We start from the raw sequence: 57,671 nt of genomic DNA, 5'->3' as shown, positions 1-57,671 counted from the left end.
ACCCGCGCCTGAGCGAGGTGATCCCCGTGCCGCCGCCGAAGATCCTCGTCGTCGGCGCCGGAGGACAGGTCGGGCGAGCCCTGCAGCAGGAGTACGCGGGCTGCGCACACGTGGAGTTCACCACGCGCACCGATCTGGACCTGACCTCACGGGACGTGTCGAGCGCGCGGCGCTGGCGGGATTACGGCGTGATCATCAATGCCGCCGCCTACACGTCCGTGGACGCCGCCGAGACCATCGAAGGACGCCGCAACTCCTGGGCCGCGAACGTCTCAGGCGTAGCGACTCTGGCACGGATCGCCGCGGAGAACGGCATCACGCTCGTGCACATCTCCAGCGACTACGTCTTCGACGGCACGATGGACCGCCCGTACCGCGAAGACGACGCCCTCTGCCCGACGGGTGTCTATGGACAGACGAAGGCCGCGGGCGATGCGACGGTATCGACCGTGCCCCGCCACTACATCCTGCGCACGTCCTGGGTGATCGGCGAAGGCAGCAACTTCGTACGGACCATGGCTTCGCTCGCAGAGCGCGGAGTAGACCCCCGCGTCGTCGACGATCAAGTGGGTCGGCTCACATTCACGGCCGACATCGCCCGCGGGGTGCGTCACCTCCTGGAAGAGCAGGCGCCGTACGGCGTCTACAATCTGACGGGTGCGGGTGAGCCGCAGTCGTGGGCTGAGGTCGCGAAAGAGGTCTTCTCCTTGACCGGGCACGATCCGGGACGAATCTCCCCGGTCTCGACCGAGGACTACTTCGCTGCCTCGTCGGCGCCTGTTGCACCTCGTCCGCGCAACAGCGTCCTGGATCTTGGCAAGATTGAGGCGACGGGATTCCGCCCGACCGCCACCGCCGAATCCCTCACGCAACTGCTCTCCAGCTGACACGAAGAAGAGGATCGCTGCCGGAGGTGCTGGCAGTCGATCGAGGCCGGACAGCACATTCAATTGGAGGAACGATGACAACTCCCCGCCGCGCACTGGTGACAGGTATCACGGGCCAGGACGGAGGGCACCTTGCCGAGCTTCTGCATGCGAAGGGGTATGAGGTCTTCGGTCTGATTCGTGGGCAGAATAATCCGCGTAAGGAAGCGACGGTTGCGGAGTTTCCCTACGTCACTTTGATCGAGGGTGACTTGACGGATGCCACGTCGCTGGTTCGTGCGGTGGAGCAGAGCGATCCGGACGAGTTGTACAACCTCGCCGCGATCAGCCACGTCGGGTACTCGTTCAAGAACCCGACGCTGACAGCGGATGTGACGGCCAAGGGCGTGCTGAATGTGCTGGAGGCGGTGCGGATCACCGGCCGCGCGGCGCGGACGAAGGTGTATCAGGCGTCGACGTCGGAGATGTTCGGGGGTCTGGACTACAACCGTCCCGGCGCGGGGTACAACGAGAACTCCCTGTTCCACCCCCGCAGCCCCTACGGGGTGGCCAAGCTCTACGGTCACTGGATCGCGAAGAACTACCGTGAGAGCTACGACATGTTCGTCTCCTGCGGCATCCTGTTCAATCACGAGGGCGAGCGTCGCGGGGTGGAGTTCGTCACCCGTAAGATCACCCACGCGGTCGCACGGATCCAGCTCGGCCTGCAGCCCCACATCGAGCTCGGTGATCTGTGGCCCAAGCGGGACTGGGGCTACGCCGGCGACTACGTCGAGGGCATGTGGCGCATGCTGCAGCACCCGACTCCGGATGATTTCGTCCTCGCGACCGGCGAGACGCACTCGATCGAGGAGTTCCTGACTCTGGCGTTCGCGGAGATCGGCATCGACGACTGGAAGCCGTACGTCGTTCAGAACCCCGCGTTCATGCGCCCCGCGGAAGTTGACATCCTTCTCGGCGACCCCTCGAAAGCGGAGAACGAACTCGGCTGGCGTCGCGAGGTGGACTTCCCCGGTCTGGTGCGTCTGATGGTCGCCCACGACCTGGCCGAACAGGGCCGCTCACAGCAGCGATGACTCGGACGCTGGTCGTCACCGGCGCGAACGGGTTCGTCGGATCGCACGTAGTCGCCCTCGCGGCCCAACGCGGCCTGTCCGTCTGGGCCATCGGTCGCGAGGAGGAACCCTCCCGCACCGTCCGCGATCACGCCGACCGGTATTTCTCCGCCGACCTCGCCGAGGAATGGCCGATACGCGAGTCCGCCGACGCCGTCGTGCACCTGGCCGGCCTCGCCGCCGTTGGCCCATCCTTCACACACCCCCAGCGGTACATCGAGATCAACAGCCGCATCATGACGCATCTGGGTGAGAGCATCCTCGCCTCGGAAGCGGCGAACCCCCGGCTGGTCGTCGTCAGCTCCGGCGCGGTCTACGCACCCCCGCTCTCCGGAACCGTCCACGAAGACAGCCCCACGTTCGCCTCGAGCCCCTACGTAGTCGCGAAACTGCTCGTCGAGCAGCAATGCCGCTACTACACCGGCCGCGGACTCGACATCATCACGGCCCGACCGTTCAACCACATCGGCCCCGGGCAGAGCCGCGGGTTCATCGTCCCCGACCTCACCGCCGCCGTCCGCGCCGCCACCGAAGACGACCCCGTCCGCGTGGGCAACCTCGCCGCCCAACGCGACTACACCGACGTCCGAGACGTGGCATCCGCATACCTCACGCTCGCCACCGCCCCCAGCCACGCGCACGACCTCTACAACATCTCCACCGGCGCCTCCCACAGCGGAGAAGACCTCCTCCGGGTCATCAGCGACACACTCCACCGACACGACGTGCGTATCGAGATCGACCCCGCCCGCATCCGCCCCAACGACCCACCCCGCATCGCCGGCGACTCCTCCCGCCTACAAACCGAATTCGGATGGACACCCACCATCCCCTGGGAAGACTCCATCCGCGAATACATCGCCAGCGCCGGATCACCGTCCACAGAATCGAGGAGCTCTCCGTGAGCAAAGGTGTTCCCGACGCTGATGTCGTGGCTGCCGACGGTGCGGCGTCCAGCGAGAGGATGATCCCGGTTTGGGCGTGAAGACCACGATCGTCTCCGCGGGCGCGGGCGCGGTACGGCGTTCGCTTCGGCGTCTCCGGGGCTCGCGAGCAGCGCGTCCGGTCGTCGAGGCGATCGACCGTCTCTGGTGGGCGCGGTCCATTCGCCGTGCTCGGATCATCGACGAGGACATCGTGCGGGCTCAGGGCTTTCGCTCCGGACGATCGGCACTGCGCGCCTACGTCCGGGGCGGGTTTCGACGCGGGGTGACGCTGAACGCCTTGGCGATGGAGAGGCTCATCGCGTCGCAGCTCTCCGACGTCGGACGCGTTCCCGCTCTTTACGCTTATCTCATCAACGACCCGCGCCGCATCCGGGTGAGCGTGCACTGGGACGCCGTGGCATACGCCGAGGAGCATCCGGAGTCCTTGACAGACCCCGGCGGTCCGCTCGGACACCGTTGGCGTCGGGCGCAGGCCGAACGCGCCATCACGCTCGGCGAGGGGCACCGCGCAGTGACCGTCCCCTGGGACGACGTCGCCGCCGCCGCGCGCGCCGGGATCGACCGCCGCCCGTTCGGGTCGCTCGACGAAACGCCCGGAGCGCGGACCTTCATCTGCGTCGTCTCGGACGACGAGCCCGATCTCGCATACACTCTCGACGGGATGATCGCCGCAGCAGCCGAACCCGGCGACGCTCTTCTCCTCAGGCCACGCGGGTCGAGCGCGGAGGTGTGGTTCGCGTGCAACCTGTTGGCGCTGTGGCGGCCGAACAGCCGCGTCGAAACGTCAGACTTCCCTCTTCTGCCCACGACGCTCTCGGAACGCTCGGGAGTGACGGTGGTACGAGGACCGGACTCCGAGATCTCCGCCGCACACCTCGACCTCCTGGCCCGGGCGGCGACCGATGGTCCCGTCGCACCGCTGTGGCTCGACCACGACGGCACGATCGCGTCGGCCGGACTCATCGTCAGAGACGGCCGGTATCGGCACCTGCTGGCCGGGCATCCCGCAGAGGACGCGGTTGCCGCCGGCGACGTGCTGCGGGTACCGCGCATCGCCGGCGACACCTTCGCGATACCGGCCGGATGGAAGGCCTCCGACGGCGACCGAACTCTCCTCACCGCCGTGGTGCGTGCGCGGAGCGCGACGCCGCCGCGTGAACGCGTGGATGCCCCCGATACCGGACTCGACGACTACCTCCGCCCGGCGGGACTCCAAGAGATCCCGGGGGCACATGGTCGGCCGACCCTGCGTCGGCTGCCCCACGACTCGGTCGGCACGGCGACGGAGCGCCCGCCGCGCCTGAGGTGGGCGATCAAGATCGCCGCGCCGCCGGGACGACCCGGCGAGTACTGGGGGGACACGCACTTCGCCCGGGGTCTCGCCGAAGCCCTCCGACGCCGCGGGCAGGACGTCATCATCGACGCCTACGCCGCCCGGGACAGAGCGACATCGGTACTGGACGACGTCGTGCTCGCGCTGCGCGGGCCAGAGCCCATCATGGCGCAACGCGGCGCGATCTCGATGATGTGGATTATCAGCCACCCCGACGAGATGACGCGCGACCAGCTGACCGGATACGACGCGGTCTTCGCGGCCTCGCGGTCCTGGGCCGCCACCGCCTCCCGCGAGTTCGGCCGGAAGATCACCCCACTCCTGCAGTGCACCGACCCGTTCCGGTTCCATCCCAGCGGCATCGCGCGCACCGCGGAGCGTATCTTCGTCGGCACCGCCCGCGGGATCGCCCGCCCCTCGGTCGTCGAGCCACTCCGCGCCGGTCTCCAGCTCAGCGTCTACGGACCCGACTGGACCGGGTATATCCCCGCACACGCGGTGGTAGCCCGGAGTGTCCCCAACGTCGATCTTCCCCGGCTGTACGAGAGCGCCGACGTGGTCATGAACGATCACTGGCCGGCGATGCAACGGGCCGGATTCGTCTCGAACCGATTGTTCGACGTCGTGGCCGCCGGAGGTCGCGCGATATCGGATGCTGTGGACGGCATCCACGAGATCTTCGACGACGCCGTCGCCACATACGACACGATCGACGAGCTGCTGGAACTCCTACGCCGACCGTCCTCCGACGTCTTCCCCCCGCCCAATCTGCTGAGTCGGATCTCCGAGCGTATCCGCGCGGAACACTCGTTTGACGCGCGCGCGCAAGAGTTGCTCGCGACGGCCGTCGCCCTGCGGTCGTCGGCCCCGACCGCGGGACCGCTCGGCGGCTAGATCGGCGAGGCCGAAAAGGTCTGCAGTGCGCGGTCGAACTCGGCGGGGGCCAATGCGGCCATTCGCTCGGCGGTCGCGTGACCATTGCGGCGCAGTTCGGACCAGACGCTGTCACGGGAGACCGCGTCCACGAGCGCGCGAGTCATCCCCTCGCGCGCATGCGGATCGAACCGCAGCGCGTTGTAGCCGTCCATAACCTGATGACCGAGGATCGGATCGCTCTGCGACACGTAGACGGCGCCGCACGACATGAGCGCGAGAGGCACAAGCGAGTTACCGCGGGCGACGAGATCGACGACCGCCCGAGGACGACGCCGCACGACCGCCTCGAGGTCCGCGGGTGAGTCCACGTCGTCGAGGGCGAAGACAACGTGATCGAAGGTGCTGACAGTTCTGCGGATGTCCTCCCGTACGGACGCGGTCGCGCCGATGACGACGACGACGTTCTCGCTGGACACGGGCAGAGGAGCAGGCCGGATCGCCGGGGCGATGCGCGCCCGCGCCTCCCACGCGGTCTCGTGCTGCAGTTGACGCTGCGTCCACGGGTTAGGTGCGATGTAGTCGAAGTCGGGACGGTACCCGGCGATGATGCGGGCCTGCAGGTCGGGATCTCCGCCGTGGAAGGCGCTCTCTATCCCCGGCAAGAGGTACACCGGCAGACCCCCGGCCGCGGTCGCGAGCCAGACCGTCTCCGCCGCCGTCCAGTCCGCCGCCAGTACGACACGCCCACCCCCGGTGAGACGGGAGACGAGGTCTTCGGCTGGCTCGGCGGTCGACACGCGGTGGTAGCGCACTACCCGTTCGGTCTGAGCAGAGCAGATCTCACGGACGTAGGACTCCCACAGGAGCCCGGACGCCGGGCCGAACACGACATCGAGGGGCGCGTCCTCCGGGAGACGCCTTGTCAGGAGCTGTTCCTCCCAGCGTCCCCAGAATCGCCGCATGGACGCGAGCTCACGGTGACCCTGGCTGTACCCACGACTGGCCGACTCGTGATGGACAAGCAGCGCCGCCGGCTGGTAGTAGCTACGCACGCCACGCTCCCACGCGCGCATCGCGTAGTCGACGTCCTCGAAACCGAGCCAGAACTCGTCGTCGAAGAGCCCCAGACGATCGAACCCTGCGCGCGTGATGTACAGGCAGGCCCCGGACGCGCCGCGGTTGTACCCGGCGATGTTGGCCGCCGGCCGAGTCGCTCCAGCGCCGGTGTGGAAATGACTCCACCACTGCGGCGCGTGCTGACGCGCATGGTAGTGCCCCGCGTATTGCAGCCGGCCATCGGGGTAGACGAGTCGCGGGCTCACAAGACCGATATGCGGGTCGATCGCATAGGCGCTGTACTGGAGCGCTTCGAGCCACCCCGGCTGAGCGACGATGTCGCTGTTCATGAGGATGATGTCACCCTCGGCCTCGGCCATTCCGACGTTGATGGTGCCCGAGAATCCCCGACGTTCGCTCTTCTCGATCACACGCACTCGCGGGCCTTCCAGCTCACGCAGCTGCGCCACGACTCCGGAATCGATGTAGTCATCGATGATGACGATGTGCCACTGCGCGGTCGGATACGTCCTCTCGACACTCGCTACGGCCTCGCGGACGAGCGCGACATCGTTATAGCTGGGGATGACGATCGTCACCGGGCGGGCGTTGGCCCGGAACCAGGCCCGCGCGGACGCGAGCGTGGTGTCGCTAGGCGACCCGCCACGGGTATTGGCAAGATAGGAACGGCGCGTCCGCTGGGCGCGGTACTCCGACTTCCACGATTCCGGCAACAGGCGGTAGAGGCGGCTGGCTGCCCCGCGAAAATTCTGCAACATGTCGGTCAACGTCCGTCAGCGAAAGTCAGGAACCTTCATGATATCGATCACCAACGGAGCGAACGAACGCGCGCGGGTCGTGGTGATCGCGACGGACGTGGTCGGCACGCATATGGCGGGGCCCGGGATCCGGGCGGTCCGTGTCGCTGAGCAGCTGGCGGACGTCTCAGCGGTGACGCTCGCCGTGAGCGCGGGGAGCGTGGCATCCATAGAACTGCTGAGCGCGGAGCCCTATGCGGTGCGCACGTACGGCGATGCCGACGAACTCGTGCGGATCATCGGCGAGCATGACGTCGCCTACTCGCAGGTCCTCGACACCGACGTGGTCCTCCGCGGGGCGGCCCAGGGGACGCGACTCGTGTTCGACCTGTACAACGCCCTCCCTGCCGAGGCGATCGGCGCCGAGACCATCGGTGGCTTCCGCGAATCTGACGAGAAGGACGCGGTCTTCTCGAAAGTCCTGACGCAGTTCCGGGTGGCTCTGCGCGCAGGGGCGTACTTCGTCACCTCCAATGAACGTCAGCGCGACTTCTGGATCGGTTACGCCCTGGCCTCCGATGCCCTGCGGCCCAGCACTCTGCGGGGCCGTGCCGTCGAGGACGTCATCGGGCTGGTGCCGTTCGGGATGCAGGACAGCGAACCGGTCGCCCGCCGCTCCGCCCTTCGCGAGGACATGGGCATCCCCTCCGACGACTTCCTGTTGGTGTGGGCGGGTGGCATCTGGGACTGGTTCGACGCTGAGACCCCGATCCGAGCCATCGCGGAGCTCCGCAACAATGGACGGCGGGTCCACCTCGCGTTCTACGGGACCGCACATCCCAACGAGCTCATCGGCACGCCCCCCGCCGTCGTTCGCGCGAAGTCCCTCGCGCGTCGTCTGGGAGTGCTGGGCGACGGCGTGTTCTTCTTCGACGGATGGGTCCCGGCCGATGATCGTGCCGACTACCTCCTCGATGCCGACGCCGCGGTGTCGGCGCACCGTCCTTCGTTCGAAACGCGCTACGCGTTCCGCACACGCATCCTGGACCACTTCTGGGCGCACCTGCCGAGCATCGTCACCGATGGCGACTGGTTCGCCGAGTACATCCGCGACAAGGAGCTGGGCGTCGTCGTGCCGTGCGAAGACGTGGATGCCATGAAGGCGGCGATCCTGCAAATGTCGCACCGGCGTCACAATCGGCGCGTCCGCCGTCGGGTGGACGCGATCCGTGACGACTGGCGCTGGTCGATGACCACTCGCCCGCTCCGCCACGCAGTCGCGACCTGGGAGGCCAGTCTGATCCCCGGCACCGCGGGGGATCAGACCGAACAGCCCGCGACCTAAGCCTCGCGCGCCACCAACTGGTCGACGCCCGCGTCGTCGAACGCTTCGCCGCGGGCGCCCGACTCCGCGACGCGGCGATAGAACTCGGCCACGATGTCGAGGACTTTCGGCCACTGGTACTGCGCCGCCGTCGCGAAACCACCCCGACGCAGTCGATCACGCTCGTCGGGGTCGGAACGCAGACGGTCGATCGCGGCGACCAAGGCGTCATCGTCGTCCTGACCGACGACGATGCAGTTCACATCGTCCTGACAGAAGTCTCGATTGCCGTGCGAGTCGGTCGTGATGACCGGGCAGCCTGCGGCCATCGCCTCCAGCACGGGCAGACAGAAGCCCTCGTGTCGCGAAGTCTGCACGAACATCGCCGCCGTGTTGTAAAGCTCGTTGACCTGCGGATCCAGCGGCCGGACGACATAGTCGACGCGCTCGTCCTCGAGGATGTCGGGCTCGGTGCCGAACATGCGCAGCAAAGGACGACGCTCTCCCATCGCGCGCCACGCGCGGGCGGTCATGGCGAAGTTCTTCTGGAAGAAGGAGCGACCGACGGCCAGCACGCTGTCGGTCTCGCGGTCCCAGCCAGCCAGGGGGCGGAAGACGGACTCGTCGTAGCCGTGCGGGACGAGGGTGGCCGTCATCCCGATCTCCTCCAGCTCACCGATCTGGTAGCTAGCCTCGGTGATGCCGAGGAACTCCGGTCGGTACCCCGCGACGACCGCGGCCTGGACAGCTTGATCATCCGGGAAGAACCAGGTCTCGAACTCCTGGATGAGGTAGACGGGCAGACCATGGTTGACGGAGCCGAGCCAGACGATCTCCGCGGTCTCCCACCAGGTCGCGACCTTGATGGCGTCTGCGTTGCGCAGCGAGAGAACAAGGTCGCCGTAGCTGTCGAACGTCCGCACTGGAACGGCGAGTTCGAACCAGGTCGGAGCTCCCTGCAGCGACCAGACCTCGACATCCATGCCGCGCTCGGCCAGTCCATTCGCGATCTGGAAGACCGCACGGATGCCGCCGCTGATGGAGGTGGCGGTCAGGACGAAAATGACGCGGACGCGCTCCCCGTCTTCCGAAACTGTGCGGTGCATGAGCCACTCGCGGGTGTCCGCGCTCGCACTCACCGACGGCACCTCGCGGACATCCAGCACGACAGGGCTGAAGCACAGGGTGCGTATGTTGCCCAGCCACCCCTTGCGCACGAGCTCAGCCACCTGATTGTCCAGACGCTCGCCGGAGAGGTGACGAGCGGGCACGTCAACGCGGTCCAGGGCGAACGAGGTGGCAAGGAATCCGTGAGCGGGTGCGGTCAGCACGTACCGAGGGATCTCGTTCTGGCCGTAGTCCTTCGCCTCGCTCGGGCTCGAAACGAACTCACCCTTCCGACGGTCGAACTGATAGCCGGCGATGACACGGTCATCGACGCGGTAGGACGGTGTGACGAAACCCACCTCGCCGTCGGAGTGGTACTCATGAGCGGCGAACTGCATACGGACGATCTCGGAGACCTCGGGCAGCGGTTGTGCCGCATCCAGCAGCAGCAGATCCCAGCGTCGCCGACGACCGTGCATGTAGGCGAGGATCTCGGTCAGGTCGAACTCGGCCGAGCCACGCACACCGGTGCGCGTCCAGGCATCCGTGGGGAGGCTACGCGTGAAAGGGACGGCGGCTTCGCCGACGAGGAAGTGCACGTTCATACGGTCGGCCACACGGGCCATCCACGCGCTGAGGGACGGCGAGGGGGTGCCGTAGAGGGCGACAACGATCTGCGGACGCTCGATCGTGTGCCATCCGGCGGACCGACTCTGGGTGAGGGCCGTGGAGATGCCGTTGGGGAACGTGAGTCCTTCGCGGGCGCGCCACTGCGCCAGGGCACGTCGACGGGTGCCGAACGCGCGTGGACCGATCTCGACGAGGAGCGAGAGCTGGAACAGCGCCGCAGAGACCCGCTCGATCACGCGCGCGAGAACGCGCGACACTTTCCGAAGCACCCGATCCACCATGCACAACCCTTCCCGAACCAACCTGTCCAGCTTATGCGGCGTTCGTCCGATGGACATCCTCGGGACGACCCCGCCCCGGTCTCGGTCAGTAAGCCGGGCCGAGGGGAAGAAGCGCGAAGGCCGCAGACCCCACCGTCAACACGCGGGGAGACTCCGTGCCCGCGAGGCTTTGGAGCCGAGGGACGGACGTCACATGCCGGTATGCGCCGTCGACCGCGTAGAAGATGCGGGTGTCGCCGGCGGGGCGAATGAACACCAACCCGGGCGCCTCTGCAGAGAGCTTCAGCGCGGCACACGTATCGCTGTCAAGCGCGGCAACGGTGAATCCCGCTGCAGCGGCCCGGGTGGCCGGTCGCAACTCTCCAGATGCGGCGTAGTAGGTTCCGGTGCCGCAGCCCACGAATGGCTCCAGGTTGCCGATTTGTGGCCAGTCCTTGGCTGCCGTGATCGGAACCCCCGTGCTGAACACCGTCGAGGGCAGGGCGAACTCCGATGCGCGCAACCAGGAGGGCAGATAGAACAGCCGTCCGTCCGCGGTCGGGAGCCATACGCGCGAATCCCCTTGGAACAGGATGAATCTCGCGGTCGCGAAACGCGTCTGAGCGCTTACGGCATACCGCGCCGCGACCGAGCCCGGCATCAGGGCCGCATAGGGCACGGTGCCAAGGTTGAAAGTCGAGGCCACCGCCGTGTCGTACATCGGGAGAAGCCGCGTCCCGTTCATTTGATAGATCGGGCTCGTGGCGTCGAGGCGTCCGAACGGACTCATCGGCCCGCCCGCGGGCAGCGAGGCCAAGTCATCGCCGGTTACATCGATGATCAAGTTCTGACAGTTACCGCCCCACAGAGCGATGAGTTCACAGCTGTTGAAGTAGTGCAGCTGCTTGGCATCCAAATAGTAGACAGCACCCGTCGTCGAGTTCCGGATATAGAGACTGGCATCACCGCCGTCGACGAAACGCGTGAGGTAGTCCGCATTCACAGGCGTCGGGTCGCCGAGCGCAAGCTGCCACTGCGGCCACGCGTGGGGGGGCATGTGGTAGCGCCGGCCGCCCGAGGTCAGGTAGATGTCGCCGTTGACCGAGACGACGCGTTTGGCCGCCTGGCGGGTGGATCCGAACCAGTCCGTGAAGATGCGCCAGAAGTTCCGGTTGCCGTAGGCCGAGCAGTCGTCTCCGGTTCCATAGAGATTTCTGAGCGCCGCCGCATTCGGCACGTATGGCGTGTAGATGTACAAGCCCGCGGTCGCCGCGTTCTCAATGTAAACGCGCTGCGTGCCGCAGTTGTTGTGAGGGTGGTACAGGATGTTGTTCCAGCGACCGGCCTGATAGCCCCACCACGTCGGGTTCATGCGGTAGATCTCGAACTGCCGCGCACCGTAGTACACCTGGTAGAAGAATCCGGCGGTCGACGAATCGCACGGCGCGGTGTCAGGGCACCCCTGACCGGTCGCCGCGAGGTACTGCTTCTCCTCGGGCCACGTCGACGACACGAGGCGCTGCTCCTTCTCGAGCAGCACCAGGAGCGCCTTCTGGCTTATGCCGCACGAGCGGGCGACCTTGTCGATGATCGTGGACGCGCTCTCGTTCGGAGCACCCGCGTAGCCGTTGCAATACTTGTCAGCCGGCCGGCTGTCGGTGGTCTGCCGGTAGTCCTTCAAACAGGTGAAACCGCTACGACACTGCTTGACCTGACGCTCCAGGAACGCCTGAATTTCAGAGGAACTCATGGCCGTTCCGTCGTAGAACAGGGCGTCATCGATGATGTTGCCAGCGTTCCACTCCGAGGCAGTTGCGGCCGCCGCCGAGGCCACGGGCGCGACCGTTGCGGGCAGCGCGACGGGCAGGGCCACGAGGAACGCCACAGCGCACGCCCAGACAGCGAGAACGGCGACCGCGGCGCGACTGCGGGACCGGGCGATCACGACGCCGGCGCGACCGTCGAAACGGCCGATTCTGCGCGTGTCGACGGTGATTCGTAGCGCACACGGAACTGCAAGTCGGCGGCAGCGGCATCGGCGGGAACCGACATCACGCCGCAGTAGGTCACATCGTTGCCCGCGGTGCTGGTCACCGAGACCGCGCGGTCGGTACCGACGACCTCGAGCGTGCACGTCCCGTCGTCTTCGGAGACCTTCGGCACCATCGCCGTGACCTGGAGCTGCCCGTCGAGGACCTCCGCGGTGATGAGGAGGACTTCGCCATTGAACGGGGCAGCGGTCTCATCGGGGCTCGACGAGGGCTCCGGCGTCGGCGAGTCGACCGGAGTCGGCGTCGCGGAGGCTGTGGGCGAGGAAGTCATGCTCGGCGACGCGCTCGCTCCGCCGGTCGGAGTCGCGCACGCAGCAAGGGCCAGCGCCAGGGCGGTGCTGACGCCGGCGCTGGCGACCCAACGGAGGACCTTCGTCGTCGAAGGGGGATGCGGGGCGTCGTTCACGGGGATCACGCGATCATTTTGCGATGCCGCAACGCGGATCGACGGCTGCCACGCCGCACAGGGTCAGCCGCGCCCCGCACGGCGCCGCAGCCGACGCAGGCGCGACCATAGCGGTTGGTGGGCATCGATCTCCCGTCTCAGATCTTCGCGGATCTCCGCCCGGAGGCGTGCGGCGCTTTCGTTGGCGCGCTCGTCGAGCCGGGCGAGCATCTCTGTCTGGAGCGCGGCGAGGTACAGCGGCAGGCCCTCCCCCTCCCGTCGCACCCACTCGGCCAGCGCGCGATCGCGCACCACCGCATCGTCGCGCGCGTGCTCTGCGGCGAGTCCGAACATGCTGTTCGCGGCGACACCGGTGGCATCTGGTCTCTGCGTCCAGTACGCCAGCGGCTCGCCGACGAGGAACCCGAACCCCGCCCGCGCGAGGATACGGAGGTAGAAGTCCCAGTCCTCGACCGCGTCGAGCGATTCGTCGTACCACCCCGCCTCGCCGTGGACGGCTGTGCGGTAGAGCACCGAGATGGGCACCGCACGGTTGACGCTCAGCATCTCGGTGAGCGAGATGCGCTGCATCCCGGCCCAGAACGGCGCGCGACCGACCTCGACCCACCGGTCGCCGCGCTGCTCCTCGTAGACGATCTCTGTCGGTACGGCCACGGCCGCGTCGGTCGGGTTCTCGTCGAGCCAACCGACCGTCCGCGCGAGGAACTCCGGATGCCAGCGATCGTCGTCGTCGTGCAAGACGACGAACTCCGTCTTCACTGCGCGCACCCCGACGTTGGCGGCGATGCAGCGACCACCCTCGCCCGGTGCAATGTGGACGATATCGACACGGACCGGAGAGTCGGCGACCACGTGCTCGACTTCCGCCGGATCGCCCCCGTCATTGACGATGACGACCCGATGATCGGTGAACGTCTGCACGCCAATGTCGGCGAGTGCACGGCGCAGGAACTCCGGTCGCTGCCGTGTGCGGACGACGATCCCGACGCGCTCAGTCATGCCGTCGAGCTTAGGGGCGCGCCTAAAGCTCCGCGTGCAACGCCCACACGCGGTCGGCCGCGGCGTTCCACGCGAAGCCCTTCGCGCGATCGCCCGAGAGCACGCGCAAGCGCGCGGCATCCTCGCCCAGGGCGCGTTCCACCACGGAGCCGAGGTCATCGGCGGCGGCGAAGACGGCCGCGTCGCCCAGCGCCTCGCGGTGCACGGGCGTGTCGAGCGCGGCGATCGGGACCCCCACCGCGAGAGCGTCGACGGCGCGCCACGGCCAGTCCGTCCGGGTGCTCGAGGCCAGGAACACCGCGGCGTGAGAGAGCACGGCGGCGCGATCCCACGGGTCGAGGTCGCCCCGCGCGTGCACGCGGGACTCGGAGATCCCTTCGGCGGAGGCCAGCTCGACCACCGCGGGCTCCTCCCCCTCGGGCACGTCGATCACGACGACGTCGCCGTCCCATCCGGCGGCGGCGATCCCGGCGAAAGCGGCCGCGAGTCCATCCGAGTCGGCGGCACCGCCCGACAGCGCGAGGAACGACGACGGCAGGTCGAGCGCGCGCAGCCGCCCCACGGCATCCGAGGGCACACGGAACCCGGTCACCGGGGCGCCCCCGATGACGCGGATCTTCGCCACCAGCTTCGCTTTGGCCACCTCGGCCAGCCGCTCGGCCATCGCGTGCGAGGGCACGATGACGGCGTCGGCGTGCTTGGCCACGCGCGAGAGCAGCGCGCGGGAGGCCAGCACCTCGGCCCTGGGCAGCTCGTCGGGCGTCTCCCACGCGCGCAGATCCCACAGCGTCACGACGATCTGGTGCGTCTCGTTCACGCGATCGTGGCGCACGAGCGGGGCGAGGGGCGTCGGCGAGTGGATGAGCCCGCGACCGATCCCGGGAGCCACCCCCAACTGCCAGGATGCCGCGAGCTCGCGGCGGCGCATCGACAGACGCGTCTCGGCCGACAGGCCCGAGACGCCGGCGTCGTCGGGGAGACCCGGGGAGGGCACGATCGCGGCAACGTCGCAGCCGCGCGGGGCGGTGTCGACGAGCGCCTGGGCGAGCGAGGCGGAGGCCTCGGCGAGATCGCGCGAGGTGGGCGCGACGAGCTGATCCAGCACGACGCGAAGGGTGACGGTCACGGCGCGGGTGCCTCCGTCTCGGTGGGCGGATGAAGCGCGTCGCGCACCATCTGCTGGACGGCGGCGTAGTCGGGGTCGAACTCGTCGACACCCCCCTCGGGGGTGAGCTCGATCGTCGTGACGGGCTGGTCCTTCGCCTTCAGCGCGAGATCGACCAGGGTCGGGGCGATGAGGCCCTGCGGCAGGTCGGTCTTCAGGAGCGCGGTACCGGCATCGGCGATCTGCGAGTAATTCGCGAGCACGTTCTGCGGGTTCGTCTGCGCGAGGATCGCCTCCTGCAGCTGACGCTGGCGCCGCATACGGTCGAAGTCGCTCGTGGTGTACCGCGAACGGGCGTACCACTGCGCGGTGTCGCCGTCCATGTGCTGCGCCCCCGGTTCGATCCATCCGAACGCCCAGTCGTCGACAGGCTGCCCGTCGTAGGCGGGGCCGCCCTTCGGCAGGCGTTCGTCGACCGTGATGTCGACACCGCCGAGGGCGTCGACCATATCGGCGAACCCCTTCATGTCGATGAGCACGTAATACGGGATCTGGATGCCGAGGATCCCCTCCGCGGCATCCTTCGTCGCCTCGATCCCGGGCTCTGAGCCGTTCGCGAACGCGTCGGGGTACAGGGCGTTGCCGTCCTGGCAGATCTCGACCTCGGTGCGCAGCTGGTTCACGCCGCTCCCCCAGCCGCAGGTCTCGCTGAACTTCCCCTCGTGTCCGTCGGGATACTCGTCCTGCATCGGGCCGGGAGCGAACGGGAAGTTCGGCATGTCTCGCGGGATGCCGGTAATGGTCACGGCACCCGTGTCGGCGTTGACCGAGACCACCGAGATCGAGTCGAAGCGCAGGGAATCACGCCCCTCCCCCGAGTCGGCGCCGAGCAGGAGGATGTTGTAATACCCGTCCGACGGGGGGACGACGGGAGCGGACTCCGCGAAGATCGAGGCGAAGGCATCCCGCGTCGTCCCCGCCGTGTGCGCCGCCCACGCCGCTCCCGAACCGAACAACACGAGCAGCCCTACGGAGACGAGCGCGATGGCGAACCGCGCGATCGGCCCGACGCGCACCAGGCGCACCAGGCGCAGGGTGTCGACGGTCAGCACGATCCACAGCACGACGTAGCCGACGAGCACGACCTGCACGAGCGTGAGCGGTACCCACCGGAACCACGACAGGAAGTCGGGGATGAACGAGCCGGTCGCCAGCGCGAACAGCCCGCTCGGCGACAGCAGCGCCCCCACCACGATGAGAACGAGCGCCACCCAGAGGAACACCGTCGCGCCCAGTCCGAAGCGGCCGAGGCGGCGGTTTCCGGCGAGGACCTGCGCCGACCCGGGCACGAGAACGTTGAGCAGGATCAGCCACCACCCGCGACGCGTCATCACCTCGCGCGACGAGACGTCGGGGTTGCGCAGCGGCCGCGACTCGACGAGCGGCTGGCGGGTGCGCGGGCGCGGTGGGGCGGTGAGTGTCACAGGGAGTCCTTCAGACGCCGGTTCTTCTCCTCCACCTGCGCCTCGAGGTCGGCAGCGTACGCCTCGACCCGGTCGCCCAGGGCCGGATCGGCCGTGGCGAGGATGCGGGCGGCGAGGAGACCGGCGTTCTTTGCGCCGTTGATCGAGACGGTGGCCACGGGGATCCCCGCCGGCATCTGCACGATGCTCAGCAGCGAGTCGAGACCGTCGAGCGTCGACAACTGCACCGGCACCCCGATGACCGGGAGCGCGGTGACCGAGGCCAGCATGCCGGGGAGGTGCGCAGCGCCGCCCGCGCCGGCGATGATGGCCCGCAGACCCCGCCCGCGGGCCTCGCGCCCGTAGCGGATCAGCTTGTCGGGCGTGCGGTGGGCCGAGACCACCTCGACCTCGTGCGGGATGCCGAACTCGGTGAGCATCTGCGAGGCGTCGCTCATCACGCGCCAGTCGGAGTCGGAGCCCATGACGACGCCGACCACGGGCGTCTCGGAAGAATGCAGCGGCCGGGTCACCGGTCCAGGCTAGGGCGGGTCGCTGGAAGATCGCGCAACGGCGCGCTCAGTCGAAGAATGCCGCCGCCGCCCGCGCCTCGTAGACGGCATCGTCGAGGTCGTCGCCCGCGACGTTGACGTGTCCGACCTTGCGGCCGGGCCGCGGTGCTTTGCCGTAGGTGTGGATCTTTGCCGCCGGATGCGCCGCCATCGCCGGGGCGAACCGCTCGGTGAGCCCGCCCTCGGCCGGCCCACCCAGGATGTTGATCATGACCGTCCAGGGCGCCACCGCCGCGGTCGATCCGAGCGGGAGATCGAGCACCGCGCGCAGGTGCTGCTCGAACTGGCTCGTCACGGCTCCGTCCTGGGTCCAGTGACCGCTGTTGTGCGGCCGCATGGCGAGCTCGTTGACGAGGATGCGCTCATCGGTCGTCTCGAACAGCTCGACCGCCAGCATCCCGGTCACCCCGAGGCCTTCGGCCACCGCGACGCCGATCTCGGCGGCGGCGCGCTCGATCCGCTCGCCCGCGCGCGGGGCCGGAGCGATGACCTCGGCGCACACGCCGTCGCGCTGGGTCGTGGCGACGAGGGGGTAGACGCGGACCTCACCGGAGGGGCGCCGAGCGACCTGCTGGGCCAGCTCGCGCGTGAAGTCGACGAGTTCCTCGACCAGCAGGGCTCCGCCGTTGGCGTCCTCGGCGAGCGCGGTGAACCAGTCGTCGGCCTCGGTCGCGGCCGACACCACCCGCACGCCCTTGCCGTCATAGCCGCCACGCGGGGTCTTGACCACGGCGCGACCGCCGTGCGCGTCGAGGAAGTCCTGGAGCTCCGAGGCGTCGGCGATCGCCGCCCAGTCGGGCTGCGGCATCCCGAGCTCGGCCATGCGCGCGCGCATCACGAGCTTGTCCTGGGCCACGGCCAGCGGGGCCGGTCCCGGGTGGACGGCGACGCCGGCCTCGACGAGCGCTGCCAGCACGTCCTGCGGGACGTGCTCGTGGTCGAAGGTGACGACGTCGACCTCGCGAGCGAAGCGCAGCACCGTCTCGGCGTCGCGGTAGTCGCCCACGGCGGTGGCCGCCAGAGCCGCCGACATCCCCTCGTCCTCGGCGAGGACGCGAATGTCGATCCCGAGCTCCTCGGCGGGCGCGATCATCATTCGCGCCAGCTGTCCGCCACCGACCACTCCGACTCGCAGCGCCATGCCGCTCCCTCCGTCCCGTCCATTGTGCTGCACGCGGGCGGCGCGCCCTCGTCGCGATAAACGGCATTCCCGCGAAGAAACGCCTTGGCAGTGCGTTTTTCGCCGTGGATGCCGTTTATCGCGAGGGGTGGAGCGGGAAGAGCGTCAGAGGTCGACGGAGCCGGACCCCTGCGCTTGCGAGTCACGGTGCGCGAGGATCTGGTTCACCTCGACCTGGTCGACGAGCGTCTCGTGCACGAGCACGGCGTGCGGCACGTTCTTCAGCCGCAGGGGCGGCTCGACACCGTTGGAGAGCGTGAGGGTTCCGGCGCCCCAGAGTCGCTGAATGATCCCCCGGCGCATCTGGATCGCGTATCCCCGCACGTGCGAGATCTCGCGCGTGGTCGATCCGAAGAAGCCCGCACGCTCGATGACACGACGGGTCGTGATCGTCCACGAGTGCGACAGCCACACGATGAAGGGCACGACGACAAGCAGCAGCACGAGCGCACCCGCCGCGGTCAGCAGCATCCAGTTCTCGAAAGGCTCAGGGAGGTTGTCGTAGAAGTAGCTCGTCGCCCCCGCAACCGCGATCAGCACGAGGGCCGACCAGAACAACCGCCGTGCGTGCCCGCGCAGGCGCGCAATGCGCCGTTCGGGCGCCGCCTCGCCGGGAGCCGGCGTGCGCGGTCGGCCTCCGTAGTTGGTCGGCTGGGTCACACGTTCATTCTGCGGGCGCTGCGCCCCCATCGCGCCCGTACACGCGGGAGCCGGCCGAGGTCAGCGCACGTGCACGACGTCGCCGGCCGACACGACGGTCTCGATCGTGCCGGATTCCACGACCAGTCGCCCGGTGTCGTCGAGGCGCGCGACCCGCCCCTGCACCGTCTGCCCATCGGGGAGCGACACCGAGACCTCTCGCCCGACGGTGGCGCAGAGCTTCTCGACGTCACGGTGCACGCGAGAGACGTCGCCGGTCGACAGCGCCGCGACGTACTCCCCCAGGGCCTCGAGGTAGTCGGCGAGCAGCCGGTCGTCATCGACGTCGATACCGATCGCCGCGAACGAGGTCGCCGTCGACACGGGCAGGTCGACGCGGCTCATCCGGGTGTTGACTCCCGCGCCCACGACCACCGTGTCGAGGGTGCCCGGAACGGCCTGGGCCAGGATGCCGCAGATCTTGCCGCCCTCGACGAGGACATCGTTCGGCCACTTCAGCTCGGCCGTGCTCCCGTGCCCCCCGAGCCGGGCGCGCACCGCGCGGGTCATCGCCGCGCCGGCCACGAGCGGGATCCAGCCGCGCATCTCGACGGGCACACGCCCGGCGTCGATGACGACCGAGACGGCGAGGGCGGTTCCCGGCGGCGCGGTCCAGGTGCGATCCAGACGCCCGCGCCCCGCACGCTGGTCATCGGTGACGAGAAGCGACAGGTGCGGCCAGCCAGCGGGGTCGGCCAGGGCCGCGGCAATGACGTCGGCGTTGGTGGAGTCGGTGGTCTCGACCACCTGCAGGCGCGGGCTGAGAGCGGCGGTGAGCGGGAATCCGGCGGCGGGGATCGGCATGCCCACACCCTAGGCAACGCCGGGGACATCGGCATCCGGTTGCGCTGTCTCGGGCGACGACCCTCGCGTCGAGATGGACGGATGCCACAGCGTCAGGCCAGGGTGCTTGTGTGCACCCTCCAACATCGGTGTGGAACCGGTCGCTAGGGTGGAAAGCGTGACCGACCAGCCTGATCTCTCCACGACCGCCGGCAAGATCGCCGACCTGCGCACGAGGTTCCAGGAGGCGGTCGTCGATGCCGAAGCCGCCGCGCGCACCAAGCAGCACGCCAAGGGCAAGCTCACCGCTCGCGAGCGCATCGAGATGCTGGTCGATCCCGGCTCATTCGTCGAGCTCGACGAGTACGTGCGCCACCGCACGACCGCGTTCGGCATGGACAAGGCGCGCCCCTACGGCGACTCGGTCGTCACCGGCACCGGCACCATCCACGGCCGTACGGTGGCGGTCTACGCGCAGGACTTCTCCACCTTCGGGGGTTCGCTCGGCGAAGTCGCCGGCGACAAGATCATCAAGGTCATGGAGCTCGCCCTGCGCAGCGGCATCCCGATCATCGGCATCCTCGATTCGGGCGGCGCCCGCATTCAGGAGGGTGTGGTGGCCCTCGGCAAGTACGGCGAGATCTTCCGCCTCAACACCGCGGCCTCTGGCGTCATCCCCCAGATTTCGCTCATCATGGGCCCCGCTGCCGGCGGCGCGGTGTACTCCCCCGCGCTCACCGACTTCGTGATCATGGTCGACAAGACGAGCCAGATGTTCGTCACCGGCCCCGACGTGATCAAGACCGTCACCGGCGAAGACGTCGGCATGGAGGAACTGGGCGGCGCCCACACCCACAACACCCGCTCGGGCGTCGCGCACTACCTCGCCGACGACGAGGACGACGCGATCGACTACGCCCGCGCGCTCATCGGCTTCCTGCCCGACAACAACCTCGCCGAGATTCCGACGTACGAGACGCCGTTCGAGTTCGAGACGACGGATGCCGACCGCGCGCTGAACACCGTCATCCCCGACTCCCCGAACCAGCCCTACGACATCCACACCGTCATCTCGGGTCTCGTCGATGGCGGGGAGTTCCTCGAGGTGCAGCCGCTGTTCGCCCCGAACATCGTCATCGGGTTCGGCCGCATCGAGGGCCGTACAGTCGGAATCATCGCGAACCAGCCCTCGCAGATGGCCGGCACCCTGAACATCGACGCGGGCGAAAAGGCCAGCCGGTTCGTGCGCTTCTGCGACGCCTTCTCGATCCCCATCGTCACGCTCGTCGACGTGCCCGGGTACCTTCCCGGTACCGACCAGGAGTGGACCGGCGTCATCCGCCGCGGCGCGAAGCTGCTGTACGCCTACGCCGAGGCCACCGTGCCACTGGTCACCGTGATCCTGCGCAAGGCCTATGGCGGCGCGTACATCGTCATGGGTTCCAAGCAGCTCGGCGCCGACATCAACCTCGCGTGGCCCACGGCCGAGATCGCCGTCATGGGCGGCCAGGGCGCGGTCAACATCCTCTACCGCGGTGAGATCAAGCGCGCCGAGGAGGCCGGCGAAGACGTCGCGGCCGTGCGCACGCGTCTCGCCAACGAGTACACCTACAACGTCGCCTCGCCCTTCCTTGCGGCCGAGCGCGGCGAGCTCGACGGCATCATCGAACCGGCGCAGACGCGCGTCTCGATCGCCAAAGCCCTGCGCGCGTTGCGCAACAAGCGCGCGAGCCTTCCGGCCAAGAAGCACGGGAACATCCCGCTGTGAGCGGCGTCGACTCCGCCGCCGATCTGCCGCCCGCCGTGACACAGGTCGTGCGCGGTATGCCCACGCCCGAGGAGCTGGCGGCGGTGATCGTGGTCGCCGACGAGGCCTACGCGGGGGAGGCGGCGGATGCTACGGCGCCCGAGACTCCGACCCGCTCGCGCTGGGAGCTCTCGGCGCGCGGGCTGCGCACCCCGCTCAACCGTCACGCGGGGTGGAGCGGCTTCACCGGCTGACACGGCGGAACTGTCCCCCGAAATACCTACAGACGCCGTCGCGCCCCTCACGAATACTGGAGGAGCTGGAACGCATCACGCGTTCGGTCGGTCCGCTCCATCGAGCCGGTCCCGGCCTTGCGAACGGTTTTCGGGTAACCGTTCGCCTGGGTGAGGGGCGGGCGGCTTCGCCGCCCCTCACCCCACACGTCGTGGCGCCGCTGGATCCCCCCGGTCCTCGGATCGACACGTTCGGTGTGCCCGAGCACCGCCGAACCGTCGTTCCGTGCCCCAGCGCACCCGCCCGGTGTCCCGCCGTTCCCGTCGCCCACGACTCAGGAGCGGCGGGGCCGCGTGTCACTGCGGCCGGCGGATCTCCTTCCACAGGTCGACCTCGTCGTCATCGCCCCCTGCACCGACGCGTGACGACCGACCGACGACCGTCACGGCCACCTCGTGGTGCGGCGACGTGCGGATGATGAGCCTCTGCGACGAGGCCGAGCCGACGATGCCCGCCAGTTCTGCCCGGATCGCCTCGAGCGCGTCCGACGGAAGCCCCTCGAGCCCGCCTTCGTCGAAGAGGAGCACGGCCATGCCCCGCCGACGCGCGGCGTCGATCTGCGTGCGTACGGCGTCGTCGAGGAGGCGAGGGCTGCGCAGCTCGTCGCGGAGGCTCTGCTCCGCCAGGCGTGCCGCCTCCTTCTCACTCGGGCGCAGGTTTCCGCCCGTCTCGATCGTGCGACCGAGGACCGGGCCGGCCACCTGGAGCGCGCGCTGCACGTGCAGACGCCGTTCTCGCTGGCGTCCGCTCTGCGACGCCTGCCACGCCGACGCCGCCTGCTGAAGCTCGGCCAGCTGCTCGGCGTCGCGGGCGACACGATCGAGGGCGATCGAGATCAACTGCGCGGCCGCCACCCACACGAGCGAGCCCACGAGGCCCAGACTCAGGGCTGACAGCGGTCCGAGCCACAGCGCAGCAGACACCGACAGGATTCCGGTACCGATCCACGCGACCGCGGGACGGCGCCGCACCATCACCACCGTCATGAGCGCACCGATGCCACCGATGACCCACGTGACGAACGGCTGGGTGCGACCGGACTCGTCGACGGCGGCGAAGGCGGCGTTGGGAACCACGGTCGCCGCCAGCAACGCCAGTGCCACCGCCCAGCGCGGTATCGACGCCCGCGGTCCCGGGCCCGTGGGGTCGGTGGCCGCACGTCGTGAGGTGGGCAGGAGAATCCACAGCCACGTGATCGGCAGGTACAGCACGAGAGCGGCCACCAGCAACCACCCCCGCTCGACGGCGTCGGGGAGCGTCCAGAGAAGACTCCGGGCGGCCAGGTACGCCGTGAAGGCGAGGCCGACGCCCGAGAGGATGGAGCGGACGGTCACCAGCGGTCCCCGCTCTCCCATTCGAGGGTCACGGTCGTGCCCGCCGGGCTCGAATCGACGGTCGAGCGCCCTCCGACGGCGGTGACGCGAGCGATGATCGACCCCCGGATGCCGAGCCGATCGGCCGGGATCGCGTCGACGTCGAACCCGCGCCCGGCGTCGCGTACCCGGATCGTGAGGCCGCCGGGGGCGGCTGAGCCGATGACCTCCACCGACAGCGCCTGCGCCTCGGCGTGCTGCACGGCGTTGGCGACTGCCTGCATCGCGGCCAGAACGAGCGCGCGCGCCACACGGCCGGGAACGCGCGGAGTCGCCTCCTGCACGCGGCGCACGACGACCAGATCCACGCCGAAGTCGCGGGCGGAGGCCTCGATGTCATCGGCGAGAGCCGTGGCATCCACCGGTTCGTCGCTGCCCTCGAGGGCGTCTTTCTCGGCATTGGCGAGCCGGGTGAGAGCCTCGCGCGCCATGCTCACGGCGAGCGTGCGCTCGCGGGGCGTCGACGCGCGCTCCGCGGCCAGAAGCGCCCCGAGCACGCTGTCGTGCATGAGGGCGGCGACCGCGACCCGCTCGTGCTCGGTCGCGGCGGTCGCCGCCGCCGAGGCGTAACTGGCCACCGCGCGAGCCCGAGTCTCGTCGACGTTGGCCGCGATGGAGCGGTACATCCAGGGCAGGGTTACCAGAACGCTGCCCAGCAGCAGGGCGAACGAGACGTCGAGGGCCACGGGGAGGAGGAACTCCGGGCGCCCCCCTGCCTGCAGGAGCCGCACCACGCCGAACATCAGCGGCGCCGCGATCGTCCAGGCGATCTGCAGCGGCAGAGGAAAGGCCACCACCGTCGCGACCGTCGCCACGTTGATGAGGTAGAAGATCCACGGGTTGGCGGTCGGAGAAGGCGGCGGCCCGCCAGCCGTCGCGACCGGCCACAGCGTGAGGGCGATCAGGAACACGACCGCGAAGATGCCGGAGAACAGGCGCTCGAAGCGTCCGAAGGCGCAGGCGGCCACCATCGCCAGGAGGGGGACGAAGACGCCGACCACGAGCGGCAAATGCCAGCCCGGAGCCTCGTCACTCGGAGCGAAAGCGGCGACGAAGGCCTGGACGCCCAGGATGAGGCAGGCCGGCCCGACCAGGATCGTGATGACCCGCTCGATCCGCTTCTGGGTGAAGGAGCCCGGATCGTCGCTGGTCTCACGGGTGTGAGGGATCCTCCCCCACGCCTCGTCGAGAACCGACCGGCGAATCTCAGGCATCGCGTGCGGTCTCGGGCGCATCGTGGAGGATGCCGTCTTCCATCGCCCGGCGGAGCAGATCGACCTTCGTCGGTGCGGGGCGGCCGACCTCGACGTACTTGACCCGTACCCGCGTGATGTTCTCTTTCGCGGTCGAGTACGCCACGCCCAAACGGTCGGCGACAGCCTTGAGCGGCAGGCCGGCGGCGTACAGACGCAGTACCTCGCGCTCTCGCGCCGACAGCTGCGCGTCGGCGAAGTCGCGGTCGCCCTCGACGGCACTGGCCCACTCGACGTTGTCGAGCAGTTCTCCCCGTGCCACGGTGGCGATCGCGGCGAGCACCTCGTGCGTCGGAGAAGACTTGCTCACGATCCCCGCCGCTCCCGCGGCGAGCGCCTCGCGCACCGCGGCCGGGCGGTCGGCGACGCTGTGGATGATGACGCTCGAGCCGTCGCGCACGACGCGCTCGACATTCTCGGACACCGTGGTGCCGTCACCGAGCGTCAGATCGAGGACGACGACGTCGGCGGGAGCTTCTCCGCCAGCGCGCCGCCACTCGAGGTAGGCCGCGACGTTCGCCCCCGACGAGACCACGTCGAACGAGTCGGTGCGTACCAGCGCAGCCTCGAGGCCGAGGCGGACCGATTCGTGGTCATCGATAAGGGCGACGCGCGTCATCTCCTCATCGTATCTGCGCACTCCCCCGCCATCGGGGAGTGTCCACAGGCCGTCGCGGTTCAGCGTCGGAGCACGACGACTGCCTCGACGTGATGCGAGTTCGGAAAGAGGTCGAGGCCGTGCACACCGCCCTCGACGTGGTACCCGTGCGCGGCGAACGTTCCCAGATCTCGAGCCAGGGCAACGGGGTCGCACGCGACGTAGACGACGGCGGCGGGATCGAGCGCCACGAGACCCTCCACGACCTCGCGACCAGCACCCGCCCGCGGCGGGTCGAGCAGCGCCACCCCGCGGGACAACCGCGCCCGTTCACGCTCGGATGCGTCCGCCGCCAGGCGCGCCACGAACCGGTCGACGCGCGCCGTCTCGGCCCGCGCGCCCACCCACTCGGCGAGGTTCTCCCCCGCGTGCTCGGTCGCCCGTGCGTCGCTCTCGACGCTGGTGATGCGCGTGGACGGGCCGCCCAGCTCCGCCAGCGCCGCCGCGAACAGACCCACTCCGCCGTACAGGTCGAGGTGGGCGGCATCCGGGTCGAGATCGCCGACGATGGCGCGCACGCGGTCGGTCACCACGGCAGAAAGAGTGGGAGCGGCCAAGCGGTGCACCTGCCAGAAGCCGCCCACGTCGACGCGGAAGGCACGGTCACCCACGCGCTCCTCGATCACCTCGGTCGCACCGCCGGGCTTGGCGCCGTCGGGCCGCGGCAAGACCCGGACACGCCCGTCGGCGGGCTGCACGAGATCGATGCGGCCGGGCGCGGCGCCGCGCAGCTCGGCGGCGGCACGAGCGATCTCCGGGGTCGCCAGCGGCAGGTCGGTCGTCTCGACGACGCGGTGGGATCGTGCGGCGAAAGGGCCGATCCGGCCGTCGTCGTCGACGTGCAGGCTCACGCGCGTCCGCCAGCCCGTGCCGCCGGCCGTCTCGTCGTCGCCGGCGGGGTGCACTTCGACGGGCAGCTCCAGCCGGCCGACGCGCTCGAGGGACTCGCGGAGAACGCGCTCCTTCAGCGCCCGCTGGTGGGGGAGGGCGATATGCCCGAACTCGGCACCGCCGGCGCGCTCCTCCGGCGCGCGGTCGATCGCGGCGGCCTCCCACACGTGCCGCTGGCGCTCGGGGGCGGCGTCGAGCACCTCGAGGGTCTCGGCGCGCCAGAAGGCCTTCTTACGGGTGTCGGTGAGGCGCACGCGCACGCGCTCGCCCGGAAGGGTGTCGGGAACGAAGACCACGCGGCCCTCGTGTCGGCCGACGAAAATGCCGCCGTGAGCGATGCCGGTGATGTCGAGATCGATGAGGTCGCCGTCGTGCATTCGTCGAGCCTGTCACACCCGGTGCTTCCCCGGCCCGCGCCGTCGGTAGCGTGGACGCATGCGCGTGTGCTTGGCATCCACTTCTCCCGCCCGACTCATGCTCCTGCGGCAGGCCGGCATCGAGCCCGAGGCTCGCGCGCCACGAGTGGACGAGGAAGCGGTGGTCGCCGAGGTCGAGGCCGCGGAGGGGCGTCGGCTCCCGGCGCCGGAGCACGTGCTGCTGCTCGCGAGGCGCAAGGCCGCCGACGTCGCCGACAGGCTCCGCGAGGAGGATCCCGGCTTCGACGGCGTCGTGATCGGCGGCGACTCGATGTTCGCATTGGGAGACGAGATCCTCGGTAAGCCCTACACGCCCGAGAACGCCACGGCGCGCTGGCGCGAGATGCGCGGGCGCACCGGGGTGCTCCACTCGGGGCACAGTGTGTTCCGGCTGACTCCGGGCGAGGAGCCGCGCGAGGCGTTCGCCGTGGCCGAGGCGTCGGTGACCTTCGCCGCCGACGTCGACGACGACGAGATCGCCGCGTACGTCGCCAGCGGGGAACCGCTGCAGGTGGCGGGCGCGTTCACCGTCGACAGCCTCGGCGGGGCCTTCATCGAGAGCGTCGAGGGAGACCCCTCGACGGTGGTGGGGATGTCGCTCTCGACCGTCCGACGGCTCGTGCGCGAACTGGGGGGATCCTGGCCCGCACTGTGGAACCGTTCGTAGGGTCTCCCCCACGTTTTTCGGCGTTTCTTGTCGAGGAGGGTCAAAAGGCGCGCACCTCCCCTCGATAGGCTGGGAGGATGCCGAAGATCGCCAAGGTACTCGTCGCCAACCGCGGCGAGATCGCCGTCCGTGTCATCCGCGCCGCACGCGATTCGGGTAAGGCCTCCGTCGCCGTCTACGCCGACCAGGACCGAGACGCCCTGCACACCCGCCTCGCCGACGAGGCCTACGCGCTCGACGGCGCCACGAGCGCCGACACCTACCTCTCCATCGAGAAGATCCTGTCGGTCGCGCGCCGTTCCGGCGCCGATGCCGTGCACCCCGGGTACGGCTTCCTCGCCGAGAACGCCGACTTCGCGCGCGCCGTGATCGGCGCGGGTCTCATCTGGATCGGCCCCTCACCCGAGGCCATCGAGGCCCTCGGTGACAAGGTCACCGCGCGCCACGTCGCCGAGAAGGTCGGAGCTCCCCTCGCGCCCGGCACGCCCGGACCGGTCGCGGGTGCCGACGAGGTGATCGCGTTCGCCGAGCAGGTGGGTCTGCCGATCGCGATCAAAGCCGCGTACGGCGGCGGCGGGCGCGGCCTGAAGGTCGCCCGCGAACTCGACGAGGTCGCCGAGATGTTCGAGTCGGCCACGCGCGAAGCCGTCGCCGCGTTCGGGCGCGGCGAGTGCTTCGTCGAGAAGTACCTCGACAAGCCACGGCACGTCGAGACCCAGTGCCTCGCCGACGCGGCCGGCACCGTCGTGGTGGTCTCTACCCGCGACTGCTCCCTCCAGCGTCGGCACCAGAAGCTCGTCGAAGAGGCCCCGGCCCCCTTCCTCACCGACGAGCAGAACGCGGTGCTGTACTCGGCATCCAAGGCGATCCTCCGCGAGGTCGGCTACGTCGGGGCCGGAACGTGCGAGTTCCTCATCGGTGCCGACGGCACCATCTCGTTCCTCGAGGTCAACACGCGCCTGCAGGTCGAACACCCCGTGTCGGAAGAGATCACCGGCCTCGATCTCGTGCGCGAGCAGTTCCGTATCGCCGAGGGCGAAGATCTCGGCTACGACGACCCCGCCCCGGTGGGCCACTCGATCGAGTTCCGCATCAACGGTGAAGACCCCGGTCGAGGTTTCCTCCCCCAGCCGGGCCCCATCCACGTCTTCAAGACCTTCGGCGGCCCCGGCATCCGTCTGGACTCGGGCGTGACGGCGGGCGACAGCGTCTCGGGCGCGTTCGACTCGCTGCTGGCGAAGATCATCGTGACCGGCCGCGACCGCGCCGAGGCCCTCGAGCGCGCGCGCCGTGCCCTCGATGAGTTCGAAGTCGCGGGGCTCCCCACCGTGCTGCCCTTCCACCGCCAGGTCGTGCGCGACCCCGCCTTCACCGCCGAGGACGGCCGCTTCGGCGTGTACACCCGGTGGATCGAGACCGAATTCGTCAACGACATCCCGGCGTGGGACGGTGAGCCCGAGGCTCCGACCGAGGCGCCCGGCCGGCACACGGTCGTGGTCGAGGTCGGCGGCAAGCGCCTCGAGGTGAGCCTGCCCGACCGCATCTCCGCGCCGGCCGGCAAGCCCGGACGCCCCGCCACGGCCCCGCCGTCGCGCCGCGCGCACGGTGCTTCGCCGACCGCCGGTGCCACCGGCGACGCGGTGAAGTCACCGATGCAGGCGACCGTGGTCAAGGTCGCCGTCGAGGAGGGGCAGCAGGTCGTCAAGGGCGACCTCGTCGTCGTCCTAGAGGCGATGAAGATGGAGCAGCCGATCCAGGCACACAAGGACGGCACGGTCGGCGGCATCGACGCGAGCGCCGGCACCACCGTCGCGGCCGGGCACCAGCTGCTGCTGATCAGCTGACGTCGATGGCGCTGGAGCCCCTGAGCCCCATCGACGTGGCGCCGGGGTACCGCTCGCCCTACGACGTGCGGTTCACGACGCCCGATTCGGTGCGGCTCGCGGGGTTGGACGCGTGGCCCTGGAACGACCCCTCGGCGCAGGCGGTGGTCGCGGCATCCGAGTGGTATACCGCCGACACCGCGACACGGTGGGGTTCGTGGGGTCCCCGGGCGCGGGCGTATCCCCCGCCGTCCCCGCCGATGGATGCCACGACGGCGCGCGAACGCGTGATCTCGGTGGCCGCGGCGTTGATCGGCCTCGACTACCAGCACCATCACGTTCCCGCATGGAACCCGCCACCGACCTGGCCGTGGAAAGACGTGCGCAGCGGGCGCCGCGGCCCCGGGCTGGACTGCAGCAATTTTCTCGGCTTCGTCTTCTCGTACGCCCTCGGTATCGACCTGCCCACGGGGATCGCGGCGCAGGCGGAGCTGCACCGTGCACCGGTGGAGGGACGGTTCCGGTCGGCGCGCGTCACGCAGATCGAGGGCGGCTACGACGAGCTGGTCGCCGAGGTGAAGCCTGCGGACATCGTCTACGTGCGATCCGACGCCGGGGCGGTCTCGCACGCGGTCCTGTGGCTCGGAACGTGCGGAACGGGGCTCGGCACCGCGCCCCTCGTCATCGATGCCCACGGCGCCAGCGTGCTCGATGCGCGCCGGACCCCGATCCCGGCGGGCATTCGCATCCGCCCCTACCGTCGGACCGGCTGGTACGCGCGCGGCACCGCCTGGGCGCACCGGATCATCGCCGACTGACGGCGCCGCCGGCGGCCGGGAGGGTCAGTCCTCGCCGGGGTCGTCGCGATCGATGATGTGCATCGCGCGGGCGGCGTCGGTGATGCTCGAGGTGAGCGACGGGTACACCGCGAACACGCGCGCCACCTGGTCGACGGTGAGGCGGCGCTCCACGGCGATCGCGATCGGGTAGATGAGCTCCGACGCGCGCGGGCCGACGATGACACCGCCCATGACGGTACCGCTCCCCTGTCGCGCGATGATCTTCACGAAGCCGTCGGTGATGCCCTGCATCTTCGCGCGGGGGTTGGCCGACAGCGGCAGCTTCTTGACGACGCCCTTGAACCGCCCGTCGACGACGTCCTGCTCGCTGAAGCCGACCGTGGCGATTTCGGGGGCCGTGAAGATGTTCGCGGTGATGCGGCGCGTCTCGAGCGGGATCACGATGTCGCCGAGAGCGTGGAACACGGCCTGACGGCCCTGCATGGATGCCACCGAGGCGAGGGGGAAGAAGTTGGTGCAGTCACCCGCGGCGTAGATGTTCGGCACCGAGGTGCGGGCGACGCGGTTGACGCGGATGTGGCCCGACGGGGTCATCTGCACGCCGGCCTGCTCCAGGCCGATCCCGGCGGTGTTCGGAATGGATCCGACCGCCATGAGGCAGTGGCTGCCCTCGATCGTGCGACCGTCGGCGAGCGTCACGACCACACCGTCGCCGGTGTTGACGACCGAATCGGCCCGGGCCTTCGACAGCAGCGTCATGCCGCCGCGCTGGAACACGCGCTCGAGCACCGCCGCGGCATCCTGGTCTTCGCCCGGGAGCACCTGGTCACGGCTGGAGACGAGCGTCACCTTCGCGCCGAGGTTCATGTAGGCCGAGGCGAACTCGGCGCCCGTGACGCCCGAGCCCACGACGATGAGGTGCTGCGGCACCGACTTCATGTCGTAGAGCTGGGTCCAGGTGAGGATGCGCTCCCCGTCGGGCTGGGCCGAGGGCAGTTCGCGGGGTGACGCGCCGACCGACACCACGAGGGTCTCGGCCTCGATGCGGTCGAAGTCGGTGCCGCCGGGCTCGGTCGAAACGACCACCGCGCCCGAACCGTCGAGGCGCCCGTGGCCGGAGATGATACGCACGCCCGCCTCCAACAGCGAGGCGCGCATGTCGTCGGACTGCTGCCGCGCGAGCGAGAGCAGCCGCTGGTTCACCGCCGCGAGATTGATGGCCACCTCGGGCGTGAGCGGCTTGCCGCGGTCGTCCTTGGCGAACAGTTGAACGCCGAGGTCGCTCGCGCCGCGGATGGCCACGGCCGCGTCCGCCGTGGCGATCAGGGTCTTGGAGGGTACGACGTCGGTGATGACCGCCGAACCACCCACCCCCGCCCGCTCGACGAGGGTCACGTCGGCACCGAGCTGCGCGGCCGACAGCGCCGCCTCATAGCCCCCGGGGCCGCCTCCGACGATCGCGACGGACTGCTTGCGCTCGAAGCTCTGCACCATGGCATCCATTCTTGCCTAGTGCGACGCGCGGCCCGCGCGCCTGGCCCCGCGCGCGACGGCTTTCTAGAGTGGGTCCATGGCACACAGCACACTTCACCCGCTCGACGACCCGGCGGCCGACCCGTTCGAGATCGCCGCGGCGGCGGCCGCGGACATCGCGCGCCTCTCCGGCGTCGAGCGCCACGACATCGCCGTCACCCTCGGGAGCGGCTGGGGCCGCGCCGCCGAGCTGATCGGCGAGGAGACCGCGTCGTTCCCCGCGACCGAGGTCGTCGGCTTCTCACGGCCCGCGCTCGAGGGTCACGTCGGCACGCTCCGGAGCGTCCGCACCCCCGGCGGCAAGAACGTCCTCGTCATCGGCGCGCGCACCCACTACTACGAGGGCCACGGCGTGCGCCGGGTCGTGCACAGCGTCCGCACCGCTGCGGCGACGGGCGCGACGACGATGATCCTCACCAACGGCGCGGGCGGCATCCGCGAAACGTGGAAGCCCGGGCAGCCCGTGCTCATCAGCGACCACATCAACCTCACCGCCGACTCCCCCCTCGAGGGCGCGACCTTCATCGACCTCACCGACCTGTACTCGACGCGCCTGCGTGACCTGGCTCGATCGATCGACCCGACCCTCGACGAGGGCGTCTACACGCAGTTCCGGGGGCCGCACTACGAGACGCCGGCCGAGGTGCAGATGGCCAAGACCCTCGGCGGGCACATCGTCGGCATGTCCACCGCCCTCGAGGCGATCGCCGCGCGACAGGCGGGCATGGAGATCCTGGGCTTCTCGCTCATCACGAACCTGGCCGCCGGCATCCAGAAGACGCCCCTCAGCCACGACGAGGTGCTCGAGGCCGGGCGCGAGGCCGAACCGGTGATCTCCGCCCTGCTCGCCCGCGTGATCGGCGCGCTGTGAGCGGGTTCGTCGAGGCGGCCCGCGCCTGGCTCGCCCAGGATCCGGATGCCGTGACCCGCGAGGAACTGTCTTCCCTGCTGGAGCGTGTCGAGGAGGGGTCGACCGAGGCCGAGGCGGATCTCGCCGACCGCTTCGCGACGCGGTTGGCTTTCGGCACCGCCGGCCTGCGCGGAACCCTCGGGGCCGGCCCCAACCGCATGAACCGGGTGCTCGTGGCGCAGGCCGCCGCGGGGTTCGCCGCGTACCTGCGGGAGAAGGCGGGGGCGGAGACGCCGACCGTCGTGGTCGGGTACGACGGTCGTCGCAACTCCGACGTGTTCGCCCGCGACTCGGTCGAGATCTTCGCCGGCGCGGGACTCCGGGCGATCCTGCTCCCGCGTATGCTGCCGACCCCCGTGCTCGCGTTCGCGGTGCGCCACCTCGGCGCCGACGCCGGCGTCATGGTCACCGCCAGCCACAACCCGCCGGACGACAACGGCTACAAGGTCTACCTCGGCGGCGCGGACGCCGGCGCGCAGATCGTCTCGCCCGCCGACGCCGAGATCGCCGCGCACATCCAGCGCGTGGCCGACGAGGGCGACGTCACCGTCCTCCCCCGCTCGGTGGGGTTCGAGAACGCGCCCGAGTCGGTGGTCGAGGCCTATGTCGCCGCGACCGCGGCCGTCGCCCCCGCCCCCGCCGGGGCCGAGGGTCTGCGCTGGGTGTACACCGCGATGCACGGTGTCGGATGGGAGACCGTCGCGCGCGTCCTGGCCACGGCCGGATACCCCGAACCGACCGTCGTCGCGGCGCAGATCGAGCCCGACGGCCGCTTCCCCACCGTCGCGTTCCCGAACCCCGAGGAACCGGGCGCGATGGACCTGTCCTTCGAGACGGCGCGCGCGTGCGACGCCGAGCTCGTGATCGCGAACGACCCGGATGCCGATCGCCTCGCCGTCGCGATTCCGGATGCCGAGGCCGACGGCGGCTGGCGCCGCCTCACCGGCAACGAGATCGGGCTGTTGCTGGGCTGGCGCGCCGCGCGTGCCGCCGCTGCGAGCGGCACCGGCGGATCGCTCGCGTGCTCGCTCGTGTCGTCGCCGGGGCTGCAGGCCGTCGCCGAGCACTACGGTCTCGACTTCCACGCGACCCTCACGGGTTTCAAGTGGATCTCGCGAGCCCCGGGCATCGTCTACGGCTTCGAAGAGGCCCTGGGGTATCTCGTCAACCCCGACACCGTGCGCGACAAAGACGGCATCTCCGCGGCCGTCGCACTCCTGGACATGGCCGTCGCCGCGCGCGCCGAGGGCCGCACGGTCGCCGACCTCCTGCAGGAGTTCCGTGACACGTTCGGCGCGTTCGTCAGCGACCAGATCTCGGTGCGCGTGACCGACGTCAGTGAAATCACCGGGATCATGGCATCCCTTCGCGCCCAGCCGCCCGCCGCGGTGGGCGAGGTCGCCGTGTCGAAGGTCGACGACCTGCTCGACGGCGTCGATGGCCTGCCCCCGGGCGACGTGCTGCGGATCTGGCTCGACGACGGCTCGCGGCTCATCGTGCGCCCCAGCGGCACCGAGCCGAAGCTCAAGCTGTACCTCGACGTGCGCGGGGCGTCGGCGAAGAAGGCGCGCCGCCGCCTCGACGCGCTGCGCGCCGGTGCCGAGGAGCTGCTGGCGTCGCTGCGCTGAGGTTCTGCCGCCTCTAGGCTCCTCGGGCTTGGGGCGCGTTTCGTGCAGTGGGGCGGTCATCGTTCGCCCCACTGCACGGATCGCGCCCCGCTCCGCATCCTGGCGTGTTCCTCCCCCGCCGCGGCGGACACGATTCCGTCCACAGAACGCCGGATCGGCGCTTCGCGCAGCGCGGAACAGCGCCACAGTGGAGGCATGACAGCGGGTACCGTGCCTCTCATCCGGCGCTCCCACCTCGACGAGCACGGGTGGCACTCTCGCCGTATCCGCCGTGAGGTCGAGACCGGGTACCTGCGGGCGATCCGCCCCGGAGTGTATGCCCGCGGGGCCGATGTCGACGGGCTGACCCGGGAGGAGAAGATCATCATCCGGGCGCGAGCGCTCGACCTCGTGAGCGCAACGCGTCCGACGTTCTGCGGTCTCACAGCCGCTGCGGCGCACGGGCTGCCCTGTCTACGAGACGACGGCTTGCTGCATGTCCTGACCTCCGATTCCCGCCCGAGCGGTGCCGTCGGGGTCGTCCGACATCGAAACGTCGCCGGTCACGGGCACGACGTCGAGCTGGACGGGATCCGCTGCACACCTCTAGCCCGAACGGTGGCGGATGTCGCCCGGACCGAAGCACGCGACGTCGCGGTGAGTATCGCCGACGCCGCACTCCGGCAGCGAGCGTTCCGTCCGCCCGGCGCGTACGACGTCGAGGAGGCGGCGCGCTTCCGCGAAGAGGCGTTGAGGTGGGCCCGGCTCTCCACCCGTGGTCGCCGCGCCGCCGAGCGGGCTCTGCTCCTCGCCGACGGGCGGGCGCAGCTCCCGGGCGAGAGTGTGAGCCGGTTGCGGCTCCTCGACCTCGGTTACGCGCCGCCGTCCCTCCAGGTACCGGTCGCCGGTCCACAGGGCAGCACGTTCTGGGTCGACTTCGGTCTGGACGACGTCAACGCCTGGGGTGAGTTCGACGGAAAGGCAAAGTACCGTGAACTCGCCTCCGCGGCGGGACGGACGCCGCACCGCGTCATCGACGATGAGAAGCGCCGAGAGGACTGGATCCGCGGCACAACGCAACGTCGCTTCGCTCGATGGGGGTGGGAACACGTGGGTGATGCGGCCACACTGGGGCGCCGTCTGGCCGCCTTCGGCATCACACCGCCCTGACCAGAGAGCCTTCGGGGCGCGATCCGTGCAACGGGGCGCACAATGACCGCCCCGGCGCACGAATTGTGCCCCAGCGCCCCGCACGCGGGCCCCGCGCCCACAGGGGCGCGATCCGTGCAGCGGGGCGTGCGATGACCGCCCCGGCGCACGGATTCCGCCCCAAGACAGCGACCGCGGAATCCCAGCCGCCGTCGGGCGTCAGCCGTCGATCACCGCGACCAGCTCGTCGAGGAACGCGGGGAAGCTCGTCGCGCGGCGGACGATGCGCTGCACGCTCTCGCGCTCGCTGAACACCTCGACGAACTGCTCGAACACGGTCTGGAACGCCTCGCGGTCGGTCTCGGAGAACGCCACGAGCGCCACCACCTGCACGCGGCCCTCGCCCCAGGCGATCGACGGGTCGGCGATGCCGATCGCGATGCGGGTCTGGGTCGCGGTCATGCCCATGGCGTGCGGCACGGCCAGAGCGTCGGTGAAGGCGGTCGACGAGATCGCCTCGCGCTCCACGGCCCGGGTGACGTAGTCGTCGTCGATCACGCCCTGGTCGACCAGCAACCCTCCGAGGCGCCGAATGACGCCGGCCTCGCCCTCGGCGGCATCCAGCCCGCGCACGAAGGCATCCGCGGCGAAGTACCCCTCGAGCTCCGCGCGCAGCCGCGCGAGGCGTCGCCCCCGCCGCACGCGCGACGCGGCGGACTGCACCCGCTCGACGTCGGCGTCGGTGAGGAACGGCTGGATGCGCACGAACCGGTCGCCCGCGCGCGGCGGATCGATGGTGGTGAGCACCAGGTCGGTGTCGATGGAATCCCACGCCGGGTCGATGCGGGTCTCGACGCCGACGACCTCGATCGCCTGCCCCAGCGACCGGTCGACGCTCGAGCGCAGCAATTCGTGCAGCTCGTAGTAGCCGGGGCACACGATCGTCGCCGTCAGCAGCTGATCGGACCGGCGGCTGCGCTCGAGGCGCCCGCCGACGTGCATCGCGATGTAGGCGATCTCGTCGTCGAGAATCGGGATGCCGAGGGCGTCCTGCAGTCCCTTGGCGATGTACACCGCGACCTCGAAGATCATCGGGTACGTCGATTTCAGCGAGCGCGTGAGCGGATTGCGCGACCACGCCTGCTCGCGCGAACGATGGAGCAGATTCTGCACGTGCAGCGCCAGCCGCATGATGAAGTCGGCGTGGGCGATGTCGACGAGGAACTGGGATGCCGCGGCCTCGACGACCGCGCGCACCGCTTCTTCGACCGCGGGGTCGAGGCGCACCCGCACATCGTCGCCCGCGGGGGCGCCCGGCGCGACGATGCGCGTCAGCACGAGCATGGCGAGGTGTCGGAGATCGCCGGCGCCCAGCTGAACGCCGATGTGCTTGAGGGTGAGTCGGTCTAGCAGCGCCGCGACCGCGTCGGCGGCGTCGGAGGCCTCGCCGGCGGCGGCCCCGAGACCGCGGTCGCGCGTGACGCGATCGGCCGCGATGGCGATGTGCATGACGACGTCGCCGATGCCGATCTCGTTGACGAAATACCCGAGCGACCCCAGCTCGGCGACGAGCTCGGCCTTGAACGGCCCGAACGCGCGGGCCCCCACCGAGCGCTCGCCGAGTGTGCGGCGCAGCGCGTCGAGGTCGAACATCCCGGCATCCATCTCGTCGTGGGCGAGCTTGGACAACAGGCGCCGCTGCGCAACCTCGGTGCCGCGCAGTCGCGCGGTGGATGCCGACCGCTCCAGGGTCAGCTCGGTTCCGCCGAGAAGTCCGCGCACGCGTGCCAGGTCGGCCTCGAGCGTTGCGGCGCTGACGTGCAGGGAGTCGGCGGTCTCGAACACGTCGATCCCGTCGGTCGAGTCGAGCAGCCGCCGCACGAGCGTGTGCAGGCGGTCGCGGGGCGTCCCCGTGTCCGCGGACGAGCCGGACCGCAACGCGATGGCCGCGGCGACGCCGGCCCGGTATCCCAAGGGTCCGGATTCGATCGCCGCGCCGCCGGCCACCCGCGCGTTCACGGCCGTGACGTAGGAGCGGACACTCCGCGGCGTCACACCCAGCGCATCGGCCAGGGACGCGGCGGTAGACCACTCCGCTTCCCGCAGCAGCAGGGCCAGCAGGCGGTCTTGGCGAGCTTTCGTCGTCACGATCCGTCCTCCGCGCCGCCCAGGATGGCAGCGCTCTCTCCATCCAACCACGCGGCATCCCCCGCGGCGCGGGGCCGCGGCATCCACGTTCCGGGGGGTGGGAAACGAACCTGGTTGTCCGCTGTGAACGCGTTGTTCACAATCGAGAGGAAGGAGGCGGGTCGATGAGGATCCTCGTGGTGTGCGGCGCTGGTGCGTCCAGCACGTTCGTTGCACAGCGTGTTCGTCACGCAGCCCACGATCGCGGCCTCCCCTACTCCGCTTCGGCGGGGACCGTGAGGTCGCTCCCGATCGACCTCGACGCGACCGACATCGTTCTCGTCGGCCCGCACCTGGCCCCTGACCTGGAGCGGATTCGACAGGATGCCGCGACACGGGGGGTGCGCGTCGTCTTGCTGCCCGAGGACGTCTTCACCGACCGGACCGGTACCCGCACGCTCGCACTCGTGGAAGAGGCAATGAGCGCGCGGGAGTCCACGGACACCGTTTGACCCGCCGCCGGAAAGGAACCCCCATGCCCCAGCTCACCCGGACGGTCCGTATCGGCTCGTCGCACGGCCTGCACGCCCGCCCCGCGAAGCTCTTCGCCCAGGCGGCGAAGGATGCCGGCATCCCGGTGACGATCGCGAAGGACGCCGGATCGCCGGTGAACGCCGCCAGCATCCTGGGGATCATCGCGCTCGGTCTCGAGCAGGGCGACTACGTGACCCTCACCGCCGACGGCGACACCGCCGACGCGACGCTCGAGCGCCTCGCCGAGCTTCTGACCACCGACCACGACGCCGAGTAAGGAACACAGGAACATGACGGAACTCCGTGGAGTCGGAATCGGACTGGGCGTGGCCCAGGGCCCCATCGCGCGCATGGCCGAGCCCCTGCCCGCCCCGAAGGACGCCCCCAGCGAGCGGTCGGTCGAGGAAGAGACGGCGCGCGTGCGCGAGGCCGTCGCCGCCGTCGCGCGCGAACTCGAGCAGCGCGGCGCCGAGGCGGGTGGCGCGGCCCGTGACGTGCTGGAGGCCCAGGCGATGATCGCCGAGGACCCGACCCTCGAAGCCGAGGTCAACTCACGTCTGGCCGCGGGCAAGAACGGCGAGTTCGCCGTCCACGACGCCTTCGCCTCGTTCCGCGAGCAGCTCATCGCCCTCGGCGGATACCTGGGTGAGCGCGCCGCCGACCTCGACGACGTCGCCCAGCGCGTCATCGCGCGTCTGCGGGGCGTCGCCGCTCCCGGCATCCCCGATCCCGGCCACCCGTTCGTGCTGGTCGCCAAAGACCTCGCTCCCGCCGACACGGCGCTGCTCGACCTCGACAAGGTGCTGGCGCTCGTGACCACCGAGGGCGGGCCCACCTCGCACACCGCGATCCTCGCCCGCGAGAAGTCGATCGTCGCGATCGTCGGTGCGTCCGGCGCGAAAGACCTCGTCGACGGCCAGACGGTGATCGTGGATGCCGCCGCCGGCGTCGTCACGGTCGACCCGAGCGACGACGACCTCGCGCGGGCCGCGAACCGTGCCGCGGCGCGCGCCTCCGCCGCCGCGGCGCCCATCACCGACGGCGCGCTCGCCGACGGGACGAAGGTGCCCCTTCTGGCGAACCTCGGCAAGCCCGGCGGTGCCGCTGAGGCGGTCGAGCTCGGCGCCGAAGGTGTGGGCCTGTTCCGCACGGAGTTCCTCTTCCTCAGCTCCAGCTCCGCCCCCACCGTCGAGGAGCAGCGCGCCGCCTACATCGAGCTCCTCAGCGCCTTCCCCGGCAAGAAGGTCGTCGTGCGCGTGCTCGACGCCGGCGCCGACAAGCCGCTGCCGTTCCTCAACGACGCCCACGAGGAGAACCCGGCCCTGGGCCTCCGCGGCCTGCGGGCCCTCCGCGCGAGCGAGGACATCCTGCGCGAGCAGCTGACCGCCCTCGCCGAAGCGGATGCCGAGACCCGCAAGACCGAGGCCGGCCCGGCGGACCTGTGGGTCATGGCACCGATGGTGTCCACGGTCGAGGAGACCCGCTACTTCACCGCGCTGGCCAAGGACTACGGTCTGAAGACCACGGGCGTGATGGTGGAGGTCCCCTCCTCCGCGCTGTTGGCGGACCGCATCCTGCAGATCGCCGACTTCGCCTCGATCGGGACGAATGACCTGACGCAGTACACGCTCGCCGCCGACCGGCTGCTCGGTTCGGTCGCGTCCTTCCAAGACCCGTGGCATCCGGCCGTCCTGCGCCTGATCCGCGAGGTCGGCGCCGCCGGACGCGCGAACGGCAAGCCCGTCGGCATCTGCGGCGAGGCTGCCGCCGACCCGCTGCTGGCGGTCGTTCTCGTCGGACTCGGCGCCACCACGCTGTCGATGGCCCCCACGGCCCTCGCCGACGTGCGCGCCACCCTGCTCACCCACACTCTCGACGATGCCCGCCGCATCGCGGAGGCCGCGCTGGCCGCCGACGACGCGGCCTCTGCACGGGAAGCGGCCCAGGCCGCCTCCGCATCCCCCGCGGCCTGAGCCGCGCCCTTCACCCCGCGACCCCGGTCGCATCCGACTACAAGGAGACACAGCCATGACGACGACGTCGACAACCAAGAAGCCGGGAGGTGCTCGCGTCGCGGTCCAGCGATTCGGGACGTTCCTCTCCGGCATGATCATGCCCAACATCGCGGCGTTCATCGCGTGGGGCCTGATCACCATGCTCTTCATTCCCGCCGGCTTCTTCGGTGCGAAGAGCCCGTTCGGGTGGCACTGGGCCCCCGTCGCCGAGATCCTCGGCGGTGGCGGCGACGCCGCCGTCATCGGCTGGCCGGGCGCCATGACGGCGCTCACCGAGGGCGTCGACGGTACCTACCAGGGCTACGTCGGCCTGGTCAGTGCGATGATCACGTACCTCCTGCCCCTGCTCATCGCCAACACCGGTGGTCGCATGGTGTACGGCGCGCGCGGTGGCGTGGTCGCCTCGATCGCGGTGATGGGTGTCATCCTCGGCACCAACATCCCGATGTTCCTCGGCGCGATGATCATGGGCCCGCTCGCGGCGTGGGTCACCAAGCAGATGGACCGTCTCTGGGACGGCAAGATCCGCCCCGGCTTCGAGATGCTGGTCAACAACTTCTCGGCCGGCATCCTCGGCATGGTCCTCGCGATCGTCGGCTTCTTCGCCTTCGGTCCGGTGTTCCTCGGCATCAGCGCGTTCCTCGGTGGCATCGTCGGGTGGCTCGTGCAGTACAACCTGCTCCCGCTCCTGTCGATCATCGTCGAGCCCGCGAAGGTCCTCTTCCTCAACAACGCCATCAACCACGGCGTGTTCACCCCGCTCGGTATCGAGCAGGCGGCGGAGACCGGTAAGTCGATCCTCTTCCTCATCGAGGCCAACCCCGGCCCCGGCCTCGGTCTGCTGCTCGCCTTCACCTTCTTCGGTGTCGGCGCGGCGAAGGCCTCGGCCCCGGGCGCGATCATCATCCAGTTCTTCGGTGGCATCCACGAGATCTACTTCCCGTACGCGCTCGCCAAGCCGATGACGATCCTCGCGCTCATCGCCGGTGGCGCCACCGGTGTCACCACGAACATGCTCCTCGGCGGTGGCCTCGCGTTCCCGGCCGCACCGGGCAGCATCATCGCCGTCACTGTCGCCGCCATCGGCCCGGGCGTCGGCAACCTCGTGGTGGTCTACCTCTCGGTGGTTCTCTCCGCGGTCGTCACGTTCCTCGTGGCAGGTGTCATCCTGCGGGCCTCGCGCAAGCGCGACCTTGCGGCCGAGGGCGGCGACGACGCGTTCGCCGCGGCGATCGACCAGACCGAAGCCAACAAGGGCAAGGAGTCCTCGACCCTCGGTGCCCTGCGCACCCGCACCGGCAGCGACGTCACCGCGTCGGCCGACCGCGATGTCGACGGCGCCCTGGGCGGCCTCGGCGGCTCGGTGGCGACCACGCAGGTCAACGCGATCGTGTTCGCGTGCGACGCCGGCATGGGCTCCTCCGCGATGGGTGCGAGCGTCCTGCGCAACAAGATCAAGAAGGCCGGCATCGAGGGCGTCACCGTCACCAACGCGGCGATCGCGAACCTCGACGGCACCGCCGACCTGGTCATCACGCAGAACCAGCTCACCGACCGCGCGAAGGCGCAGAACCCCGACGCGATCCACGTGTCGGTGGACAACTTCATGAACTCGCCGAAGTACGACGAGGTCGTGGAGATGGTCCGCGCCCAGCACGACGCGAAGTAATCCACTCCCACGGAGGGGCCGGGGCATGCGCACCGGCCCCTCCGTCTTCCCGTCCGGCCCGCTTCCTGCGAGGCTGGAAAGCACGACGAGAAAGGCGAGAACCATGTCAGACGTCCTCCGCATCGAATCCGTCCGTATCCACCCCGGCAGCGCCACTCGCGAGGAGGCGATGAAGGAGGCGGCCGATCTGCTCGAAGCAGCCGGATCCGTCACCGGCGAGTACTTCACCGCCATGCAGCAGCGCGAGGAGACGGTGTCCACCTACATGGGCAACGAACTCGCGATCCCCCACGGCACCAACGAGACCAAGCAGGCCATCCTGACCTCGGGTCTCTCCGTGGTCCGCTACGACGGCGGCGTCGACTGGGGCGGGGAGCCCGTGACCTTCGTCATCGGCATTGCCGGCAAGGGCGACGAGCACCTCGAGATCCTGTCGCAGATCGCCATCCTCTTCTCGGAAGAAGACGACGTCGTGCGTCTGAAGGCAGCTTCCTCCCCCGAGGAGCTCTTCCAGGCCCTGTCGGGCTCCGTCAACGCATGAAGGCCGTCCACTTCGGCGCCGGGAACATCGGCCGGGGCTTCGTCGGTCTGCTGCTCCACGAGGGCGGCTACGAGCTCGTCTTCTCCGACGTCGCCGCTCCCCTCGTCGCCGCGATCAACGCGGCATCCGAGTACACCGTTCACGAGGTCGGCGAAGGCGGTACCGACAAGACCGTGACCGGCTTCCGCGCGATCGACAGCTCGACGGATGCCGAGGCCCTCGTCGACGAGATCGCCACGGCGAACGTGGTCACCACCGCCGTCGGCCCCACGATCCTGAAGTTCGTCGCCCCGCACATCGTCGCGGGTCTCGCGCTGCGCGACCCGGCGCAGCCGCCCCTGCAGATCATGGCGTGCGAGAACGCCATCGGCGCGACCGACCAGCTGCGCGAGCACGTCGTGGAGCTGGCGGGCGACTCCTGGGACGCCCTCGATTCCCGGGCGGTGTTCGCCAACACCGCCGTCGACCGCATCGTTCCCGCGCAGGCGGTCGGCGGTGTCGACGTGACGGTCGAGCCGTTCTACGAGTGGGCGATCGAGCGCCGGCCGTTCGGCGACACCCCGCCGCACATCCCCGGCGCGCACTTCGTCGACGACCTCACCCCGTACATCGAACGCAAGCTCTTCACGGTCAACACAGGCCACGCCACGACGGCCTACTTCGGCGCGCAGGCCGGGATCGAGCGCATCGCTGACGCGCTGAGCGACCCCGCGATCGCTGCCAAGGTCGAGGCGGTCCTGCAGGAGACCAGCGCGCTGCTCGTGCAGAAGCACGAGCTCGACGCCGACGTGCAGGGACAGTACCGCGACACGATCCTGCAGCGCTTCCGTAACCCGGCCCTCCCCGACACCGTGGGGCGCGTCGGCCGCCAGCCGCTGCGCAAGCTCTCGCGTCACGAGCGTTTCGTGGGGCCGGCTGCCGAGGCGATCGAGCGCGGGCTCCCCGTGGACGCCCTCGTGGCCGCCATGGCCGCGGGCCTGGAGTTCCAGGATGCCGAGGACGCCCAGGCCGTGGAGCTGCAGCGGCTCCTCGGCGAGCTCGACGCCGACGCCTTCACGGCGCAGGTGACCGGACTCTCCCCCGAGCACCCGCTGTTCCCCCGCATCGCCGAGATCGTCTCGGCACGGCAGGCAGCGCTACGCTCCTGAGGTGACCGACACCAGCCCGTCCGCCGACGGGGCGCCCCGTGCGCCCCGTCGGCGTTTTCGTGTCTTGCGCTGGATTCTCGGGGGCCTCGGTGCCCTCGTGCTGCTGCTCGTCGGTGGCATCCTGATCTACAGCCAGGTGGGCGTGATGGGCGCCGAAGCCGATCCGCTGGCCGAGGCGCGCGCGAACCCCGGCATGACGATCACCGAGGACGGGGCGGGAATCGTGCTCTCCCCGACCACCGGAGACACCGGTCGGGGTCTGGTGTTCATTCCCGGCGCGAAGGTCGACGCCCTCGGGTACGTCGCGACCCTCTCCGACACGGTGGTCGATGACGGTGTGACGGTCGTGATCACCCGCCCGTGGCTGAACCTGGCGTTCTTCGACCCACGGCCGCTGGCGACCTTCACCGACCTCGCCCCGGACGTGCAGAGCTGGGCGGTCGGCGGGCACTCGCTCGGCGGCGTGCGCGCGTGCCAGCTCGCGGGAGAGGCCGACGCCCTCGTGCTGTTCGCCTCGTATTGCGCGAACGACCTGTCCGGGTCGGGGCTGCCGGTGCTGAGCCTGTCCGGTTCCGAAGACCGCCTGTCGACGCCGCAGAAGATCGCCGACGCCGCGAAAGAGCTGCCCTCCGACGCCGTGTTCGTGGAGATTCCCGGTGCCTCCCACGCGTCGTTCGGCGCGTACGGCCCGCAGGCCGGCGACGGCACCCCGACGATCGACCGCGCCGAGGTCGACCGGGTCATCGCCGATCAGCTCGACGCCTTCCTGCCCGCGCGCTGACGCGCGCCGTGTGGTCCGGCGGCGGGTTGGGGCGGCGGCGGCAGGTCGGCGCGGCGGCAGGTTGGGGCGGCGGCAGGTTGGGGCGGCGGCAGGTTGGGGCGGCGGCAGGTTGCGGCGGCGGCAGGTCGGTGGGCCCGCCCCGACTGCCGTTCTCCAGCCTTCGCCGCGCCGACCGGGCCGAACTCCTGAAGAACCGTCGTTCCGACCTCCTGTGCCGCAACCCGGTGCCCACTCCCGCGCGTGAGTCAGGAGTTCCGCCCCGGTCGCCACCCGCATCGGACGCCTCCTCCACAGGCGATTCTGTCCACAGATCCACCCAGCGGGGCCGCCGCGAGCACGAGGATCGGCCACGGTGGGCCGATGGCATCCCCCGACTCACGGCTCAGGCAGCCGATCTCACCTGTGAAGGCCACCCGCGATCTGCGGGCCGCGGGCTGGTCCCGCGATGCGATCGCCCGTGCGGTGGCCGCCGGCGTGATCGTGCGCGTTCGGCGCGGGCGATTCCTCATGGCCAACACTCCCGCCGAGGTCCTCGCCGCAGCACGTGTGGGCGGACGGCTCGATTGCGTCAGTCTGCTCGCGATGCTCGGCGTCTTCGTGCATCACCGCTCAGATCTGCACGTGCAGCAGGATCCCCTGGCCAGCCGCCGCCCCAGGTCACCCCACGGGGTGCGCTACCACTGGAGACCGACGGACGCGCAACGGGACAGCCCCATCGTCGACGTCGTGGAAGCTCTTGCTCAGGCGATCCGGTGCCAGGCTCCCCGCTCGGCCGTGGCCACGCTCGACAACGCGTGGCACCTGGGGCTGGTCGACGAAGCGGGTATCGACGACGTTTTCGCACGCGTGCCGCGGCGGTACCGGGTGCTTCGTCGGTTGCTGAATCCGCAGAGCGAGGCGGGCACGGAGACGTTCGTTCGGCTGATGCTCCGGAGCCTCGGATGCCAGGTGGAATTGCAAGTGCGCATTGACGGCGTCGGCCGCGTCGACCTTCTGGTGAACGGCTGGCTCATCGTCGAGTGCGACAGCGAGCAGTTCCACGGAACATGGCAGAACCACAAGAAGGATCGCCGGCGGGATCTGGCGGCGATGGAGCGCGGGTACTCGACCGTGCGCCTCCTCGCGGAGGACATCCTCTTTCGCCCCGAACAGGTGCAGGCCGCGCTCGCACGGATCATCGTCCGCGGCGCTCCCGGGCCGAACTCCTGAGAACTCGAGCTCAGCGCGGGCGGTGCGCCCATCTCCGGCCGCCTGCGGTTCGAGTTCTCAGGAGTTTGGCGCTCTGCGCGCGGCCCCGACGCGGTCGGGCGGCGGCGACCGAACTCCTGAGAACTCCTGCCTGAGCCGCTTCGCATCGCTCGAATCTGGCGCGCCGGCGCAACCTGTCAGGAGTTTCGCCGCCGGCACGGCGGCGAAGGACCCGGCAGCAACGCGGCGGACCGACGGCGCTCAGCGCTGGAAGCCCTCGGCGATGATCTCGATGAGCTCCTCGCGCTCCTCGACCGGCAGGAACGCCCCCGCGGCGGCGTTGAGCTGGAACGCCTCGAGATCGTCGAGGTCGTAATCGAACGCCTCGGCCAGCAGCGCCAGCTCACGGGTGAGGGTCGTGCGGCTCATCAGGCGGTTGTCGACGTTCACCGTCACCGAGAAGCCCAGCTGGTACAGCAGGTCGAACGGGTGGGCGTCCATCGTGTCGCCCCAGGCGGTGACCGCCCCGCTCTGCAGGTTCGACGTCGGCGACAGCTCCAGGGTGATCTCGCGATCCCGGACCCAGCGCGCCATGTCACCGAAGGTGACGAGCACTTCCTCCCCCTCGCGCGAGACGACGTCGAGGTCGTTGGCGATGCGCACCCCGTGGCCGAGGCGCAGGGCCCGACCGTCGAGCAGTGCCGAGCGAATGGATGCCAGCCCCGCCCCTTCGCCGGCGTGCACCGTCGTGGGGAAGAACTGCTCGGCGAGGTAGTCGAACGCCGCGCGGTGATTCGAAGCCGGGAAGCCGTCCTCGGGACCGGCGAGGTCGAAGCCGACCACGCCGCGGCTCCGCCACTCCACCGCCAGCTCGGCGATCTCGCGCGAACGAGACCCCTGGCGCATCGCGGTGAGAAGCTGCCCCACCCGGATGTCCTTGCCGCGGGCGTCGGCGGCATCTTCCCCCTCTTCGATGCCCTCCTGCACGGCATCCACCACATCGTCGAGGCTCAGGCCGCGCGTCAGGTGCTGCTCAGGTGCCCAACGCACCTCGCCGTACACGACACCGTCGTCGGCGAGGTCTTCGACGAACTCCTTCGCCGCGCGCACGAGGCCTTCGCGGGTCTGCAGCACCCCGACGGTCAGCGAGAACTTCTCGAGGTAGTCCTCGAGCGAGCCCGATTCGACGTGATCGGAGAACCAGTCCTCAAGGCCCGCGGCGTCATCGGCCGGCAGGTCGAGATCGAGGTCGTCGGCCAGTTCGAGCACCGTCTGCGCGCGCATGCCGCCGTCGAGGTGGTCGTGCAGCGACACTTTCGGCAAGCTCTTCAGCTTCTTGCCCTGGATGCGGACGTCGTCGGTGGCCATGGTGCTCCTTGGGTCGGATGCCGTCACGCGGTGATGCGCTCGCGCACGAGCGGGGTGTGCGCGGGAGCGGTGTCGCCGATCTCCCACGCCCCCTCCACCGCGGCGAGGGCGCGGTCGAAGCGCGTCTCATCATCGGCGGACAGGGTGAACAGCGGCTGACCGGCGGTAACGGATTCGCCGACGGTGACGTGCAGGTCGATGCCCGCGGCGTGCACAACGGCGTCCTCGGCCCGGGCGCGTCCGGCGCCCAGACGCCAGGCGCCGATGCCGAACGGCAGCGCCTCGACACGGGTCACGACGCCCGAGCGCTCGGCGACGACCGTGTGGGTCTCGCGGGGCGTGGGGAGCGCGGCATCCGGGTCGCCGTCTTGCGCGCGGATCATGCGCTTCCACACGTCCATCGCGCGACCGTCGGCCAGGGCGGCCTCGACGTCGGCGTCGGGACGGCCGGCGAGCGTGAGCATCTCGCGGGCCAGGGCGACGGTGAGCTCGACGACATCGGCGGGGCCGCCGCCGGCGAGCACCTCGACCGATTCCCGCACCTCGTTGGCGTTGCCGATGGCGCGGCCGAGCGGGGTGTTCATGTCGGTCAGCAGCGCCGTGGTGTTCACGCCCGAATCGGTGCCGAGGGCGACCATCGTCTCGGCGAGCTCGCGCGCGCGATCGATGTCCTGCATGAACGCCCCGGAGCCGAACTTCACGTCGAGTACGAGCGAGTCGGTACCCTCGGCGATCTTCTTCGACATGATGCTCGACGCGATCAGCGGGATCGCCTCGACCGTGCCGGTGACGTCACGCAGCGCGTAGAGCTTCTTGTCGGCGGGCGCGAGGCCCGTACCGGCGGCACAGATGACGGCGCCGACGTCGGCCAGCTGCGCGAGGATCTCGTCGTTGGACAGGGCGGCACGCCAGCCCGGGATCGATTCGAGCTTGTCGAGCGTTCCCCCGGTGTGCCCGAGGCCGCGGCCCGAGAGCTGCGGGACCGCGACGCCGAAAGCGGCGACGAGGGGGGCCAGGGGCAGAGTGATCTTGTCGCCGACGCCGCCCGTGGAGTGCTTGTCGACGGTGGGCTTGTCGAGCGACGAGAAGTTCATGCGCTCGCCCGAGGCGATCATGGCATCCGTCAGCACCCGAATCTGGTCGCGGCCGAGGCCGTTGAGGAGCACCGCCATCGTGAAGGCCGACATCTGCGCGTCCATGACGTAGCCACGCGTGTAGGCGTCGACCAGCCAGCGGATCTCGCCCTCGGTGATGGCGCGCCCGTCACGCTGGGCGCGGATGATGTCGACGGCGTCGTACTGCTCGGCGCTCATCGCGTCGCCTCCTCGAGGTCACGGGGTCCGAAGGCGTCGGGCAGGACCTCGTCGATGGTCCGGATGCCACTGACGGTCTCCAGCAGCATGCCGGGGATGGCGTGCTCGAACAGCAGCTGGCGGCACCGCCCGCACGGCATGAGTGTGCGGCCCTCGCCGTCGACGCACACGAACGCCACCAGCTGCCCCCCGCCGCTCATGTGCAGCTCGGACACCAGCCCGCACTCGGCGCACAGGGTTACCCCGTAGGAGGCGTTCTCGACGTTGCACCCCGAAACGATGCGGCCGTCAGCGACGAGCGCGGCCGCCCCGACCTTGAAGCGGGAGTAGGGCGCATAGGCGCGGTGCATGGCGTCAGTCGCCGCGGAACGGAGTTCGTCCCAGTCGATGTCGGTCATCGTGGAGCAGAGGGTCCTCTCGTGAAGGGAAAGCGGGCCGGATCAGCCCTTGATGTACGGTTTGCCGGCAGCCGCGGGTCCGCGGACCTTTCCGACCAGACCAGCGACGGCGAAGATCGTCACGACGTACGGCAGCATGAGCATGAACTCGCTCGGCACCGGCGAACCGATGACACCGAGGGTGTTCTGCAGGTTCGACGCGAAGCCGAACAGCAGGGCCGCGAGCGTCGCCCGGATCGGGTCCCACTGACCGAAGATGACCGCGGCGAGGGCGATGTACCCCGCTCCGGCCGTCATCTCTTTGTTGAAGGCCCCGACGGAACCGAGCGTGAAGAACGCCCCACCCAGACCCGCGATGGCCCCGCCGAGCGCGACGTTCCAGAACCGCGTGCGCGCGATGTTGATACCGACGGTGTCCGCGGCCTGGGGGTGCTCACCGACGGCGCGAAGACGCAGGCCCCAGCGGGTGTGGAACAGGCCGATGTACACGACGACGACCGTGATGTACATCAGGTACACGATGACGGTCTGGTTGAACAGCATCGGCCCGATGACGGGGATATCGGCCAGCACCGGGATGGGCAGGCGTGCGAAGCGCGGCGGCGAGTTGAGCATCGCGGAGTTGGGAGCGAGCAACTGCGAGAACAGGAAGCTCGTCACGCCGACCACGAGCACGTTCAGCACGACACCGACGATCACCTGGTCGACGAAGTACTTGATCGCGAACGCGGCCAGGACGAACGACACCAGGACACCCGCGACCGCCGCGGCGAGAAGGCCGATGAACGGGTTGCCCGTGAGGGTCGCCACGACCGCGGACGTGAAGGCGCCCGCGAGCAGCTGACCCTCGATGGCGATGTTGACCACGCCGACGCGCTCGCTGAGCACGCCGCACATGGCACCGAAGATCAGCGGAACCGACAGGCTCAGACCGCCGGCGAGGAGTCCGGTCAGCGGGATGACCGCCGTCGTCGCTCCCGCGGCGGCCCAGGTCAAGAAGCCGACCATGAACACCACCGCGAAGATCACGGCGAGCCAGATCGGGGGCCGGCGGCGCGCCCGCACCAGGAGCGCGCTCGCGACCGTGACGAGAATCAGCAGGACGGTACAGACCGCCCCCGTGACCACGCCGCCGAGCACGACCTCGGGCAGCTGGATGAACTCCCCCGGGCTCGAGATGCGGAAGACGGCGTCGCCGTCCTGGCGTGCGACGACGAACAGCACCGCGGCAAGCACCGTGATGACGCCGTAGGCGATCGGGGCCTTCCAGCTGACGACGACGGCGGTGTCGAGCGCGCCGCGTGCGGACGCGGCGTCGGGGTTCGCGACGGTGGTGCTCATCGGACCGCCTCCTTCTTCTTGGCGGCGCGGGCCTGGGACGGGCGCGCCCCGGGGGTCGGCAGGCGGAAGATCGCGCGCACCAGCGGCGGCGCCGCGATGAACAGCACGATCAGCGACTGCACGACCAGGACGATGTCGATGGGGACGCCGTTGGCGGCCTGCATGGCGAAGCCACCGGCCTTGAACGCCCCGAACAGGATGCCGGCGACGAGCACGCCGACGGGAGTGGACCGCCCCAGCAGCGCCACGGTGATCGCGTCGAACCCGATGCCCGCGTCGATGCCGCTGGAGAAGCCGGTGGTCACCGTGCCGAGCACCTGGTCGACGCCGGCGAGGCCGATCAGCGCGCCCGAAATGAGCATCGCATAGACGTACATCGACTTGACGTTGATGCCCGCCACGCGCGCCGCGTGCGGGTTCAGGCCCACGGCGCGGAATCGGAACCCGAGCGAGGAGCGCTCGAGGATCCACCACACGACCACGACGGCGACGATCGACAGCACGAACCCGAAGTGCAGGTTGTAGCCCGAGCCGAGGAGATCGGGGAAGACCGCCGTCTCTTTCATCGCGGGGGTCGTGGGGTTGTTGGACCCCGGAGCCTGCAGCAGGCCGGGAGTGCGCAGCATGTAGTAGACGAGGTAGAACGCCACGTAGTTGAGCATGATCGTGACGATCACCTCGTGCGCACCCGTGCGCGCCTTCAGGACGCCGGCGATCCCCGCCCATAGGGCTCCCGCGACGACACCCGCGACGAGGGCCACGAGCATGTGCAGGCCCCACGGCAGGTCGAAGGCGAAAGCGACGTAGCCACCCGCGGCCGCGGCAACCAGCATCTGGCCACGGCCACCGATGTTGAACATGCCGACGCGGAACGCCAGGGCGACACCGAGTCCGGCGGCGATCAGCGGTGTGGCGAAGGTGAGCGTCTCGGTCAGGGGACGGATGCCGGTGGCGAACTCCGGGCGCCGGAAGTTGTAGATCGCGCCCTGGAAGAACGACGCGTACGCCCCCGAAACGGACTGCCAGATCGCGGCGAGGGTGTCGCCGGGGCGCGCGAAGAAGTACCCCGCGGTGGCCTGGACGCGCTCGTCGGTCGCGGCGATCATCACGGCCCCGACCAACAGGGCCAGGACGACGGCGAGCACCGAGATGATCGCGTTGCCGGTGGCGATCTCGCGCAGCGCGCGGCGCCACCGGTTCTCTTCGGGGGCGGGTTCGAGCGCGACGGCGCGGGCGCCGGCGGAGGTATCGATGACGGCCCCGCCCTCGAGTGCGACGTCGGCCTCGGTGGCGGCGGCCACTTCGGCGGCGCGCTCGGAGCGCGCGGCCGTGGGATCCTGCGGGCTGTGCGGATCGCTCACGCGGCGACTCCTTCGTTCTGAGGTGCTTCGCCGGCCATCATGAGGCCGAGGACGTCGCGCGAGGTGTCGCCCGGGACGATGCCCACCACGCGACCGCGGTACATGACCATGATGCGGTCGGCGAGGGCGGTGACCTCGTCGAGCTCGGTGGAGACGACGATCACCGGGACTCCGGCATCGCGCGTTTCGATGACGCGCTTGTGGATGAACTCGATCGAGCCCACATCGACGCCGCGCGTGGGCTGGGCGGCAACGAACAGTCGCAGGTCGCGGCTGAGCTCACGAGCGAGGACGACCTTCTGCTGGTTTCCACCGGAGAGACGGCCCACCGGCGTCTCGATCGAGGGGGTGCGCACGTCGAACTCGCTGACCTTCTCGCGGGCGAAGTCGGCGAGCGTGGAGAGCTGAATGGCCCCGCCCTTGACGAACGGCGCCCCGTCGGCGCGGTCGAGCATGAGGTTCTCGGCGATCGAGAACTCGCCCACGAGACCGTCTTCTTTCCGGTCTTCGGGAACGAACCCGACCCCGGCTTCCAGCACCGCGCGCACGCTGCGCCCCGAGAGCTCGGCGCCGTCGAGAACGATGGACCCCTCCACGCGCTCCTGAAGCCCCAGCAGAGCCTCGGTGAGCTCGGTCTGTCCGTTGCCCTGCACACCGGCGATGGCGAGCACCTCGCCCTGACGCACGTCGAAGCTGACGTCGTTGACGACGAGCTGGCCGATGGGGTCGACCACGGTGAGGTTGGCGACCGAGAGTCCGACGTCGCCGAGCTGGGGAGCTTCTTTGTGCACCGTCAGCTCGACCGCCCGGCCGACCATCAGCGACGCGAGCTCGGCGTTCGACGCGCGCGGGTCGGCCTCGCCGACGACCTTGCCGAGACGGATGACCGTGATCCGGTCGGCGACCTCGCGCACCTCCCGCAGCTTGTGGGTGATGAAGACGATCGAGGTGCCCGACGCTTTCAGCTGGCGCATGATGGCCATCAGCTCGTCGGTCTCCTGCGGGGTCAGCACGGCGGTCGGCTCATCGAAGACGAGCACCTTGGCATCCCGGGAGAGCGCCTTGATGATCTCGACGCGCTGCTGCACGCCGACGGGCAGATCGTCGACGAGCGCGTCGGGGTCGACGTCGAACCCGAAGCGGTCGGAGATCTCCGTGACCTTGGCGCGCGCGGCTGCGAGGTCGAGCCGCCCGCCGAAGCGCGTGGGCTCATGGCCGAGCATGACGTTCTCGGCGACGGTGAAGACCGGGATCAGCATGAAGTGCTGGTGCACCATGCCGATGCCGGCGCGCATGGCGTCACCGGGCCCGGCGAAGTGCTGGACGGCGTCGTCCAGCAGGATCTCTCCCCCGTCGGCCTGGTACAGGCCGTAGAGGACGTTCATCAGGGTGGACTTGCCGGCACCGTTCTCGCCGAGCAGGCAGTGGATCTCTCCGGCCTCAACGGTGAGGTCGATGTGATCGTTCGCCACCAGGGATCCGAAGGTTTTCGTGATCCCGCGGAGTTCGAGCTTCATGTTCCCGATCCTAGGTTCTGTGGTGTCGGACGCGGCGAGCATCCGACGCCAGGGGAGCCCCGGGGGTGAGCGGCTCCGGTCCGGGAGGAAGGGTACCGCGTACCGCCCCCTCATAAGGGAGGGGAGGCCGGCACGGAGCCGGCCTCCCCAGGGAGAGTGGATCTCTCAGCCGGCGAGGTAGGACTCGACGGTGATGGTGCCGCTGATGATCTCGGCCTTGAGAGCGTCGATCTTGCTCGTCAGGTCGGCGGGAACCCGGTCGGCCCAGTCGTGGTACGGAGCCAGGCCCACACCCTCGTTCTCGAGCGTTCCGACGAACGGGGAGGCGTCGAACTCGCCGTTACCGGCGGCCACGATCGCGTCCTGGGTACCCACATCGATGCCCTTGAGGATCGAGGTCAGCAGCAGGTCGCCGACGGTGGGGTCGGTCTCGTACACGTCGGCGTCGACGCCGACGAGGGCGATCTCGCGGCCCGCGTCCTGGATGGCGACGGCGGCCGACTGGTAGATCGGACCACCGACGGGCAGGAGCACGTCGACGTTCTGGTCGATGAGGGCCTGAGCGGTCTGACGGGCGGTGTCGTTGGCCTCGAAGCCACCGGTGAAGGAGCCGTCCTGAGCGGCGCGATCCCACCCGACGACGCGCACCGAGGTGCCGTTGTCGGTGTTGTACTTGTCGACGCCCTGCGCGAAGCCGTCCATGAAGATCGTCACGGTCGGGATGTTGAGGCCACCGAAGGTGCCCACGACGCCGGTCTGCGACGTGCCCGCGGCGAGGTAGCCGGCGAGGTAGGCCGCCTGGGCGGTGTCGAAGATGATCGGCTTGATGTTCGGGGCGTCGGTCGCGCCGTCGAAGTCGCTGTCGACCGTGTCGTCGATCGAGACGTACTGCAGCTCGGGGTTGGCCGTGGCCGACTCCAGCGCCGCGGGGGCGAGGAGGAAGCCGACCGTCACGATGGTGTCGCAGCCCTGGTCGACCAGGCTCTGCAGGTTGGAGGCGTAGTCGGTCTCGGACTGCGACTCGACCTCGATGGGGTCGCTCGAGCCGAGCTCGGCGACCGCCGCGTCGACGCCCTCCTTGCCGAGCTGGTTGAACGACTTGTCGTCGAATCCACCGGCGTCCGACACCATGCAGGCCAGGTAGTCGCTGGCGCCGGTACCGGCCGATTCGCCGTTGCTCTCGGGCGCGGCACCGCAGCCGGCGAGCAGCACGGCCGTGCCGATCATGGCGAGGCCGCTGACAACGGCCTTCTTCGTGGTCTTCACGAATGGTCCTCCAAGACGGGGGCCCCCAACGGGTTCGGGGACGATGGAGTCACGTTACCCACTGCGACGAATCACCCACGTACCGCGACGGGGTGTGGGCCCCAATGGTTACAAAGACGCAATCTCGCGTCATCCAAACGCCATACAACGCCGACACCGGAGAAACTGGATGCCGCGAGGTGCGGCATCCAGTGTCAGAGGACGTCGCCGCGACCGGTCAGTTTGAGCGCGTCGACGACGCCCTTGACCCGCTGCGCGTTCTCGCTGGTGGTCACCAGGAGCGCGTCCGGGGTGTCGACCACGACGATGTCGCGGACGCCGATGAGACTGATGACGCGCTTGGTCTGCGATACGACGATGCCGCTCGAGGCGTCGGAGAGCACTCTCGCGTCTTCTCCGAGGATCGCGAGCTCGTTGCGGCCGCCCGAGGAGTTGAGCTTGGAGAGGCTGGCGAAGTCGCCCACGTCGTCCCAGTCGAAGTGCCCCGGGATGACTGCGAGGCGCCCCTTCTCTGCGGCGGGCTCCGCGACGGAGTAGTCGATGGCGATCTTCTTCAGACCGGGCCAGATGCGATCCACCGCGGGGCCACGTCGGTCACGGTCGTCCCACGCGTCGGCCAGCTCGAGCAGACCCGCGTGCAACTCCGGCTCGTTCACGGCGAGCTCCGCCAGCAGCACGTCGGCGCGCGTGATGAACATGCCCGCGTTCCAGAGGTAGGCGCGGTCGGTGAAGTACTCCTTCGCCGTGTCGAGGTCGGGCTTCTCGACGAAGCGCTCCACCATGTAGGCCTCAGGGGCGCCGTCGACGATGAGTTCGTCGGCCTGCTTGATGTACCCGAAGCCGACCGAAGGCTCGCTGGGCTGGATGCCGATGGTGCAGATGTAGCCGGCACGCGCCACGGCGACCGCCTGGCGAACGGCGAAATCGAACTGGCGTGTCTGGCGGATGACGTGGTCGGCCGCGAAGGAGCCAATGATGACGTCGGGCTCGCGGCGCACCAGGATGGCCGCGGCCAGGCCGATGGCGGCGGACGAGTCGCGCGGCTCGGACTCGAGGAACACGTTGTGGTCGGGGACACCCGGCAGCTCCCGCTCCACGGCCGCACGGTGCGCGCGGCCCGTGACCACGGCGATCCGATCGGAGCCCGAGAGGGGCGCGAGGCGGTCCCAGGTGTCGCGCAGCAGGGTCTGACCGGAGCCGGTGAGGTCGTGCAAGAACTTGGGAGCGTCCGCGCGAGAGAGCGGCCACAGTCGGCTGCCGATCCCTCCGGCGGGGATCACGGCGTAGAAGTCGTCGATAGCGGGTTCAGCCATGGCTCCGACCCTATCGGGCGGGCTCGCCCACCCCTTCGCACTTCTCACCCTCGACGCTAAGGAGAAACGCGAATGCAACTATCTCGACATCGAGAGAGTCTTAGGCGGCCCTCATCCCCCCGCCCCAGAGCTCCGCCGTAGTATTCAATGGCGCCCGTGTGACGCTCGGAGCCCGTTTCCGGCTCCTCACACCGTGTTCGATCAGGGAGGACGACCGTGTCAGCACCAGCACGCGCCACGCCGTCGGTGAAAGAGACGACCTCGCGGGTGCCGCGCGGAACGCTCTACCGCGGCCGAGAGGGAATGTGGTCGTGGGTCCTGCACCGCATCACCGGTGTGGCCATCTTCTTCTTCCTCCTCGTCCACGTCCTCGACACGGCCCTCATCCGCGTCTCCCCCGAGGCGTACGACGCCGTCATCGGCACGTACAAGAACCCGATCATGGGACTCGGCGAAGTCGCTCTCGTGGGCGCCATCGCCTACCACGCCTTCAACGGCCTGCGCATCATCCTCGTCGACTTCTGGCCCTGGGCCACGCGCCACCATCGCCAGCTGTGGTGGGGCGTCCTCGGCGTCTGGGTCGTCACGATGCTCGCGTTCACCCCGCGCCACCTGATCAACGTCTTCGCCGCCGTCGGAGGGGGTCACTGATGTCCGTCGCCCAGGAAGCCAGTACGATCCCAGCCCCGCGCACGCCCGCCGTGCGCAAGAAGGGCGTCAACCTCGAAAAGTGGGGGTGGATCTACATGCGCGCCTCCGGCGTGCTGCTGATCGTCCTCATCTTCGGCCACCTCTTCGTCAACCTCATGACCGGCGACGGCATCCACCAGATCGACTTCGCGTTCGTCGCGGGCAAGCTCGCCTCGCCGTTCTGGCAGTGGTGGGACGTGCTGATGCTCTGGCTCGCCCTCATCCACGGCGCCAACGGCATGCGCACGATCGTGAACGACTACGTCACGAACGCCAAGATCCGCGGCATCCTCGTCGGCTCGATCTGGCTCTCCGCCGCCTTCCTCATCCTCCTCGGCACCCTCGTGGTCTTCACCTTCGACCCCTGCCTCGGCGTCACCGAGAGCAGCTCCCTGTGGGAGATCTGCCAGGCGTGAGCCGCGGCATCCTCCTTCCCGACTGAGACAGCAGAGGCATTGCACACGTGAGCACTCAGAACAGCGCGGACACGATCGTCAAAGACGGCGTGCACTACCACCAGTTCGACATCGTCATCGTCGGCGCCGGCGGCGCCGGCATGCGCGCCGCGATCGAGGCCGGCCCCGGCGCGAAGACCGCGGTCATCTCGAAGCTGTACCCCACCCGCTCCCACACCGGCGCGGCGCAGGGCGGCATGGCGGCGGCCCTGGCCAACGTCGAAGAGGACTCCTGGGAGTGGCACACCTTCGACACGATCAAGGGCGGCGACTACCTCGTCGACCAGGATGCCGCCGAGATCCTCGCGCGAGAGGCGATCGACGCCGTCATCGACCTCGAGAACATGGGGCTGCCGTTCAACCGCACGCCCGAGGGCAAGATCGATCAGCGGCGCTTCGGTGGGCACACCGCGGATCACGGCAAGACCCCCGTGCGTCGCGCCTGCTACGCGGCCGACCGCACCGGGCACATGATCCTGCAGACGCTCTTCCAGAACTGCGTCAAGCTCGGCATCAACTTCTTCAACGAGTTCTACGTGCTCGACCTCATTACGGTGAAGGACGACACCGGCAACACCCAGGTGGCGGGCGTCGTCGCCTACGACCTGGCCACGGGAGAGCTGCACGTCTTCCAGTCCAAGGCCGTGGTCTTCGCCACCGGCGGCTTCGGCAAGATCTTCAAGACCACCTCCAACGCCCACACCCTCACCGGTGACGGTGTCGGCATCGTGTGGCGCAAGGGCCTGCCGCTGGAGGACATGGAGTTCTTCCAGTTCCACCCGACGGGCCTGGCCGGCCTCGGCATCCTCCTCACTGAGGGTGCGCGAGGCGAGGGCGCGATCCTGCGTAACGCGAGCGGTGAGCGCTTCATGGAGCGTTACGCCCCGACCATCAAAGACCTCGCGCCGCGTGACATCGTCGCGCGCTGCATGGTGCAAGAGGTGGCCGAGGGTCGCGGCGCCGGTCCCCACCGCGACTATGTGCTGCTGGACTGCACGCACCTGGGTGCCGAGGTGCTCGAGACCAAGCTCCCCGACATCACCGAGTTCGCTCGCACGTACCTGGGCGTCGACCCGGTCGTCGAGCCGGTGCCGGTCATGCCGACCGCGCACTACGCGATGGGCGGCATCCCCACCAACATCAAGGCCGAGGTGCTCGCCGACAACGACACCGTGGTTCCGGGCCTGTACGCCGCCGGCGAGTGCGCGTGCGTCTCGGTGCACGGCTCGAACCGACTTGGCACCAACTCCCTGCTCGACATCAACGTCTTCGGCAAGCGCGCCGGCCGCAATGCGGTCGAGTACGTGCAGACGGCCGACTTCGTGGCCCTCCCGGACGACCCGGCCAAGGAGGTCCGTGAGATGATCGAGGGCCTGCGGGCGAATTCCGGCACCGAGCGCATCGCGGTGCTGCGCAAGACCCTGCAAGACGAGATGGACAAGGGCGCACAGGTGTTCCGCACCCACGAGTCGCTCTCTCGCGTTCTCGATGTGATCGCCGACCTGCGCGAGCGATACAAGAACATCCACGTCGACGACAAGGGCAAGCGCTTCAACACCGACCTCCTCGAGGCCGTCGAGCTGGGCTTCCTGCTCGACCTCGCCGAGGTCGTCGTCTACTCCGCACAGAACCGCGAAGAGAGCCGCGGCGGCCACATGCGCGACGACTTCCCCACGCGCGACGACGAGAAGTACATGCAGCACACCATGGCGTACCTCTCGGGTGACCCGCACTCGTCCCACCCGGCCGATCACATCGAGCTCGGGTGGAAGCCCGTGGTGTTCACGAAGAACGAGGACGGGGCCCTGCGCTACCCGCCCCTGGAGAGGAAGTACTGATGGCCGCGACCGCGCTCGACACCACGACCGACGCCCCCGCCGACATCGAGCAGTCCCCCGCGGACACCGGCATCCAGTCGTTCCTGGTGACGTTCAACATCCGCCGGTTCGATCCGGAGGTCGACGACGAGCCCCG

At 69.7% G+C, this 57,671-nt stretch carries 50 protein-coding genes (2 of these 50 only partly in view); 25 read left to right on the top strand and 25 right to left on the bottom strand.

Features of this window, described 5'->3' with window-relative positions:
- The 4 genes from ACU6WY_RS03685 to ACU6WY_RS03670 form a co-directional block, all read left to right on the top strand.
- On the top strand, positions 1 to 887 hold the 3' portion of the coding sequence (locus ACU6WY_RS03685) for a sugar nucleotide-binding protein (RefSeq protein ID WP_483821113.1). The gene continues 526 nt to the left of window position 1, outside the view; only the last 887 of its 1,413 coding nucleotides appear in the window; its start codon lies off the left edge, out of view; its stop codon occupies positions 885 to 887.
- A 74-nt stretch (positions 888 to 961) separates the two neighbouring features.
- Complete coding sequence (locus tag ACU6WY_RS03680) at positions 962 to 1,963, top strand: GDP-mannose 4,6-dehydratase (protein ID WP_483821112.1); 1,002 nt, start codon at positions 962 to 964, stop codon at positions 1,961 to 1,963.
- Entirely contained in the window at positions 1,960 to 2,907 is a 948-nt protein-coding gene (locus ACU6WY_RS03675; RefSeq protein ID WP_483821111.1) for an NAD-dependent epimerase/dehydratase family protein, read from the top strand. The genes ACU6WY_RS03680 and ACU6WY_RS03675 overlap by 4 nt, the downstream gene beginning before the upstream one ends.
- 76 nt (positions 2,908 to 2,983) lie before the next feature.
- Positions 2,984 to 5,176, top strand: a complete 2,193-nt coding sequence (locus tag ACU6WY_RS03670) for a CgeB family protein (protein WP_483821846.1) — start codon at positions 2,984 to 2,986, stop codon at positions 5,174 to 5,176.
- On the opposite strand, the gene ACU6WY_RS03665 is transcribed toward ACU6WY_RS03670, so the two are convergent.
- Positions 5,173 to 6,993 carry a glycosyltransferase family 2 protein gene (locus ACU6WY_RS03665; RefSeq protein ID WP_483821845.1) on the bottom strand — a complete coding sequence of 607 codons (1,821 nt, stop codon included), beginning with the start codon at positions 6,991 to 6,993 and terminating at the stop codon, positions 5,173 to 5,175. The two genes, ACU6WY_RS03670 and ACU6WY_RS03665, sit on opposite strands and share 4 nt — an antisense overlap.
- 37 nt (positions 6,994 to 7,030) lie before the next feature.
- Between ACU6WY_RS03665 and ACU6WY_RS03660 the strand changes: the two genes are divergently transcribed.
- Positions 7,031 to 8,317, top strand: coding sequence for a glycosyltransferase (locus tag ACU6WY_RS03660; RefSeq protein ID WP_483821110.1), 1,287 nt, complete (start codon positions 7,031 to 7,033; stop codon positions 8,315 to 8,317).
- On the opposite strand, the gene ACU6WY_RS03655 is transcribed toward ACU6WY_RS03660, so the two are convergent.
- The 10 genes from ACU6WY_RS03655 to ACU6WY_RS03610 form a co-directional block, all read right to left on the bottom strand.
- Positions 8,314 to 10,314, bottom strand: coding sequence for a glycosyltransferase family 4 protein (locus ACU6WY_RS03655; protein ID WP_483821109.1), 2,001 nt, complete (start codon positions 10,312 to 10,314; stop codon positions 8,314 to 8,316). The two genes, ACU6WY_RS03660 and ACU6WY_RS03655, sit on opposite strands and share 4 nt — an antisense overlap.
- An 85-nt stretch (positions 10,315 to 10,399) precedes the next feature.
- Positions 10,400 to 12,178 (bottom strand): hypothetical protein, encoded by a 1,779-nt coding sequence (locus tag ACU6WY_RS03650; RefSeq protein WP_483821108.1) that lies wholly within the window; start codon positions 12,176 to 12,178, stop codon positions 10,400 to 10,402.
- Between the two features lie 56 nt (positions 12,179 to 12,234).
- The gene (locus ACU6WY_RS03645; RefSeq protein WP_483821107.1) at positions 12,235 to 12,759 is read right to left on the bottom strand and encodes a hypothetical protein; all 525 of its coding nucleotides are present in this window, start codon (positions 12,757 to 12,759) and stop codon (positions 12,235 to 12,237) included.
- A gap of 54 nt (positions 12,760 to 12,813) precedes the next feature.
- Positions 12,814 to 13,749, bottom strand: a complete 936-nt coding sequence (locus tag ACU6WY_RS03640) for a glycosyltransferase family 2 protein (protein ID WP_483821106.1) — start codon at positions 13,747 to 13,749, stop codon at positions 12,814 to 12,816.
- A gap of 22 nt (positions 13,750 to 13,771) precedes the next feature.
- Positions 13,772 to 14,875 carry a glycosyltransferase gene (locus tag ACU6WY_RS03635; protein WP_483821105.1) on the bottom strand — a complete coding sequence of 368 codons (1,104 nt, stop codon included), beginning with the start codon at positions 14,873 to 14,875 and terminating at the stop codon, positions 13,772 to 13,774.
- Positions 14,872 to 16,338: an LCP family protein gene (locus ACU6WY_RS03630; RefSeq protein ID WP_483821104.1), complete on the bottom strand. Its 1,467-nt coding sequence runs from the start codon at positions 16,336 to 16,338 to the stop codon at positions 14,872 to 14,874. Before ACU6WY_RS03630 ends, ACU6WY_RS03635 begins: the two co-directional genes overlap by 4 nt.
- Positions 16,335 to 16,802, bottom strand: a complete 468-nt coding sequence (purE, locus tag ACU6WY_RS03625) for a 5-(carboxyamino)imidazole ribonucleotide mutase (RefSeq protein WP_483821844.1) — start codon at positions 16,800 to 16,802, stop codon at positions 16,335 to 16,337. The genes ACU6WY_RS03630 and purE overlap by 4 nt, the downstream gene beginning before the upstream one ends.
- Before the next feature lie 94 nt (positions 16,803 to 16,896).
- Positions 16,897 to 18,030, bottom strand: coding sequence for a 5-(carboxyamino)imidazole ribonucleotide synthase (locus ACU6WY_RS03620; RefSeq protein WP_483821103.1), 1,134 nt, complete (start codon positions 18,028 to 18,030; stop codon positions 16,897 to 16,899).
- 144 nt (positions 18,031 to 18,174) lie between these two features.
- Positions 18,175 to 18,729, bottom strand: a complete 555-nt coding sequence (locus tag ACU6WY_RS03615) for a PH domain-containing protein (RefSeq protein WP_483821102.1) — start codon at positions 18,727 to 18,729, stop codon at positions 18,175 to 18,177.
- Positions 18,730 to 18,789: 60 nt separating this feature from the next.
- Positions 18,790 to 19,572: a biotin--[acetyl-CoA-carboxylase] ligase gene (locus ACU6WY_RS03610; protein ID WP_483821101.1), complete on the bottom strand. Its 783-nt coding sequence runs from the start codon at positions 19,570 to 19,572 to the stop codon at positions 18,790 to 18,792.
- A 157-nt stretch (positions 19,573 to 19,729) separates the two neighbouring features.
- Here ACU6WY_RS03610 and ACU6WY_RS03605 point away from each other — a divergent pair, with 157 nt between their 5' ends.
- Positions 19,730 to 21,319, top strand: a complete 1,590-nt coding sequence (locus ACU6WY_RS03605) for an acyl-CoA carboxylase subunit beta (RefSeq protein WP_483821100.1) — start codon at positions 19,730 to 19,732, stop codon at positions 21,317 to 21,319.
- Positions 21,316 to 21,552 (top strand): acyl-CoA carboxylase subunit epsilon, encoded by a 237-nt coding sequence (locus tag ACU6WY_RS03600; RefSeq protein ID WP_483821099.1) that lies wholly within the window; start codon positions 21,316 to 21,318, stop codon positions 21,550 to 21,552. The genes ACU6WY_RS03605 and ACU6WY_RS03600 overlap by 4 nt, the downstream gene beginning before the upstream one ends.
- Before the next feature lie 336 nt (positions 21,553 to 21,888).
- Here the strand turns inward: ACU6WY_RS03600 and ACU6WY_RS03595 are convergent, their stop codons facing one another.
- From ACU6WY_RS03595 to ACU6WY_RS03580, 4 genes are read right to left on the bottom strand one after another with little or no spacing between them, the layout of a single operon-like run.
- On the bottom strand, positions 21,889 to 22,926 hold the full coding sequence (locus tag ACU6WY_RS03595; RefSeq protein WP_483821098.1) for a hypothetical protein: 1,038 nt from the start codon (positions 22,924 to 22,926) through the stop codon (positions 21,889 to 21,891).
- Positions 22,923 to 24,179, bottom strand: coding sequence for a sensor histidine kinase (locus ACU6WY_RS03590; RefSeq protein WP_483821097.1), 1,257 nt, complete (start codon positions 24,177 to 24,179; stop codon positions 22,923 to 22,925). Before ACU6WY_RS03590 ends, ACU6WY_RS03595 begins: the two co-directional genes overlap by 4 nt.
- On the bottom strand, positions 24,172 to 24,837 hold the full coding sequence (locus ACU6WY_RS03585; RefSeq protein WP_483821096.1) for a response regulator transcription factor: 666 nt from the start codon (positions 24,835 to 24,837) through the stop codon (positions 24,172 to 24,174). Before ACU6WY_RS03585 ends, ACU6WY_RS03590 begins: the two co-directional genes overlap by 8 nt.
- Positions 24,838 to 24,896: 59 nt before the next feature.
- Positions 24,897 to 26,144: a class I SAM-dependent RNA methyltransferase gene (locus ACU6WY_RS03580; protein WP_483821095.1), complete on the bottom strand. Its 1,248-nt coding sequence runs from the start codon at positions 26,142 to 26,144 to the stop codon at positions 24,897 to 24,899.
- Positions 26,145 to 26,202: 58 nt separating this feature from the next.
- Between ACU6WY_RS03580 and ACU6WY_RS03575 the strand changes: the two genes are divergently transcribed.
- From ACU6WY_RS03575 to ACU6WY_RS03565, 3 genes are all read left to right on the top strand, one after another.
- Entirely contained in the window at positions 26,203 to 26,850 is a 648-nt protein-coding gene (locus tag ACU6WY_RS03575; protein WP_483821094.1) for a Maf family protein, read from the top strand.
- 77 nt (positions 26,851 to 26,927) lie between these two features.
- On the top strand, positions 26,928 to 28,694 hold the full coding sequence (locus tag ACU6WY_RS03570; protein WP_483821093.1) for an acetyl/propionyl/methylcrotonyl-CoA carboxylase subunit alpha: 1,767 nt from the start codon (positions 26,928 to 26,930) through the stop codon (positions 28,692 to 28,694).
- A 5-nt stretch (positions 28,695 to 28,699) separates the two neighbouring features.
- Entirely contained in the window at positions 28,700 to 29,491 is a 792-nt protein-coding gene (locus ACU6WY_RS03565; RefSeq protein ID WP_483821092.1) for an NlpC/P60 family protein, read from the top strand.
- 24 nt (positions 29,492 to 29,515) lie between these two features.
- Here ACU6WY_RS03565 and ACU6WY_RS03560 read toward each other — a convergent pair whose 3' ends face one another.
- The gene (locus tag ACU6WY_RS03560) at positions 29,516 to 30,976 is read right to left on the bottom strand and encodes an NAD(P)H-quinone dehydrogenase (protein ID WP_483821091.1); all 1,461 of its coding nucleotides are present in this window, start codon (positions 30,974 to 30,976) and stop codon (positions 29,516 to 29,518) included.
- Between the two features lie 67 nt (positions 30,977 to 31,043).
- Here ACU6WY_RS03560 and ACU6WY_RS03555 point away from each other — a divergent pair, with 67 nt between their 5' ends.
- From ACU6WY_RS03555 to ACU6WY_RS03545, 3 genes are all read left to right on the top strand, one after another.
- Positions 31,044 to 31,877, top strand: coding sequence for a purine-nucleoside phosphorylase (locus ACU6WY_RS03555; RefSeq protein WP_483821090.1), 834 nt, complete (start codon positions 31,044 to 31,046; stop codon positions 31,875 to 31,877).
- The gene (locus ACU6WY_RS03550) at positions 31,874 to 33,544 is read left to right on the top strand and encodes a phospho-sugar mutase (RefSeq protein WP_483821089.1); all 1,671 of its coding nucleotides are present in this window, start codon (positions 31,874 to 31,876) and stop codon (positions 33,542 to 33,544) included. Before ACU6WY_RS03555 ends, ACU6WY_RS03550 begins: the two co-directional genes overlap by 4 nt.
- 195 nt (positions 33,545 to 33,739) lie before the next feature.
- Positions 33,740 to 34,693, top strand: coding sequence for a hypothetical protein (locus tag ACU6WY_RS03545; protein WP_483821088.1), 954 nt, complete (start codon positions 33,740 to 33,742; stop codon positions 34,691 to 34,693).
- Between the two features lie 198 nt (positions 34,694 to 34,891).
- Here the strand turns inward: ACU6WY_RS03545 and ACU6WY_RS03540 are convergent, their stop codons facing one another.
- The gene (locus tag ACU6WY_RS03540) at positions 34,892 to 36,820 is read right to left on the bottom strand and encodes a BglG family transcription antiterminator (RefSeq protein WP_483821087.1); all 1,929 of its coding nucleotides are present in this window, start codon (positions 36,818 to 36,820) and stop codon (positions 34,892 to 34,894) included.
- Positions 36,821 to 36,984: 164 nt separating this feature from the next.
- Here ACU6WY_RS03540 and ACU6WY_RS03535 point away from each other — a divergent pair, with 164 nt between their 5' ends.
- From ACU6WY_RS03535 to ACU6WY_RS03500, 8 genes are all read left to right on the top strand, one after another.
- The gene (locus ACU6WY_RS03535; RefSeq protein WP_483821086.1) at positions 36,985 to 37,311 is read left to right on the top strand and encodes a PTS sugar transporter; all 327 of its coding nucleotides are present in this window, start codon (positions 36,985 to 36,987) and stop codon (positions 37,309 to 37,311) included.
- 23 nt (positions 37,312 to 37,334) lie between these two features.
- Positions 37,335 to 37,610, top strand: a complete 276-nt coding sequence (locus ACU6WY_RS03530) for an HPr family phosphocarrier protein (protein ID WP_483821085.1) — start codon at positions 37,335 to 37,337, stop codon at positions 37,608 to 37,610.
- Positions 37,611 to 37,623: 13 nt separating this feature from the next.
- Positions 37,624 to 39,306 (top strand): phosphoenolpyruvate--protein phosphotransferase, encoded by a 1,683-nt coding sequence (gene ptsP / locus ACU6WY_RS03525; RefSeq protein ID WP_483821084.1) that lies wholly within the window; start codon positions 37,624 to 37,626, stop codon positions 39,304 to 39,306.
- Between the two features lie 55 nt (positions 39,307 to 39,361).
- Positions 39,362 to 41,017 carry a PTS mannitol transporter subunit IIBC gene (locus tag ACU6WY_RS03520; protein WP_483821083.1) on the top strand — a complete coding sequence of 552 codons (1,656 nt, stop codon included), beginning with the start codon at positions 39,362 to 39,364 and terminating at the stop codon, positions 41,015 to 41,017.
- Between the two features lie 103 nt (positions 41,018 to 41,120).
- On the top strand, positions 41,121 to 41,558 hold the full coding sequence (locus ACU6WY_RS03515; RefSeq protein WP_483821082.1) for a PTS mannitol transporter subunit IIA: 438 nt from the start codon (positions 41,121 to 41,123) through the stop codon (positions 41,556 to 41,558).
- Positions 41,555 to 42,706, top strand: a complete 1,152-nt coding sequence (locus tag ACU6WY_RS03510; protein ID WP_483821081.1) for a mannitol-1-phosphate 5-dehydrogenase — start codon at positions 41,555 to 41,557, stop codon at positions 42,704 to 42,706. The genes ACU6WY_RS03515 and ACU6WY_RS03510 overlap by 4 nt, the downstream gene beginning before the upstream one ends.
- Before the next feature lies 1 nt (position 42,707).
- Positions 42,708 to 43,487, top strand: a complete 780-nt coding sequence (locus ACU6WY_RS03505) for an alpha/beta hydrolase (protein ID WP_483821080.1) — start codon at positions 42,708 to 42,710, stop codon at positions 43,485 to 43,487.
- A 360-nt stretch (positions 43,488 to 43,847) separates the two neighbouring features.
- The gene (locus tag ACU6WY_RS03500) at positions 43,848 to 44,696 is read left to right on the top strand and encodes a type IV toxin-antitoxin system AbiEi family antitoxin domain-containing protein (RefSeq protein WP_483821079.1); all 849 of its coding nucleotides are present in this window, start codon (positions 43,848 to 43,850) and stop codon (positions 44,694 to 44,696) included.
- Between the two features lie 240 nt (positions 44,697 to 44,936).
- Here the strand turns inward: ACU6WY_RS03500 and ACU6WY_RS03495 are convergent, their stop codons facing one another.
- The 8 genes from ACU6WY_RS03495 to ACU6WY_RS03460 form a co-directional block, all read right to left on the bottom strand.
- Positions 44,937 to 46,043, bottom strand: coding sequence for an adenosine deaminase (locus ACU6WY_RS03495; protein ID WP_483821078.1), 1,107 nt, complete (start codon positions 46,041 to 46,043; stop codon positions 44,937 to 44,939).
- A 23-nt stretch (positions 46,044 to 46,066) separates the two neighbouring features.
- On the bottom strand, positions 46,067 to 47,356 hold the full coding sequence (locus ACU6WY_RS03490; protein ID WP_483821077.1) for a thymidine phosphorylase: 1,290 nt from the start codon (positions 47,354 to 47,356) through the stop codon (positions 46,067 to 46,069).
- Positions 47,353 to 47,754, bottom strand: coding sequence for a cytidine deaminase (locus ACU6WY_RS03485; RefSeq protein WP_483821076.1), 402 nt, complete (start codon positions 47,752 to 47,754; stop codon positions 47,353 to 47,355). Before ACU6WY_RS03485 ends, ACU6WY_RS03490 begins: the two co-directional genes overlap by 4 nt.
- 42 nt (positions 47,755 to 47,796) lie before the next feature.
- Positions 47,797 to 49,095: an ABC transporter permease gene (locus ACU6WY_RS03480; RefSeq protein WP_483821075.1), complete on the bottom strand. Its 1,299-nt coding sequence runs from the start codon at positions 49,093 to 49,095 to the stop codon at positions 47,797 to 47,799.
- Positions 49,092 to 50,456: an ABC transporter permease gene (locus tag ACU6WY_RS03475; protein ID WP_483821074.1), complete on the bottom strand. Its 1,365-nt coding sequence runs from the start codon at positions 50,454 to 50,456 to the stop codon at positions 49,092 to 49,094. Before ACU6WY_RS03475 ends, ACU6WY_RS03480 begins: the two co-directional genes overlap by 4 nt.
- Positions 50,453 to 51,973: an ABC transporter ATP-binding protein gene (locus tag ACU6WY_RS03470; protein ID WP_483821073.1), complete on the bottom strand. Its 1,521-nt coding sequence runs from the start codon at positions 51,971 to 51,973 to the stop codon at positions 50,453 to 50,455. Before ACU6WY_RS03470 ends, ACU6WY_RS03475 begins: the two co-directional genes overlap by 4 nt.
- Before the next feature lie 165 nt (positions 51,974 to 52,138).
- Positions 52,139 to 53,239, bottom strand: coding sequence for a BMP family lipoprotein (locus tag ACU6WY_RS03465; protein ID WP_483821072.1), 1,101 nt, complete (start codon positions 53,237 to 53,239; stop codon positions 52,139 to 52,141).
- Between the two features lie 194 nt (positions 53,240 to 53,433).
- Entirely contained in the window at positions 53,434 to 54,552 is a 1,119-nt protein-coding gene (locus ACU6WY_RS03460) for a mannose-1-phosphate guanylyltransferase (protein ID WP_483821071.1), read from the bottom strand.
- A 216-nt stretch (positions 54,553 to 54,768) separates the two neighbouring features.
- On the opposite strand from ACU6WY_RS03460, the gene sdhC reads away from it, so the two are divergent.
- The 4 genes in view from sdhC to ACU6WY_RS03440 are tightly spaced (at most 47 nt apart) and all read left to right on the top strand, a layout consistent with a single transcriptional unit that may run on beyond the window.
- Positions 54,769 to 55,203 (top strand): succinate dehydrogenase, cytochrome b556 subunit, encoded by a 435-nt coding sequence (sdhC, locus tag ACU6WY_RS03455; RefSeq protein ID WP_483821070.1) that lies wholly within the window; start codon positions 54,769 to 54,771, stop codon positions 55,201 to 55,203.
- On the top strand, positions 55,203 to 55,658 hold the full coding sequence (locus ACU6WY_RS03450; protein ID WP_483821069.1) for a succinate dehydrogenase hydrophobic membrane anchor subunit: 456 nt from the start codon (positions 55,203 to 55,205) through the stop codon (positions 55,656 to 55,658). The genes sdhC and ACU6WY_RS03450 overlap by 1 nt, the downstream gene beginning before the upstream one ends.
- A gap of 47 nt (positions 55,659 to 55,705) precedes the next feature.
- The gene (gene sdhA / locus ACU6WY_RS03445) at positions 55,706 to 57,535 is read left to right on the top strand and encodes a succinate dehydrogenase flavoprotein subunit (RefSeq protein ID WP_483821068.1); all 1,830 of its coding nucleotides are present in this window, start codon (positions 55,706 to 55,708) and stop codon (positions 57,533 to 57,535) included.
- Positions 57,535 to 57,671, top strand: the 5' portion of a protein-coding gene (locus ACU6WY_RS03440; protein WP_483821067.1) for a succinate dehydrogenase iron-sulfur subunit. The gene runs 652 nt beyond the window's last position; 137 of the gene's 789 nt are visible here — the first part of the coding sequence; its start codon is at positions 57,535 to 57,537; its stop codon lies beyond the right edge, outside the window. Before sdhA ends, ACU6WY_RS03440 begins: the two co-directional genes overlap by 1 nt.

It is taken from the genome of Microbacterium sp. ZW3a (assembly GCF_057167165.1).
The sequence above is the reverse complement of the archived record's forward strand: the minus strand, read 5'-3'. Positions and strand labels throughout refer to the sequence as shown.

Bases quoted from the DNA above. Each gene is read 5' to 3' on its own strand.
- ACU6WY_RS03560 (WP_483821091.1), bottom strand. From the start codon at position 30,976: ATGGATGCCATGGTGCAGAGCTTCGAGCGCAAGCAGTCCGTCGCGATC.
- ACU6WY_RS03515 (WP_483821082.1), top strand. From the start codon at position 41,121: ATGTCAGACGTCCTCCGCATCGAATCCGTCCGTATCCACCCCGGCAGC.
- ACU6WY_RS03495 (WP_483821078.1), bottom strand. From the start codon at position 46,043: ATGGCCACCGACGACGTCCGCATCCAGGGCAAGAAGCTGAAGAGCTTG.
- ACU6WY_RS03460 (WP_483821071.1), bottom strand. From the start codon at position 54,552: ATGGCTGAACCCGCTATCGACGACTTCTACGCCGTGATCCCCGCCGGA.
- ACU6WY_RS03485 (WP_483821076.1), bottom strand. From the start codon at position 47,754: ATGACCGACATCGACTGGGACGAACTCCGTTCCGCGGCGACTGACGCC.
- ACU6WY_RS03450 (WP_483821069.1), top strand. From the start codon at position 55,203: ATGTCCGTCGCCCAGGAAGCCAGTACGATCCCAGCCCCGCGCACGCCC.
- purE (WP_483821844.1), bottom strand. From the start codon at position 16,802: ATGGGCTCCGACTCCGACTGGCGCGTGATGAGCGACGCCTCGCAGATG.
- ACU6WY_RS03490 (WP_483821077.1), bottom strand. From the start codon at position 47,356: ATGAGCGCCGAGCAGTACGACGCCGTCGACATCATCCGCGCCCAGCGT.
- ACU6WY_RS03575 (WP_483821094.1), top strand. From the start codon at position 26,203: ATGCGCGTGTGCTTGGCATCCACTTCTCCCGCCCGACTCATGCTCCTG.
- ACU6WY_RS03610 (WP_483821101.1), bottom strand. From the start codon at position 19,572: ATGCCGATCCCCGCCGCCGGATTCCCGCTCACCGCCGCTCTCAGCCCG.
- ACU6WY_RS03520 (WP_483821083.1), top strand. From the start codon at position 39,362: ATGACGACGACGTCGACAACCAAGAAGCCGGGAGGTGCTCGCGTCGCG.
- ACU6WY_RS03660 (WP_483821110.1), top strand. From the start codon at position 7,031: ATGATATCGATCACCAACGGAGCGAACGAACGCGCGCGGGTCGTGGTG.
- ACU6WY_RS03480 (WP_483821075.1), bottom strand. From the start codon at position 49,095: ATGAGCACCACCGTCGCGAACCCCGACGCCGCGTCCGCACGCGGCGCG.
- ptsP (WP_483821084.1), top strand. From the start codon at position 37,624: ATGACGGAACTCCGTGGAGTCGGAATCGGACTGGGCGTGGCCCAGGGC.
- ACU6WY_RS03665 (WP_483821845.1), bottom strand. From the start codon at position 6,993: ATGTTGCAGAATTTTCGCGGGGCAGCCAGCCGCCTCTACCGCCTGTTG.
- ACU6WY_RS03555 (WP_483821090.1), top strand. From the start codon at position 31,044: ATGGCACACAGCACACTTCACCCGCTCGACGACCCGGCGGCCGACCCG.
- ACU6WY_RS03640 (WP_483821106.1), bottom strand. From the start codon at position 13,749: ATGACTGAGCGCGTCGGGATCGTCGTCCGCACACGGCAGCGACCGGAG.
- ACU6WY_RS03570 (WP_483821093.1), top strand. From the start codon at position 26,928: ATGCCGAAGATCGCCAAGGTACTCGTCGCCAACCGCGGCGAGATCGCC.
- ACU6WY_RS03590 (WP_483821097.1), bottom strand. From the start codon at position 24,179: ATGCCTGAGATTCGCCGGTCGGTTCTCGACGAGGCGTGGGGGAGGATC.
- ACU6WY_RS03530 (WP_483821085.1), top strand. From the start codon at position 37,335: ATGCCCCAGCTCACCCGGACGGTCCGTATCGGCTCGTCGCACGGCCTG.
- ACU6WY_RS03580 (WP_483821095.1), bottom strand. From the start codon at position 26,144: ATGCACGACGGCGACCTCATCGATCTCGACATCACCGGCATCGCTCAC.
- ACU6WY_RS03655 (WP_483821109.1), bottom strand. From the start codon at position 10,314: ATGGTGGATCGGGTGCTTCGGAAAGTGTCGCGCGTTCTCGCGCGCGTG.
- ACU6WY_RS03545 (WP_483821088.1), top strand. From the start codon at position 33,740: ATGACAGCGGGTACCGTGCCTCTCATCCGGCGCTCCCACCTCGACGAG.
- ACU6WY_RS03500 (WP_483821079.1), top strand. From the start codon at position 43,848: ATGGCATCCCCCGACTCACGGCTCAGGCAGCCGATCTCACCTGTGAAG.
- ACU6WY_RS03585 (WP_483821096.1), bottom strand. From the start codon at position 24,837: ATGACGCGCGTCGCCCTTATCGATGACCACGAATCGGTCCGCCTCGGC.
- ACU6WY_RS03565 (WP_483821092.1), top strand. From the start codon at position 28,700: ATGGCGCTGGAGCCCCTGAGCCCCATCGACGTGGCGCCGGGGTACCGC.
- ACU6WY_RS03620 (WP_483821103.1), bottom strand. From the start codon at position 18,030: ATGGCGCTGCGAGTCGGAGTGGTCGGTGGCGGACAGCTGGCGCGAATG.
- ACU6WY_RS03680 (WP_483821112.1), top strand. From the start codon at position 962: ATGACAACTCCCCGCCGCGCACTGGTGACAGGTATCACGGGCCAGGAC.
- ACU6WY_RS03535 (WP_483821086.1), top strand. From the start codon at position 36,985: ATGAGGATCCTCGTGGTGTGCGGCGCTGGTGCGTCCAGCACGTTCGTT.
- ACU6WY_RS03675 (WP_483821111.1), top strand. From the start codon at position 1,960: ATGACTCGGACGCTGGTCGTCACCGGCGCGAACGGGTTCGTCGGATCG.
- ACU6WY_RS03510 (WP_483821081.1), top strand. From the start codon at position 41,555: ATGAAGGCCGTCCACTTCGGCGCCGGGAACATCGGCCGGGGCTTCGTC.
- ACU6WY_RS03470 (WP_483821073.1), bottom strand. From the start codon at position 51,973: ATGAAGCTCGAACTCCGCGGGATCACGAAAACCTTCGGATCCCTGGTG.